General features: G+C 63.6%; 46 protein-coding genes and 2 pseudogenes (2 of these 48 only partly in view). 17 read left to right on the forward strand and 31 right to left on the reverse strand.

From position 1 onward, the window contains the following. Positions 1-624, reverse strand: partial view of an urea ABC transporter permease subunit UrtB gene (gene urtB, locus ACWGPT_RS13465; RefSeq protein ID WP_452606117.1) — the beginning only. The gene continues 984 nt to the left of window position 1, outside the view; the window shows 624 of its 1,608 coding nt (coding positions 1-624); the start codon lies at positions 622-624; the stop codon falls past the left edge of the window. Positions 625-794: 170 nt separating this feature from the next. After that, positions 795-2,084, reverse strand: a complete 1,290-nt coding sequence (gene urtA / locus ACWGPT_RS13470; RefSeq protein ID WP_452606118.1) for an urea ABC transporter substrate-binding protein — start codon at positions 2,082-2,084, stop codon at positions 795-797. Positions 2,085-2,350: 266 nt separating this feature from the next. On the opposite strand from urtA, the gene ACWGPT_RS13475 reads away from it, so the two are divergent. Beyond that, positions 2,351-5,731 (forward strand): hybrid sensor histidine kinase/response regulator, encoded by a 3,381-nt coding sequence (locus ACWGPT_RS13475; protein ID WP_452606119.1) that lies wholly within the window; start codon positions 2,351-2,353, stop codon positions 5,729-5,731. Continuing rightward, on the forward strand, positions 5,724-6,647 hold the full coding sequence (locus ACWGPT_RS13480; RefSeq protein ID WP_452606120.1) for a response regulator: 924 nt from the start codon (positions 5,724-5,726) through the stop codon (positions 6,645-6,647). Before ACWGPT_RS13475 ends, ACWGPT_RS13480 begins: the two co-directional genes overlap by 8 nt. 13 nt (positions 6,648-6,660) lie before the next feature. Here the strand turns inward: ACWGPT_RS13480 and mnhG are convergent, their stop codons facing one another. The 6 genes from mnhG to ACWGPT_RS13510 are packed head-to-tail and all read right to left on the reverse strand — an operon-like array spanning position 6,661 to position 12,689. After that, positions 6,661-7,050, reverse strand: a complete 390-nt coding sequence (mnhG, locus tag ACWGPT_RS13485; protein ID WP_452606121.1) for a monovalent cation/H(+) antiporter subunit G — start codon at positions 7,048-7,050, stop codon at positions 6,661-6,663. Then, on the reverse strand, positions 7,047-7,328 hold the full coding sequence (locus tag ACWGPT_RS13490; protein WP_452606122.1) for a K+/H+ antiporter subunit F: 282 nt from the start codon (positions 7,326-7,328) through the stop codon (positions 7,047-7,049). Before ACWGPT_RS13490 ends, mnhG begins: the two co-directional genes overlap by 4 nt. Further along, the gene (locus ACWGPT_RS13495; protein ID WP_452606123.1) at positions 7,325-7,801 is read right to left on the reverse strand and encodes a Na+/H+ antiporter subunit E; all 477 of its coding nucleotides are present in this window, start codon (positions 7,799-7,801) and stop codon (positions 7,325-7,327) included. Before ACWGPT_RS13495 ends, ACWGPT_RS13490 begins: the two co-directional genes overlap by 4 nt. A 3-nt stretch (positions 7,802-7,804) precedes the next feature. After that, positions 7,805-9,433: a monovalent cation/H+ antiporter subunit D gene (locus ACWGPT_RS13500; protein WP_452606124.1), complete on the reverse strand. Its 1,629-nt coding sequence runs from the start codon at positions 9,431-9,433 to the stop codon at positions 7,805-7,807. Beyond that, the gene (locus tag ACWGPT_RS13505; RefSeq protein WP_452606125.1) at positions 9,430-9,768 is read right to left on the reverse strand and encodes a Na+/H+ antiporter subunit C; all 339 of its coding nucleotides are present in this window, start codon (positions 9,766-9,768) and stop codon (positions 9,430-9,432) included. The genes ACWGPT_RS13500 and ACWGPT_RS13505 overlap by 4 nt, the downstream gene beginning before the upstream one ends. Continuing rightward, positions 9,768-12,689: a monovalent cation/H+ antiporter subunit A gene (locus tag ACWGPT_RS13510; RefSeq protein WP_452606224.1), complete on the reverse strand. Its 2,922-nt coding sequence runs from the start codon at positions 12,687-12,689 to the stop codon at positions 9,768-9,770. The genes ACWGPT_RS13505 and ACWGPT_RS13510 overlap by 1 nt, the downstream gene beginning before the upstream one ends. 79 nt (positions 12,690-12,768) lie before the next feature. Here ACWGPT_RS13510 and ACWGPT_RS13515 point away from each other — a divergent pair, with 79 nt between their 5' ends. Beyond that, on the forward strand, positions 12,769-13,053 hold the full coding sequence (locus ACWGPT_RS13515) for a helix-turn-helix transcriptional regulator (RefSeq protein ID WP_452606126.1): 285 nt from the start codon (positions 12,769-12,771) through the stop codon (positions 13,051-13,053). 191 nt (positions 13,054-13,244) lie between these two features. Here ACWGPT_RS13515 and ACWGPT_RS13520 read toward each other — a convergent pair whose 3' ends face one another. The 3 genes from ACWGPT_RS13520 to ACWGPT_RS13530 form a co-directional block, all read right to left on the reverse strand. Then, positions 13,245-16,427: an efflux RND transporter permease subunit gene (locus ACWGPT_RS13520; RefSeq protein WP_452606127.1), complete on the reverse strand. Its 3,183-nt coding sequence runs from the start codon at positions 16,425-16,427 to the stop codon at positions 13,245-13,247. Between the two features lie 110 nt (positions 16,428-16,537). Beyond that, positions 16,538-17,728: an efflux RND transporter periplasmic adaptor subunit gene (locus ACWGPT_RS13525; protein WP_452606128.1), complete on the reverse strand. Its 1,191-nt coding sequence runs from the start codon at positions 17,726-17,728 to the stop codon at positions 16,538-16,540. Between the two features lie 54 nt (positions 17,729-17,782). Continuing rightward, positions 17,783-18,580 carry an alpha/beta hydrolase fold domain-containing protein gene (locus ACWGPT_RS13530; RefSeq protein ID WP_452606129.1) on the reverse strand — a complete coding sequence of 266 codons (798 nt, stop codon included), beginning with the start codon at positions 18,578-18,580 and terminating at the stop codon, positions 17,783-17,785. Positions 18,581-18,733: 153 nt separating this feature from the next. Between ACWGPT_RS13530 and ACWGPT_RS13535 the strand changes: the two are divergent. Further along, positions 18,734-19,639, forward strand: a pseudogene (locus tag ACWGPT_RS13535) (LysR family transcriptional regulator); the annotation flags it as partial. A 202-nt stretch (positions 19,640-19,841) separates the two neighbouring features. Here ACWGPT_RS13535 and ACWGPT_RS13540 read toward each other — a convergent pair. The 6 genes and pseudogenes from ACWGPT_RS13540 to ACWGPT_RS13565 form a co-directional block, all read right to left on the reverse strand. Then, positions 19,842-20,683: pseudogene (locus tag ACWGPT_RS13540) on the reverse strand (GNAT family N-acetyltransferase). Further along, positions 20,680-21,426, reverse strand: a complete 747-nt coding sequence (locus ACWGPT_RS13545) for an aspartate/glutamate racemase family protein (RefSeq protein WP_452606130.1) — start codon at positions 21,424-21,426, stop codon at positions 20,680-20,682. Before ACWGPT_RS13545 ends, ACWGPT_RS13540 begins: the two are co-directional and overlap by 4 nt. Positions 21,427-21,436: 10 nt before the next feature. Beyond that, positions 21,437-22,255 (reverse strand): ABC transporter permease, encoded by an 819-nt coding sequence (locus tag ACWGPT_RS13550; protein WP_452606131.1) that lies wholly within the window; start codon positions 22,253-22,255, stop codon positions 21,437-21,439. A gap of 1 nt (position 22,256) precedes the next feature. Continuing rightward, positions 22,257-23,111 (reverse strand): ABC transporter permease, encoded by an 855-nt coding sequence (locus tag ACWGPT_RS13555; protein WP_452606225.1) that lies wholly within the window; start codon positions 23,109-23,111, stop codon positions 22,257-22,259. Positions 23,112-23,242: 131 nt separating this feature from the next. Then, a complete protein-coding gene (locus tag ACWGPT_RS13560; protein WP_452606132.1) occupies positions 23,243-24,529 on the reverse strand; it encodes an ABC transporter substrate-binding protein in 1,287 nt (428 codons plus the stop codon). 33 nt (positions 24,530-24,562) lie between these two features. After that, a complete protein-coding gene (locus ACWGPT_RS13565; protein WP_452606133.1) occupies positions 24,563-25,651 on the reverse strand; it encodes an ABC transporter ATP-binding protein in 1,089 nt (362 codons plus the stop codon). Positions 25,652-25,869: 218 nt separating this feature from the next. Here ACWGPT_RS13565 and ACWGPT_RS13570 point away from each other — a divergent pair, with 218 nt between their 5' ends. After that, positions 25,870-26,589, forward strand: a complete 720-nt coding sequence (locus ACWGPT_RS13570; protein ID WP_452606134.1) for a GntR family transcriptional regulator — start codon at positions 25,870-25,872, stop codon at positions 26,587-26,589. Positions 26,590-26,673: 84 nt separating this feature from the next. Here ACWGPT_RS13570 and ACWGPT_RS13575 read toward each other — a convergent pair whose 3' ends face one another. The 8 genes from ACWGPT_RS13575 to ACWGPT_RS13610 all read right to left on the reverse strand — a co-directional run bounded on the left by ACWGPT_RS13575 (position 26,674) and on the right by ACWGPT_RS13610 (position 37,846). Beyond that, the gene (locus tag ACWGPT_RS13575; RefSeq protein WP_452606135.1) at positions 26,674-28,722 is read right to left on the reverse strand and encodes an O-linked N-acetylglucosamine transferase, SPINDLY family protein; all 2,049 of its coding nucleotides are present in this window, start codon (positions 28,720-28,722) and stop codon (positions 26,674-26,676) included. Positions 28,723-28,891: 169 nt separating this feature from the next. Further along, on the reverse strand, positions 28,892-30,280 hold the full coding sequence (locus ACWGPT_RS13580) for a hypothetical protein (RefSeq protein ID WP_452606136.1): 1,389 nt from the start codon (positions 30,278-30,280) through the stop codon (positions 28,892-28,894). A gap of 419 nt (positions 30,281-30,699) precedes the next feature. Continuing rightward, positions 30,700-33,342: a hypothetical protein gene (locus ACWGPT_RS13585; RefSeq protein WP_452606137.1), complete on the reverse strand. Its 2,643-nt coding sequence runs from the start codon at positions 33,340-33,342 to the stop codon at positions 30,700-30,702. Positions 33,343-33,701: 359 nt separating this feature from the next. Further along, a complete protein-coding gene (locus tag ACWGPT_RS13590; protein WP_452606138.1) occupies positions 33,702-34,250 on the reverse strand; it encodes a flavin reductase family protein in 549 nt (182 codons plus the stop codon). A gap of 55 nt (positions 34,251-34,305) precedes the next feature. Continuing rightward, the gene (locus ACWGPT_RS13595; protein WP_452606139.1) at positions 34,306-35,055 is read right to left on the reverse strand and encodes an SDR family oxidoreductase; all 750 of its coding nucleotides are present in this window, start codon (positions 35,053-35,055) and stop codon (positions 34,306-34,308) included. A 143-nt stretch (positions 35,056-35,198) separates the two neighbouring features. Further along, on the reverse strand, positions 35,199-36,176 hold the full coding sequence (locus tag ACWGPT_RS13600; protein ID WP_452606140.1) for a helix-turn-helix domain-containing protein: 978 nt from the start codon (positions 36,174-36,176) through the stop codon (positions 35,199-35,201). Between the two features lie 167 nt (positions 36,177-36,343). After that, on the reverse strand, positions 36,344-36,805 hold the full coding sequence (locus ACWGPT_RS13605; RefSeq protein ID WP_452606141.1) for a DUF3237 domain-containing protein: 462 nt from the start codon (positions 36,803-36,805) through the stop codon (positions 36,344-36,346). 87 nt (positions 36,806-36,892) lie between these two features. Next, positions 36,893-37,846 carry an ornithine cyclodeaminase family protein gene (locus ACWGPT_RS13610; protein ID WP_452606142.1) on the reverse strand — a complete coding sequence of 318 codons (954 nt, stop codon included), beginning with the start codon at positions 37,844-37,846 and terminating at the stop codon, positions 36,893-36,895. Positions 37,847-37,956: 110 nt separating this feature from the next. Here ACWGPT_RS13610 and ACWGPT_RS13615 point away from each other — a divergent pair, with 110 nt between their 5' ends. After that, the gene (locus ACWGPT_RS13615) at positions 37,957-38,895 is read left to right on the forward strand and encodes a LysR substrate-binding domain-containing protein (protein ID WP_452606143.1); all 939 of its coding nucleotides are present in this window, start codon (positions 37,957-37,959) and stop codon (positions 38,893-38,895) included. A gap of 16 nt (positions 38,896-38,911) precedes the next feature. On the opposite strand, the gene ACWGPT_RS13620 is transcribed toward ACWGPT_RS13615, so the two are convergent. Then, a complete protein-coding gene (locus tag ACWGPT_RS13620; RefSeq protein ID WP_452606144.1) occupies positions 38,912-40,363 on the reverse strand; it encodes a glycosyl transferase family protein in 1,452 nt (483 codons plus the stop codon). A gap of 237 nt (positions 40,364-40,600) precedes the next feature. Between ACWGPT_RS13620 and ACWGPT_RS13625 the strand changes: the two genes are divergently transcribed. The 5 genes from ACWGPT_RS13625 to ACWGPT_RS13645 all read left to right on the forward strand — a co-directional run bounded on the left by ACWGPT_RS13625 (position 40,601) and on the right by ACWGPT_RS13645 (position 44,639). After that, positions 40,601-41,530, forward strand: a complete 930-nt coding sequence (locus ACWGPT_RS13625; protein WP_452606145.1) for a siderophore ABC transporter substrate-binding protein — start codon at positions 40,601-40,603, stop codon at positions 41,528-41,530. A 72-nt stretch (positions 41,531-41,602) separates the two neighbouring features. Next, on the forward strand, positions 41,603-42,565 hold the full coding sequence (locus tag ACWGPT_RS13630) for an ABC transporter permease (protein ID WP_452606146.1): 963 nt from the start codon (positions 41,603-41,605) through the stop codon (positions 42,563-42,565). Beyond that, positions 42,558-43,520 carry an iron chelate uptake ABC transporter family permease subunit gene (locus ACWGPT_RS13635; RefSeq protein WP_452606226.1) on the forward strand — a complete coding sequence of 321 codons (963 nt, stop codon included), beginning with the start codon at positions 42,558-42,560 and terminating at the stop codon, positions 43,518-43,520. Before ACWGPT_RS13630 ends, ACWGPT_RS13635 begins: the two co-directional genes overlap by 8 nt. After that, positions 43,517-44,275, forward strand: coding sequence for an iron ABC transporter ATP-binding protein (locus ACWGPT_RS13640; RefSeq protein WP_452606147.1), 759 nt, complete (start codon positions 43,517-43,519; stop codon positions 44,273-44,275). The genes ACWGPT_RS13635 and ACWGPT_RS13640 overlap by 4 nt, the downstream gene beginning before the upstream one ends. Before the next feature lie 61 nt (positions 44,276-44,336). After that, complete coding sequence (locus ACWGPT_RS13645) at positions 44,337-44,639, forward strand: DUF2218 domain-containing protein (RefSeq protein WP_452606148.1); 303 nt, start codon at positions 44,337-44,339, stop codon at positions 44,637-44,639. Between the two features lie 130 nt (positions 44,640-44,769). Here ACWGPT_RS13645 and ACWGPT_RS13650 read toward each other — a convergent pair whose 3' ends face one another. Next, the gene (locus tag ACWGPT_RS13650) at positions 44,770-46,878 is read right to left on the reverse strand and encodes a TonB-dependent receptor domain-containing protein (RefSeq protein WP_452606149.1); all 2,109 of its coding nucleotides are present in this window, start codon (positions 46,876-46,878) and stop codon (positions 44,770-44,772) included. Positions 46,879-47,135: 257 nt separating this feature from the next. Further along, complete coding sequence (locus tag ACWGPT_RS13655) at positions 47,136-48,395, reverse strand: amidohydrolase family protein (RefSeq protein WP_452606150.1); 1,260 nt, start codon at positions 48,393-48,395, stop codon at positions 47,136-47,138. A 79-nt stretch (positions 48,396-48,474) separates the two neighbouring features. Between ACWGPT_RS13655 and ACWGPT_RS13660 the strand changes: the two genes are divergently transcribed. Beyond that, complete coding sequence (locus ACWGPT_RS13660) at positions 48,475-48,876, forward strand: nuclear transport factor 2 family protein (protein ID WP_452606151.1); 402 nt, start codon at positions 48,475-48,477, stop codon at positions 48,874-48,876. Positions 48,877-48,894: 18 nt separating this feature from the next. Here the strand turns inward: ACWGPT_RS13660 and ACWGPT_RS13665 are convergent, their stop codons facing one another. Beyond that, positions 48,895-49,599 carry a GntR family transcriptional regulator gene (locus ACWGPT_RS13665; protein WP_452606152.1) on the reverse strand — a complete coding sequence of 235 codons (705 nt, stop codon included), beginning with the start codon at positions 49,597-49,599 and terminating at the stop codon, positions 48,895-48,897. 217 nt (positions 49,600-49,816) lie between these two features. Between ACWGPT_RS13665 and ACWGPT_RS13670 the strand changes: the two genes are divergently transcribed. Genes ACWGPT_RS13670 through ACWGPT_RS13690 form a run of 5 tightly spaced genes read left to right on the forward strand, consistent with a single transcriptional unit; the run spans position 49,817 to position 55,589 of the window. Further along, positions 49,817-50,656: an ABC transporter ATP-binding protein gene (locus tag ACWGPT_RS13670; protein ID WP_452606153.1), complete on the forward strand. Its 840-nt coding sequence runs from the start codon at positions 49,817-49,819 to the stop codon at positions 50,654-50,656. A 1-nt stretch (position 50,657) separates the two neighbouring features. After that, positions 50,658-51,434 carry an ABC transporter permease gene (locus ACWGPT_RS13675; RefSeq protein ID WP_452606154.1) on the forward strand — a complete coding sequence of 259 codons (777 nt, stop codon included), beginning with the start codon at positions 50,658-50,660 and terminating at the stop codon, positions 51,432-51,434. A 23-nt stretch (positions 51,435-51,457) separates the two neighbouring features. Continuing rightward, complete coding sequence (locus ACWGPT_RS13680) at positions 51,458-52,480, forward strand: ABC transporter substrate-binding protein (RefSeq protein WP_452606155.1); 1,023 nt, start codon at positions 51,458-51,460, stop codon at positions 52,478-52,480. A gap of 57 nt (positions 52,481-52,537) precedes the next feature. Further along, complete coding sequence (locus ACWGPT_RS13685; RefSeq protein WP_452606156.1) at positions 52,538-54,145, forward strand: gamma-glutamyltransferase family protein; 1,608 nt, start codon at positions 52,538-52,540, stop codon at positions 54,143-54,145. After that, on the forward strand, positions 54,138-55,589 hold the full coding sequence (locus tag ACWGPT_RS13690) for an amidohydrolase family protein (RefSeq protein ID WP_452606157.1): 1,452 nt from the start codon (positions 54,138-54,140) through the stop codon (positions 55,587-55,589). The genes ACWGPT_RS13685 and ACWGPT_RS13690 overlap by 8 nt, the downstream gene beginning before the upstream one ends. A 35-nt stretch (positions 55,590-55,624) precedes the next feature. On the opposite strand, the gene ACWGPT_RS13695 is transcribed toward ACWGPT_RS13690, so the two are convergent. Together ACWGPT_RS13695 and ACWGPT_RS13700 are read right to left on the reverse strand one after the other, a co-directional pair. After that, on the reverse strand, positions 55,625-56,893 hold the full coding sequence (locus ACWGPT_RS13695) for a glycerate kinase type-2 family protein (RefSeq protein ID WP_452606158.1): 1,269 nt from the start codon (positions 56,891-56,893) through the stop codon (positions 55,625-55,627). Positions 56,894-56,931: 38 nt separating this feature from the next. Beyond that, positions 56,932-57,671, reverse strand: partial view of an amino acid ABC transporter ATP-binding protein gene (locus ACWGPT_RS13700; protein WP_452606159.1) — the 3' portion only. The gene runs 37 nt beyond the window's last position; only the last 740 of its 777 coding nucleotides appear in the window; its start codon lies off the right edge, out of view; the stop codon is at positions 56,932-56,934.

Consider the following 57,671-nt stretch of genomic DNA (forward strand, 5'->3'; position numbering starts at 1 on the left):
AAGGATGCCGATCGCACCACGCCCACCATAAACTTTGATGGCCTCGACGGCCTGCCGCTTCTCCTCGACGGACCGATCGGACGAGAGCACGGAGACGGCGCGCGCCTCTTCCATGCGTGCCCTCACCTCGGGATCGGTTTCCTTGGCGAGTGCCGCTTCGACGAGTTCCAGGCTTTCGGCGCTTGGCGACTGGAGCACCGCCTGCGCCGCGCTGAGCCGCGCATTGCGGTCCGGGCTCATCAGCGTCAGGCCGCCGAGTGCGGCGCGTATGGCGCGGCGGAGGTTGTTGTTGACCTTGACCTTGGCGACGGCGGATTTCGAGACTTCGCCCGCGCTCTCGCCGGTCAGCGGGTCGAGGAGCTCCAGCTTCGAGCCGGCAGCCTTGGTGGTGAAAACGGCGCCATCCGACTTCCGAACGTAGAGATTGCCCTCGGCGTAAGCGTCCAGCGCCGGGACGACGCGGGGATCACCGCTCGCGGCAATCCGCCCGATGAGGTCTTCGGCCTCCTTGAAGTTCGCCTTCCCGAGTTGGTCGAGCAACGGTTTCGGGTCGCTCTCCTGCGCGATGGCGGAGCCGGCAAAGGAGAGGATCAGGAAGATCAGACTGAGATAACGGATAAGCATGCTTCGTCCCCGGGAATGGCGGGCGAACGGGGCGGCGGCCCTCGTTCGCCTGCCGGCACCTCCTCCCCGGTCGCGGGGAGAAGGATGATCTCGCACGGGCCGGCCACGCGCAGGGCGCGGCGAGGCACGGGCGCCTTCCCCCTGTCCGGGAGAAGGAGTTCGGACGGCGATTAGCTACCCTTGCCGCCGCACTTGCCGGTGGCGACGTTGAAGTTGCCGCACTCCATCGGCTTGCGCCAATCGGCGATCAGGTCCTTGGAGTCCGGCAGATAGTCGGACCACTCGTCGCCGACCACGGCCGGCGTTTCCTGAACCACTTCGAACTGGCCGTCCGCCTGGATTTCGCCGATCAGGACAGGCTTGGTGATGTGGTGGTTCGGCATGACGGTGGCGTAGCCGCCGGACAGGTTCGGCACGGTGACGCCGATGATCGTGTCGAGCACCGCATCGGTTTCGGTGGTCCCCGCCGCCTCGACGGCCTTTACCCAGGCGTTGAATCCGATATAGGCCGCTTCCATCGGGTCGTTGGTGACGCGCTTGTCGTTCTTGGTGAAGGCATGCCACTGCTCGATGAACTCGGCATTGGCATCGCTCTCGACCGACTGGAAGTAGTTCCAGGCCGCAAGGTGGCCGACCAGCGGCGCCGTATCGAGACCGGCAAGCTCTTCCTCGCCGACGGAGAAGGCGACGACCGGGATATCTTCAGCCTTGACGCCCTGGTTGGCGAGTTCCTTGTAGAACGGCACGTTGGCATCGCCGTTGATGGTCGAGACGACGGCCGTCTTCTTGCCGGCCGAGCCGAAGTTCTTGATGTCGGTCACGATCGTCTGCCAGTCGGAATGCCCGAACGGCGTGTAGTTGATCATGATGTCTTCCTCGGCCACGCCCTTCGACATGAGATAGGCCTTGAGGATCTTGTTGGTGGTCTGCGGATAGACGTAGTCCGTCCCGGCGAGCACCCAGCGCTCTACGCCTTCCGTTTCGGCGAGATAGTCGACGGCCGGAATGGCCTGCTGGTTTGGTGCAGCGCCCGTGTAGAAGATGTTGCGGGAGGATTCCTCACCCTCGTACTGCACGGGATAGAACAGGATCGAGTTCAGTTCCTCGAACACCGGCAGAACGGACTTGCGCGAAGACGAGGTCCAGCAGCCGAATACCGCCGCAACCTTGTCCTGCGAGACCAACTGGCGGGCCTTTTCGGCAAACAGCGGCCAGTCGGAGGCCGGATCGACGACAACAGCTTCGAGCTTCTTGCCCAGCACGCCGCCCTTCTTGTTCTGCTCCTCGACGAGCATCAGCATGGCGTCCTTGAGCGTCGTCTCCGAAATCGCCATCGTGCCCGACAGGGAATGCAGCACACCGATCTTGATCGTGTCTTCCTGTGCCAGCGCGCCGTGGAAGGCTGTGCTGGAGAGTGCTGCGGCAAGCAGTGCGCCGCCAAGCCTTGCGGAAATCTTCATCGTCGAACCCCTCTTCTTGTTCGTTGCAACCGGAAGCGGGACGCTTTCGCCGGTGCTGTGGAGGACTATCCGACGCTGCAGCGCAAACCTGTATACGTAGAATGACGTACCGCAGGGGGAGAATGGTCGTCGCCCCAAGACCGAGGCGACGCCGGTCCCGCCGGCGCCGCGGTCGCGTTAGACGAGGGAAGGGCTTGCCAAACCTGCGGACGCAAACGAGAGTGCCTATTCAATAGCCACCCCTCCAGAGGCGCCAGATAATAGGCATGGCCGCACGCCAACGCATCATCCCGGTCAGGCGGGAGTATAATCGCTGGGTCGCGGACCAGACGCTCGAGGATTATGCGCTTCGCTTTACCGCCAAGAGCGCTCGCCGCTTCTCGTCGAGCCGCATCTCGCACACCGCGATCGGCGCTATTTCCTTCCTGGCGCTCGAGGCGATCGGTGGTGCCATCACCCTCTCCTACGGCACGACGAACGCGTTTTTCGCCATTCTCGTCGCCGCGATCGCGATGTTGCTGGTCGGGCTTCCGATCAGCCGCTACGCCATCCGGCATGGCGTCGACATCGACCTTCTGACCCGGGGCGCGAGCTTCGGCTATATCGGCTCGACGATCACGTCGCTGATCTATGCGACCTTCACCTTCATGCTGTTTGCGATCGAGGCTTCGATCATGACCGGCGCGCTCGAGCTCGCCTTCGGCATCCCGCCCTGGATCGGCTACATCATCAGTGCCGTCGTGGTCATCCCCCTGGTGATCTACGGCGTGCGGCTGATCTCGCGCTTCCAGCTGATAACCCAGCCCTTCTGGATCGTCCTCAACATCCTTCCATTCCTGTTCATCGCCTTCCTCGACTGGGAGAAGTTCGATCTCTGGCGCGCCTTTGCCGGCATCGGCCATTCCAATGGAGAAGTGGGCGGGACGGCCCCCTTCGACCTTCTGGAATTCGGCGCCGCCTCGGCCGTGATCCTGGCGCTGATGCCGCAGATCGGCGAGCAGGTGGACTTCCTCCGCTTCCTTCCCGCGGAAGGGCAGCGTAAGTGGCGCCATCGGCTGGCGGTGTTCCTCGCCGGACCGGGCTGGGTCGTGGTTGGCGTCCCGAAGCTTCTGGCAGGCTCGTTTCTCGCGGTTCTGACCCTCTCTACCGGTGTCCCGGTCGGTGACGCGGCCGATCCGGCGCACATGTATTTCGTCGCTTTCGGCTACATGATCCCGCACCAGACGGCGGCCCTCCTGCTGATGGCAGCCTTCGTGGTCGTGTCGCAGCTGAAGATCAACGTGATGAATGCCTACGCCGGCTCGCTGGCCTGGTCGAACTTCTTTTCCCGGCTGACCCACAGCCATCCCGGGCGGGTCGTATGGCTGATCTTCAACGTCGCGATCGCGCTTCTGCTGATGGAGCTCGGCATCTACCGGCTGCTGGAAGCGACCCTTGGCATCTTCTCGATCATTGCCATGTCGTGGCTCTGCACAATTTCTGCGGACCTCTTCATCAACAAGCCGCTCGGCCTCTCGCCGCCCGGTATCGAGTTCAAGCGCGCCCACCTGTACGACATCAATCCGGTCGGCCTTGGGGCAATGGCCGGATCGGCGGGCATCGCTCTCGCCGCCCATTTCGGCCTGCTCGGGCCGGTGATGGCCTCGCTCTCCACCTACCTGACGCTCGTGGCCTTTCTTCTTTCGCCGGCAATCGCGTTCGCCACCGGCGGACGCTTCTATCTTGCCCGCAAGCCCCGCCGCAGCTGGAAAGCCGCCGGCTCCATCACCTGCTCCATCTGCGAGCATCCTTTCGAGCCCGAGGACATGGCCTGGTGTCCCGCCTATGCCGCGCCGATCTGCTCGCTCTGCTGTTCGCTCGACAGCCGCTGCCACGACATGTGCAAGCCGAACGCCCGCCTCAACGCGCAGGTGGGCGCCGTCGCCAGGAAGGTGCTGCCGCAGGCGGTGGTCGCCCGGCTTGGGACGCGCCTCGGCCGGTACGGCGTTGCGGCCGCGATCTCGATTTCCCTGATCGGCGTCATCCTCGGCATGATTGCCTACCAGGCGGGTCTTGCGGCACCCGCCAATGCCGAGGTGATCTACAGCACGATCCTCATCGTCTTCTTCGTCTTCGCCATCATCGCCGGCGTGGTCTCGTGGTTCTACGTGCTCGCCCATGACAGCCGGGTCGTGGCCGAGGAGGAATCCTCGCGCCAGAACACGCTCCTTCTGCGCGAGATCTCCGCGCACAAGAAGACCGATGCGGCACTTCAGAAGGCGAAGGAAACCGCCGAGGCCGCCAATCGCGCCAAGAGCCGCTACGTCGTCGGCCTCTCCCACGAGCTGCGTACCCCGCTGAACGCCGTTCTCGGCTATGCCCAGATCCTCGAGCGGGATGAGACCATACCCCCACCAAGACAGTCGGCGATCAAGGTCATCAGGCGATCCGCCGACCACCTCTCGGGACTGATCGACGGGCTCCTCGACATCTCCAAGATCGAAGCGGGCCGGCTGCAGGTCTATTCGAACGAGATCAATATCCAGGATTTCCTCGACCAGATCGTCGAGATGTTTTCGCTCCAGGCCCAGGCAAAGGGGCTGAGCTTCGAGCACGAGCGCGCCCGCAGCCTGCCGCTCTATGTCCGCACCGACGAGAAGCGTCTCCGCCAGATCCTCGTCAACCTGCTCTCGAACGCCATCAAGTTCACCGACGAGGGCTGCGTCCGCTTCGATATCTCCTACCGGAGCCAGGTCGCGACCTTCAAGGTCAGCGATACCGGCCGCGGCATTCCTGAAAAGGATCTGGCTCGGATCTACGAACCCTTCCAGCGCGGCGAGGCCGATACGGTGAAGCCGATGCCGGGCCTCGGTCTCGGCCTGACGATAACCCGTCTTCTGACCAACACCCTGGGCGGCGAGATTTCGGTCGCGAGCACACCGGACCAGGGCTCGACGTTCACGGTTCGGCTGATGCTCGCCGCCGTCGACCGCCCGAGCACCGCGCCCGCCCCCGAACGCCGGATCGTCTCCTACAGCGGCCCGCGGCGAACCATCGTCGTCGTCGACGACAACGAGGATCATCGCGACCTGATGCGCGAACTGCTCGTGCCGATGGATTTCGTCGTCCTGACGGCGGCAAGCGGACCGGACTGCCTGACGCTGATCGAGGGCGTCAGGCCCGACCTATTCCTCATCGACATTTCCATGCCCGGCATGAGCGGCTGGGACCTCGTGACGAAACTGCGCGACGGCGGACAGACCGGACCGATCGTCATGCTCTCCGCCAATATCGGCGACGGCTCGGCCGCGACTGCGGAAGGGCACAACGACGCCATCGGCAAGCCGGTCGACATGCGCCAGCTGAGCGACCGCCTTGCCGCCCATTTGGGCCTCACCTGGATCTACGAGGGCGATCGAACGGAGGCCGCGACCGTCTCCTCGCCGGCGAAGCTCGTCAGTCCCGGCGAAAATCATCTCCATGACCTGTTGCGGCTCGGCGAGATCGGCTACGTGCGGGGCATAGAGACCAAGCTCGCCGACCTGGCGCAGGCGGAAGAATACCGGCCCTTCGCGGCCGAACTCGGCGCCTATGTCCAGGCCTTCGATTTCGACGGCTACATGACCTTCCTCAACCGCTTCACCGGAGACCGTGCCGCCAATGGCTGACGCCGCAAATCCCCGCGACATCGTGCTGCTGGTGGACGACAGCCCGGACGCCCTGGCCTTCCTGACCGAAGCGCTGGAACAGTCCGGCTTTTCCGTGCTGATCGCCACGTCGGGACAGGCGGCGCTCAACATCGTCGATCGCATAACGCCGGATCTCATCCTTCTCGACGCCGTGATGCCGGCGCTGGACGGCTTTGCAACCTGCCGGCGGCTTAAGGCCAACCCTTCCATCTCTCAGGTGCCGGTGATCTTCATGACCGGGCTCACCGAGACGGAGCACGTGGTCCATGCGCTCGATTCCGGCGGCGTCGACTATCTGACCAAGCCGATCGACATCGACGAGTTGCGGGCACGCATACGTGTGCATCTCGCTAACGCCCGTTCGGCGCAAAGCGCCCGCGTCGCGCTCGATGCGGCCGGCCGCCATCTCCTCGCGGTTCGCAACGATGGCAGCATCCACTGGTCGACGCCACAGGCGATGCGGCTCTTCGATGCGGCCATGGGGAGCGAGACTGGCCTGAACGGGTTGGCCGCGCGCCTTGCCGAATGGCTAGCCGGACGGGCGCAGGAAGGTGCATCGCGCGACACTTCCTTCGCGCTTGCCCAGGATGGCGATAGCAGTCTGGATTTCACATTTCTCGGAGCAATCGGCCCGGACGAGTTCCTCTTCCGGCTGAGCGGCTCCGGGCCCCGCTCGGGCTCGGCCATGCTGCGCCAGCATTTCAGCCTCACGGCGCGTGAATCGGAAGTGCTCGAATGGATCGCCAAGGGCAAGTCGAACCGCGACATCGGCGACATTCTCGGCCTCTCCTCCCGTACGGTGAACAAGCACCTGGAGCAGATCTACGTGAAGCTCGGCGTCGAAAACCGTGCCTCGGCCGCGGTGAAGGCCGCGCAGGTTCTCTATTCGATGTAGATCGGAACCTTGATCAGGGACCCTTCGGCGGAACGTCCTTCGTCTCGTCGTCGAGTCTTGCCTTGGCGGGCACATCGGGATTGTTCTCGAACCGGTCGCGGTGAAGCGCGGCCCTTGCCAGAAGCATGAAGGTTACCGGCGTCGTTATGGTGATGAACAGCCCGATGAGTATCTCATGGGCGACGATGCGGCCTCCCGCCAGGCTGAAGAACAGGATCGACGCCGTCATGATGCCGCCCGTACCCCAGCTGGTCGAAAGTGTCGGCGGGTGGAGGCGCTCGTAGAAGTTGGGAAGGCGCAGGAAACCAATTGCGCCGACGAGTGCAAGCCCCGCGCCAACCAGAAGGAAGAAGGCGACGAGCAGTGCTCCCCAGAGCGGGATGTCGGCAGCCGAATAGATCATTCGATGACCTCCCCGCGCATCAGGAATTTCGCCAGCGCCACCGTCGCCACGAAGCCGAGCAGGCCGATCACGAGCGAGGCCTCGAAATAGACGGTCCTTCCGGTCCCGATGCCGAATGTCGCGAGAAGCAGCATCGCGTTCACGTAGAGCGCATCGAGGCCGATGATCCGGTCCTGCGCCCGCGGGCCGTAGAACATCCGGACCGAGGCGACGGCCATCCCGATCATCAGCATGATCTGCGCAAGGCTGACGGCGGTGAAGATGATGATTGCGCTCATGCGAATATCTCCATCAACAGCTTCTCGTAGCGGTTCTTGATGAGGTCTCGCCATTCCGCTTCGTCCGCCAGGTCGAAGACATGGATCAGCACCGAGCGTTCCCGCGAGTCGTACTCCAGCCATGCGGATCCCGGGGTACTGGTCAGGATGACGGCAAGAACGGCGAGCGCCGTCGGGTCATCGATGTCGAGCGGCAGGTTGATGAAAGAGGAGTGCCGGCCGGGCGGGCGGCCTCGCAGGATGATCCAGCAGACCGCCAGGTTTGAACGAACGACGTCGATCATCACGATCGCGAACAGCTTTGGTATCAGGTACCATTTGCGCAGCCGGGGCTTGCTCGGTTTGAGCGCCGCCATGGTCCACGAGGCGAAGACGGCGACCGTACCGCCGAGGATGACATTGCCGATGCTGAAGCTGGTCAGAAGCAGCCACATCAGGAGAAGCGCGACGGTGAGGAGCGGATAGGGAAACATCGGTCAGTCCCCTTCCGCTTGCGGCTGGAGGTCCCGCCACGATGGCAGCGGCTTCGTTCCCATGACCTCGTCCAGATAGGTTCCGGGCTTGGACGCCGAGCGCACGGCCGCCTCCATGTAGGCGAGCGCGGGTCCGGCATATACCGTCAGCGTCGCCAGAAGCCCGAGAAGCGCCAGAACCGGGACGACCTCGACCACGAGAACGCGCGGCACGGTGATCTCGATCGAGCTCCAGAAGGTGCGGATGCCCGCGCGAGTCAGGGCGATCAGCGTGGAGAGCCCGGCAAGCACGACGAGCGCTGCGACCGCCAGGGCCGGACCCGAAGGAGGCACGCCGATCGATCCCGTCCCGATGATGGCAGACAGGATGCCGAGCTTGGCGACGAAACCGGAAAGCGGCGGCAGGCCCGCAAGCAGGATCGTGCAGGCGGCGAAGCAGACGCCCAGCATCGCCAGCGTCCCCGGCATGGTCACGCCGTCCAGTTCCTCGGGAATGTCCTCGTCCGCATCGCCATAGGCTTCCATGGTGACGGCAAGCACCGAGGCGCCCGCGCCCTGGCATCGCTCGACCAGCTCGACCAGCAGGAAGAATGCACCCAGCGTCAGTGTGGAACTGAGCAGGTAGAGAAGCGCGCCGGAGGTTGCCGCCGCGTCGTTGAGGCCGATTACCGCAAGAAGTGTACCGGAGGAGACGAGCACCGAATAGGCGCCGATCCGGGCCAGTGCCTGTGAGGCGAGGACGCCGATGATGCCGAAGGCAAGCGTCACCATTCCGCCATAGAGAAGGATGCTCGATCCGAAACCGGAGGACGGCCCGTCGGAGAAGAGGAGCATGACCAGGCGCAGGATGATGTAGATGCCCACCTTGCTCATCAGCGAGAAGATCGCCGCCACCGGGGCGGCGGCCACGCTGTAGGCGCTCGGTAGCCAGAAGCAGAGGGGCCACATCCCCGCCTTGACCAGGAAGGCGACCCCGAGAACCGCTGCTCCGGCTTCCATCAGCATCCGGCGATCAGGCTCGATGTTGGGAATGCGGGCCGCGAGATCGGCCATGTTGAGCGTGCCGGCCGTCCCGTAGATCAGGCTGACGCCGATCAGGAACAGGAGCGCCGCGGCCAGGTTCACGGCGATGTAGTGGAGGCCGGCCTTGACGCGCAGCGGGCCCGAGCCATGCAGCAGAAGACCGTAGGAGGCCGCGAGCATCACCTCGAAGAAGACGAAGAGGTTGAACAGGTCGCCGGTCAGGAAGGCGCCGTTCAGTCCCATCAGCAGAAACTGGTAGAGGCTGTGGAAGTGCGCCCCTGCCGAGTGCCACCGGGAGAGGGAGAAGATCAGCACCGGCACCGACAGCACCGCCGCAAGCGCCACCATGAGGGCGGAGAGGCGATCCAGCACCAGGACGATACCGAAGGGAGAGGCCCAGTTTCCGACCAGGTAGACCCCGTCGAAACTGCCGTCTGTGCCCACCACGCCGACGAGCAGAAGCGAAATCGCTGCCAGCGTGACGCAACTCGCAAGCGACACCATTGATTTCAGGACGCGCTGCCGTTCGGCGATGAACAGGAGGGCGGCGCCCGAGATGAGCGGCAGGAGGATCGGCAGGATGATGAGATGTTGGGACCAGTGCATCATCGTAGGTCGTTCCTGCCGTCGACATGGTCGCTTCCCGTCAGCCCGCGGGAGGCGAGGAGGACCACGAGGAACAACGCCGTCGTCGCAAAGCCGATCACGATTGCGGTGAGCACCAGCGCCTGTGGAACGGGGTCGCTGATCGCCGCGGTCGAAACGCCGTCCATCAGCAGCGGCGGCTCGTCCGACTTCACGCCTCCGACGCCGAAGATGAAAAGGTTGACGGCGTAGGAAAGGAGCGAGAGGCCGACGATCACCTGGTAAGTGCGTGGACGCAGGAGCAGCCAGACGCCGCAGCCGGTCATGATGCCGATCGCAATGGAGAGGACGAATTCCATCAGCCGGCATCCTCCGCTTTCTTCTCGAGTGCGTTCAGGCGGTTGATGCGGATCGACTGGTGGGCCAGCGCGACGAGGATGAGGACCGTCGATCCGACGACCAGCATGAAGACGCCGAGGTCGAACAGCATTGCCGTCGCCGCGGGCACCTTGCCGATGAGCGGAAGCTCGAGATAACGCGAATGGGACGTCAGGAACGGATACTCGAGCAGCCATGCCCCCATTCCCGTCGCGGTGGCCACGAGCAGGCCGGACCCCATCCACCTGAGCGGCAGGATGCGGATGCGCTCCTCGGCCCATCGCGTACCGCCGGCGAGATACTGGAGGAGGAAGGCGATCGACATGGCGAGCCCCGCGGAGAAGCCGCCGCCCGGCAAGTCATGCCCACGCATGAAGATGTAGATCGCGAAGGTGATGATGACCGGGAACAGCCATTGCATGATGACGGAGGGCACGAGCAGGTAGTCGCGTGCCGTGTCTCCTTCTGTCCGCTCGGGCTGCTGCTGGTCGAAGGCGGTCTGCACCCTCTGCTGCTCCGGAGGCTCGATACTGTCCGGGGCGGGACGGAAACGTCGCAGCAGCGCGTAGACGGTCAGCGCGACGATGCCGAGCACGGTGATTTCACCCAGCGTGTCGAAGCCGCGGAAATCGACGAGGATCACGTTGACGATGTTCCGACCGCCGCCCTGGCTGTAGGCATTCTCGATGAAGAAGTTCGCGATCGCATCCGGAACGCTCATCGTCATAACCGCATAGGCCACGAAGGCCATCCCGACGCCGCAGACCACCGCCAGCGCGAAGTCGCGGAAGCGTCTGAACCGTGCCCGATAGGTCAGTTCATCCTTCAATTCTTCCGTGCGCTTGGGCAGCCAGCGCAGGCCGAGCAGGATGAGGACCGTGGTGACGATTTCGACGAGAAGCTGCGTGATGGCAAGATCGGGGGCCGAAAGCCACACAAAGGTCATGCAGACGATGAGGCCGACGCCGCCGAGCATGACCAGCGACGCCAGTCGGTGATACTTGGCCAGATACGCCGTGCCGACGGCAAGGCAGGAGCCGATGATCCAGAGGCCGGAGAACGGCAGGTCGATGCGGGATGGCTCGATCATCCGCGACTGGAAGCCGGAGAGATAGAGCGGCAAGAGCGCGGCAAGGAAACCGATGAATGTGACCCAGCGCAGCTGCGGCTGAAGCGATCGCGTGCCGAGACGCGCTTCCAGCCCTCTTGCCCAGCGCCATGAGACGGTCACCAGGATGCGCTCGAAGATGCGGTGACCCCGGAGATGGCGGAAGAGCGGCGGACCGTCCTCGCATTTCGCTAGGTACCCCCGGAAGAGGAGGTAGATCGCAACGCCGGCCGCAAGCGCAAGCCCGCTCATCAGCAGCGGCGTGTTGAAGCCATGCCAGACGGAGAGGCTGTAGTGCGGCATTGTCTGGCCAAGCACGCTCGCCGCCGCCACGTGGAGAAACGGTCCGATGGTGATGTTGGGTATGATGCCGACGACGAGACACGCCACCACGAGGAATTCGATCGGGAAGCGCATCCAGTGCGGCGGCTCGTGGGGTATCCCCTTCGGCAGATCCGCGCGGAACGGCCCAAAGAAGACCGCATGGATGAAGCGCAGGGAGTATGCGACGCTGAATGCACTGGCAACGACCGCGAAATAGGGAAGCGCCGCATCCATCATCGAATCGGCGTGCGTCTCCACCGATTCCGCGAAGAACATTTCCTTGGAGAGGAAGCCGTTCAGGAGCGGCACGCCAGCCATGGCCGCACTGGCGATCATCGCGAGCCGGCCGGTTATGGGCAGGTATTTCAGGAGCCCGCCGAGCTTGCGGATGTCGCGCGTGCCCGTCTCATGGTCGATGATCCCCGCGGCCATGAACAGAGACGCCTTGAATGTCGCATGGTTGACCATGTGGAAGATCGCGGCGACCGTTGCCAGCGGACTATCCAGGCTGATCAGGGTGGTGATCAGCCCGAGGTGACTGATGGTCGAGTAGGCGAGCAGTCCCTTCAGGTCCTGCTGGAACATCGCGAAATAGGCGCCGAGCACGAGGGTGGTGACGCCGGCGACGCCGACCAGAAGATACCACTCATAGGTCCCCGACAACGCCGGCGACATTCGGACGAGCAGGAACACGCCCGCTTTCACCATCGTCGCCGAATGGAGGTAGGCGGATACGGGCGTCGGGGCAGCCATCGCCGAAGGCAGCCAGAAGTGGAACGGAAACTGCGCGCTCTTGGTAAAGGCGCCCACCAGGACGAGCACCAAGGCCGTCAGGTAGAGGGGATGGGCGCGGATCTGGTCGCCGGCGGCAAGGATGGCGTCGAGCTCGTAGCTGCCAACGATCGAGCCTAGGATCAACAGGCCGACAAGCAGGCAGAAGCCGCCCGTTGCCGTGATCGTCAGCGCCATGCGCGCACCATCCCTGGCTGCGGGGTTGTGGTGCCAGTAGCTGATCAGCATGAACGACGAGAGGCTCGTCAGTTCCCAGAAGATGGACAGCAGGATGACGTTGCCGGAGATCAGGATCCCCAGCATCGAGCCCATGAACGCGAGAAAGAAGGAAAAGAAACGCGGAACCGGATCCTGGTCCGACATGTAGTAGCGGGCGTAAAGCACCACCAGCAGACCGATGATCGCAACCAGCATGGAAAACAGCCAGGCGAGGCCATCCATCCGCAGGGTGAAGTTTATCCCCAGCTGCGGCAGCCACGGGATTTCCAGGCGCACCACCTCCCCTGCCGCTATGGCGGGATAAAGGGCAGCGGTTGCAATGATGACGCAAGCGCAGACTGCCCCGGCTATGGAGGCAGGCAACAGCTTCGAATCCGTCCGCAATGCGAGTGCGACGACCACGCTGCCGACGAAGGGCAGCGCGACGGCAAGAAGGAGAAGTGCGGCTTCGGTGGTTATCCCAATACCTTGTTTCCCGTCATGGCTTCGCAAATCGCCCCAAATGGGCTATATGCTTCAATATGGTAGGAGATTTGTGATGGGTCAAGCCACCAAAGACACCGTAATCACACCAGCCTTGTGTCGGGCTGCACGGGGCCTGCTGGACTGGACGCAACAGCAACTCTCCGAGCGATCCAGCGTCTCCCGGAGCACGATCCGGGACTTCGAGGGCGGCCGCCACGGATTACACCAGTCTACCGCGATTCAGCTACGACGGACCTTCGAGGAGAACGGCGTTGTCTTCGCGCCCATAGCCGGTCACGGGACCGGCCTTTGCTGTGTGGGAACGACATTTCCGAAAAAAGGCGGCGAGATCGAATGACGATCGGGGCAAGGCGCGCTGATCTGCCGCACTGCCGCGCCGCGTGAGACGGAACCTGTGCACGCCGAATTTGCGGCGGGCATCCGCCGGTCCGCCTGTTCATCATCGCAACTGCCGACAGGGGTGAGGGAAACGCGGGGCATAGAGACGCCGCGCAGACCCGAGACCGGGCCTGCGCGGCACAGGAGGCATCACTCCGCTGGAGAGAGAGCGGAAACCTCCTGCATGCCGGACCGCCGCAAGGGACGGCTGCCCGAGAGGATGCGCACCAGTATGTAGAAGACCGGGGTCATGAAGATACCGAAGAAGGTCACCCCGATCATGCCGGAGAAGACGGCAACACCCATGGCCGACCGCATTTCCGCGCCCGCGCCCGTCGAGATCACCAGCGGCACGACGCCCATGATGAAGGCCATCGACGTCATCAGGATCGGTCGCAGCCGCAGGCGGCTAGCCTCGACCGCGGCGTCGAATGGCGTTCGTCCGTCGAGTTCCAGTTCCCGGGCGAACTCGACGATCAGAATGGCATTCTTCGCCGATAGCCCCACCAGCACCACGAGCCCGATCTGGGTGAAGATGTTGTTGTCTCCACCGGTCAGCCAGACGCCCGTGAGCGCGGCGAGGACCCCCATGGGCACGATCATGATGATCGATATGGGCAGTGTCAGGCTCTCGTACTGCGCCGCCAGGACGAGGTAGACGAGAAGCAGCGCCAGCGGGAACACGACGATGGACGAGTTGCCGGCCAGGATTTCCTGGTAGGTCAGGTCCGTCCATTCGAAGTCGATCCCCTGCGGGACCGTCTCCCTGACGATTTTTTCGATCGCCTCCTGCGCCTGCCCGGACGAGAAGCCGGGGGCCGGTCCGCCGTTGATGTCCGCGGCAAGGAAGCCGTTGTAGCGCGTCGTCCGCTCCGGTCCCGTCGTCTCCTCCACCTTCAAGAGCGCCGAAAGCGGGATCATCTCGCCCGACCGCGAACGCACCTTGAGTTCGCTGATGTCGTCCGCTTCGGCACGGAACTTCGCATCCGCCTGGACACGAACGCTGTAGGTGCGTCCGAAGGCATTGAAGTCGTTGACGTAGAGGGAGCCGAGATAGATCTGCAGCGTCTCGAACACGTCCGTCACCGCGACCCCCAGCTGCTCGGCCTTCGCCCGGTCGACGTCCGCAAAAAGCTGGGGCACGTTGATCTGGAAGCTCGAGAAGATGCCGGCGAGTTCCGGCGTCTGGTAGGCCTTGGCGAGAACCGCTTTCGTGGCTTCGTCCAGAGCCGCATTGCCGTAGCCGGCCCGATCCTCGATCTGCAGCTTGAACCCGCCCGTCTGCCCGAGGCCGTTGACCGGCGGCGGCGGGAACATGGCGATGAAGGCCTCCTGGATCCCGGAATATTTCTCGTTCAGCGCCATGGCAATGGCGCCGCCGGAAAGCTCCGGTGTCTTGCGCTCCTCGAAATCGTCAAGGACCGCGAAGACGATGCCGGCGTTGGACCCGATCGTGAAGCCGTTGATCGACAGGCCGGGGAAAGCAATGGCATGCGTGACGCCCGGCTGTTCCAGCGCAATGTCGCTCATCTTGCGGATCACCTCTTCCGTCCGGTCCAGCGTGGCGCCGTCCGGAAGCTGTGCAAAGCCGATCAGGTACTGCTTGTCCTGTGCCGGCACGAAGCCACCCGGAACCGTCGTGAACATGGCGTAGGTGGCGCCGACAAGTGCCAGGTAGACGACCATCACCAGGCTCTTGCGGGACAGAAGCCCGCCGACGGTGCGGCCGTAGCCTCTCGACGCGGCGCCGAAGACGCGGTTGAAGCCACGGAAGAACCAGCCGAACAGCGCGTCCATCACCCGCGTCAACCGGTCCTTGGGCTCGTGATGGCCCTTGAGGAGCAGCGCGGCCAGCGCCGGCGACAGGGTCAGCGAGTTGATGGCCGAGATGACGGTCGAGATTGCGATCGTCAGCGCGAACTGCCGGTAGAACTGGCCCGACAGCCCCGAAATGAAGGCCAACGGAACGAAGACCGCGACCAGCACGAGGGCAATCGCGATGATCGGTCCGGAAACTTCCCGCATCGCGCGATAGGTTGCGTCGCGTGGCGAGAGGCCGTTCTCGATATTTCGCTCGACGTTCTCGACCACGACGATCGCGTCGTCCACCACGATGCCGATCGCCAGCACGAGGCCGAACAGCGTCAGCGCGTTGATCGAGAACCCGAAGGCATACATCACCGCGAATGTGCCGATGATGGAGACCGGGACGGCGATCAGCGGGATGATCGAGGCGCGCCAGGTCTGCAGGAACAGGATCACCACGAGCACGACGAGCGCCACCGCTTCCAGAAGCGTTTCGACGACCTTTTCGATCGACGCGCGCACGAACTTGGTCGTGTCGTAGACGATCTCGTACCTGACGCCCTCCGGCATGGCGAGCTGGAGTTCGTCCATCGTCTCCTGGACCGTGTTGGCGATCTCGATCGCATTCGAGCCGGGCGCCTGGAGGACGGCGATCGCGACTGCGGGCTGGCCGTCGAGAAGCGAGCGCAGCGTATAGTCGGCCGCTCCGAGCTCGATGCGCGCAACGTCGCTCAGACGCGTGATTTCGCCGTTCTCGCCGCTTTTGACGATGATGTTGCCGAACTCCTCGGGCGTGCTCAGACGGCCCTGCGCGTTCACGTTGAGCTGCAGCCCGGTCTGCGGGACGCTTGGCGACGCGCCGATGATGCCGGCAGCCGCCTGGACGTTCTGCGCCTGGATGGAATTGCTGATATCGCTGGCGGCCAGCCCGTGCTCCGCCGCCTTTTGCGGGTCGAGCCAGACGCGCATGGAATAATCGCCTGCCCCGAAGACCTGCACCTGGCCGACACCCTCGATACGGGCGAGCCGGTCCCTGATATTCAGCGTCGCATAATTCCGCAGGTAGGTGATGTCGTAACCGTCATCCTCGGACACGAGATTGACGACCATGATGAAGTCGGGCGAGCTTTTCACGGTGGTGAGGCCAAGTGCCCGCACCTCCGCCGGCAGTCGCGGCTCGGCCTGGGCGACCCGGTTCTGGACGAGTTGCTGCGCCTTGTCGGGATCGGTGCCGAGCTTGAAGGTGACGGTCACCGTAAGGACACCGTCCGACGTCGCCTGGCTGGACATGTAGAGCATGTCCTCGACGCCGTTTATCTGCTCTTCGAGCGGAGTCGCCACGGTCTCGGAAATGACGGTCGGGTTGGCGCCGGGATAGGTGGCGCGCACCACGATCGATGGCGGCACGACTTCGGGATATTCCGAGATCGGCAGGGACCGCAGGCCGATCAGGCCCGCCACCACGATCAGGATCGACAAAACGGCCGCAAAGACCGGGCGATCCACGAAAAATCTGGAAATGTTCATGTCGGGTACCCTCTCTCCAGGGCTTGAAAAACGAGGCATAAGGAAGCCGTGCCCGCGACGATCGCCGCGAGCATCAAAGACATTTCAGGTTCAAGCTGCGGAGTTTCCGCTTACTTCTTGGCCATCTCGCCTTCCGTGCGCGGTTCCACGACCGCGCCGGGACGAATGCGCTGTAGGCCGTTCACGACCACCCGGTCGCCCGGCTGCAGGCCGCTTTCCACGATCCGCTCACCCTCGACTGCAGCGCCGAGCTTGATCTGCCGATAGGCAACGGTGTTTGCCTGGTCCACGACGAAGACGAATTTCTTGTCCTGGTCCGAACCGACCGCCGTCTCGCTCACGAGCAGATGCTCGGTTTCCTTGGGCTGGCCGAGGCGAACGCGCACGAACTGGCCCGGGATCAGGACGCCATCCTTGTTGTCGAAGACGGCCCGCAAGCGGATCGTGCCGCTTCTGGCGTTCACTTCGTTGTCGATCAGCTGCAGCTTACCGCGGATCGCGTCTCCGCCGCCAAGCGTGATGATCTCGACCGGGACCTTTTCAAGCGCGCGAAGCCCGTCCTGCGATGGCAGTTCGGCCAGGATGCGCGAGACGATATCCTCGCCGGCGTCGAAACTCGCATAGATCGGGTCGACGGAAACCAGCGTGGTCAGGACCTGGGCGGCATCGCCGGCACCGACGAGGTTGCCTTCCGTCACCTCAAGCTTGCCGACCCGGCCCGAAATCGGCGCCTTGATATCGGTATAGCCGAGGTTGAGGCGGGCCAGCTCGAGAGCCGCTTCCGCGGACCGGAGGCTCGCCGCGGCTTCCCGTTCGGCGCCCTGCCGCTGGGCGAGTTCGCTCTGGGAAATCGTGCTCCGCTCGACCATGGTCCTGCCGCGCTGCAGTTCGGTAACCGCAACGTCGAGGCGCGCCCTGGCGGAGGCAACCTGCCCTTCGGACTGGGCTACCGCCGCCGCATAGGGAGCAGGATCTATCGTGATCAGCGGATCGCCCTTGGAGACCAGCCCGCCCTCGGTGAAGTGGACCGCCTGGATTGTTCCAGCGACCCGTGGCCGCAACTGGACGCGATCCACCGCCTCCAGCCGACCGGAAAACTCCTGCCAGGTGATGATGCTGCGTGGCTCAACCGCCGCTACCGTCACCGGGATGGCGGGCGACGGTGCGGCTTCGGCCTGGTTTGCCTCGGCAGCCGGCGCAAAGTCGAAATCATCGAAGTCAAAATGGACCGCGGCTCCGTACAACGAGACGGCCAATACCGCTCCGGCGCCCATCAGGGCCCAGCTTACCTTCTTCGTCATCTTACTCTCCTTGCGCCCTCCTGAAGCGGGGCGCCACCTTCTCAAATCAAGTCGTTACCGACGCAACTCCTGCACGAAAAGACGAAACTGGGTGCACAACTCCGACAGCCATACCCCGTCTTTCTCGCTATAAATTCCCGACCAGCCGCTTTCCGCAGGAAAGACATGCCGACGGACCCTGACGCCTGCATCGACGAGACGGTCGGCATATCCGAGGGTCTCGTCCCTGAGAGGATCGTCCTCCGCGGTCACCACCAATGCGGGTGCCACCGAGGAAAGCCGTGAACACGTGCACGGCGCCGCATAGGGATGCATGAACCCGCAGAACCCGCGGAGATAATGCATCCAGCCATCGGACCAGCGTTCCCGCATTCCGATCGCATCTGCCTTGCGGATCGATACCGAGCTCATCGTCGGATCGATCATCGGCGACAGGAGCACTTGCCCGGCAAGGACACCCGGCATCAGGTCCCGCGCCTTCAGCGCGACGCCCGCCGCCACGTTCCCGCCCGCCTCCTCCCCCGCAACGAGGATAGGAGACAGCCTGTTGCCCATCTGGCGCCGTCTCTTGTCCATGCAGCGCAGTGCTGCCAGACCGCATTCCACGGCGCCGGGAAACATGTTTTGCGAGATGCTCCCGTAATCCGCCTCGACGACGACAGCGCCGCTTTCGGAAAGCCTACGGGCAATCGGCGTTTCAAGCTCTGCAGGTCTGTCCTGCTGGAATGATCCGCCGCGCAGGTAGAGGACGAGAGGTGGGGCCTTTTCCTTGACCGGCGGCTCGTAGAACCGCACCGGCATGGTGTTCGCACCCGGCAAACCCAACTCGACCTTCTGCCATTGCATCTCCATCTAATAAACCTCTGCCTGCTCTTTAAGGGAGGCAGCTTCTTGTTTCCTTGACGCTACCTGATATTATTGTTTAGCTGAAACTCTACAAGTTTGCTAATCGTACTTCACTATCCAATATATCGGGACAATGTTGCTACGCAACGAGATCATGCCATGGATCAACTTTCTGCTATGCGTGCCTTCGTCCGAGTCGTGGAAACCGGGAATTTTACTCGCGCCGCCCGATCCCTCGACATGTCGAAGACGACCGTGACCAACATGGTGCAGAACCTCGAGGGACACCTCAAGGCGAAGCTCCTCAACCGCACCACCCGCCAGGTCGCGGTGACGACCGAAGGCGCGCTCTATTACGAGCGCGCCTCGCAGTTTCTTTCCGACCTCGACGAACTGGACGGCAGCATTTCCTCGTCACAGGCCCAGCCATCCGGCCGGTTGCGCGTCGAGATGGCCGGCGCCTTTGCGGATCTCATCGTCATTCCGGCGCTCTGCGACTTCTACTGCAAGTATCCGCAGATTTCGCTCGACATCGGCGTCGGCGACCGGCTCGTGGATTACGTTGCGGAGAACGTTGACTGCGCGCTTCGGGCGGGAACGCCGAGCGACCAGTCGCTGATTGCCCGCAAGGTCGGCGAGATGAGAATGCAGACTTATGCTTCTCCCGGCTTCATCGAAATGTTCGGTATGCCCGAACACCCGGCCGACCTGGAGTCCCGCTTCTTCTCCGTGGGTTATCTGAACGCGCAGGCGGGCAAGGTACTCCCCATGGAGTTTCGGCGCGGCGATGAAAATCTCGAGATCACGCCCCGCTATGCGGTCTCGGTAAATGACAGCCGCAGCTATGTGGCGGCCGCACTGTCCGGGATGGGCGTGGTGCAGGCACCGCAGTTCATGGTGCGGGACGCGATCGAACGGGGCGAACTGGTGGAGGTCATGATGGACTGGCACCGGGATCCGATGCCGCTCTACATCGTCTATCCCCGCACCCGCCATCTCGGAAATCGCGTCCGTGTCTTCGTCGACTGGCTGGTCAAGCTCCTGAAGGAAACCAGCACCAGCGACGCCGGCCAGGCGCGGTCGATGGTGGCGGCGGCAAAGAAGCGGAAAGCCGAGGCGATCAATCCTGCTCCCGAGGCGGTCACCCCTGCCCCCGTTGCGGTCGCGGCGGAGTAACGTCGGGCGCGCGCGGGTTTCTCGCGACGCGAATCCGCCGGCAGGATCGCCTGTCCGCACGTGAGGCGGCGTAGCGATTGACGCCTCGCCGCTACCCGAGTTCGAGCGTGGTGATCGCAAATATGCCGGGCAACGAAACCTGGGGCGGCGCGCCGCGGTACATTCGCGCGGTCGTAAATCCGGGTTGCATGTCCAGCTTTTCGAGGACCTCCGCGAAACCCCGCTGGTGCTCCGGCATATCGATGGAGACGGACTGGCCGGGACGGCGCGACAGGCAAGCCGTCAGCAGCCGTTCGGCCGTCTCCTCGTCTTCTGCAACAGCGGACCGATCTTGGCACCCTCGACGCAATCCCTCACCACCGCATAACCGGCAATCTCGCCCCCAATCTCGGCAACCAGCCCTATACGCGGTGGCATTAGCCAGGAACGGAGGAAGCCTGATCGGGGTGCGGGAAAGAACCCCCGGTCGAACTGTTCTATCCGGTCGAAATCCCCGGGAACCGCGTCCCTCACATCCGGGGCCATAACATTCACCTCCGGCGCCCGGCCGGACCAGCGCACGGTCCGGTAGGCGTGCGAAAACCCCATGCGGGCGTAGTTTTCCTGCTGCTCCGCGACGCCGTCCAGGCCGATGACGCGCCCAGCGAGATGCTCCATCCCGGCGTCCCAGGCCCATCGTCCATAGCCTCGGCCGCGCCATGCGGGATTGCAGATGTAAAGACCTATGAAGCCGAACTCTTCGCCGTAGCGGACCGCTGCAATGGCCGAGACCATGACGCCATCGACGAAGCAGCCGATGAAGCCCTCGGGATCGGCCGCGCGGAAGCAAGCGGCGTCGTCGATCCCCGGATTCCAGCCCTCGTCGCGGGCCCAGTCGATAAGCGTTATGATCTCGTTCTGGCCCAGGGGGCGGATGACGGGCTTCACGGTCATGGCGAAACGAGGCTGCCTGGATTGAAGATGCTCAGGATGCCGGCATAGGATTTCTCGACCGGTGTAGCATAAGGTCCCCGCTTGGCGGTCTTCAACCCGAGCGAAACGAGTGCCTCCGCCTGCTTGATCGCCGCAGAGACGCCGTCCACGACCGGCACCCCGAACTCCGCCTCCAGTCGATGGGCGAGGTCGGCCATGCCGGCACAGCCGAGCACGATCGCTTCGGCGTGGTCCTCCCGAAGGGCTGCCGCGATCTCTGCCCGCAGACGGCCGATCGCGTCAGACCCGGCGTCTTCGAGCGCGAGGACTGGAATATCGGCGGCCCGTACCTTTGCCCTCCTCCCCATGCCGTAGCGTTCCACCAGCGCCTCGATGGGCAAGCGCGAACGCTCCATTGTCGTCACCACCGTGAAGCGCTGGGCGATGAAGGAAACGGTGGCGAGCGCCGCCTCGCAGAGGCCGATCACGGGAATGCCTGCAAGCGCTCGTGCCGCGTCGAGCCCAGTATCGTCGAAGCAGGCGATGATGGCGGCATCGGCACCTTCCCGCTCGCCTCGGGCGATCTGCATCAGCAGACCGGGCACGGCCAGCGCCTCGTCGTAGTAACCCTCGATCGAGGCAGGCCCCATCATGGATGTGGCTGCCGAAATCCGGGTTCCAGACGCCGCGACACGCATGGCGGATGCCTCGATCTTGGCCGTCATGCTGGACGTCGTATTGGGGTTCACGATCAGGATGCGCATGTTTTCCGCTTCAATTGCTCTGGCGGCGCCCGTTGAGACGCAGGATCAGCCCTAGCGTGAGGGCTATCACGAGGAAGGAGAAGACCGTCGTCACCGTTCCCAGCGCGTAGAGCACCGGCGTAGTGACGTTCGTGGTCATGGCGTAAATCTCGAGCGGCAGCGTGTTGTAGGAGCCGGCGGCCATCAGTGTGCGGGCGAATTCGTCGTAGGAAAGGGTGAAGCCGAACAGACCGACGCCGACGAGGCTCGGGCCGATCATCGGCAGGACGACGTGGCGGAAGGTCTGCCACGAGGATGCGCCGAGGTCGCGCGCCGCCTCCTCGTAGACCGGGGAGAAGCGGTTGAAGACCGCAAGCATGATCAGCACGCCGAACGGCAGCGTCCAAGTCAGATGAGCACCGAAGGCGGACGTGTACCATGACGGCCTGAAGCCCAGCTGCTGGAACACCACGCCGATGCCCAGCGAGATGATGATCGAGGGAACCACGAGGCTCGCGACGGCCAGGTAAAAGAGCGCCGTGGCGCCCGCGAAGCGTCGGCGGAAGGCGAGCCCGGCGAGCAGTGAGACGAGGACAGTCACCGCCATCACCATGATCCCGAGCGACAGCGACCGGCGGAATGAACCGCCGAAGTCTCCGACGGCCTGGGTCTCGAAGAGGTTGGCGAACCAGCGGAGCGACACGCCGTTCAGCGGAAATGTCAGTCCGCCGTTCGGCCCTTGGAAGGAAAGGATCAGGATCGCGGACAGCGGCCCGTAGAGAAACAGGACGAAGAGCGCGAAGAAGGACGCCAGGAGGTAGAATTCGCGGGAACGCGGCTCTCGATGCATCCTAGAGTTCCTTGCGGATATCGACGATGCGCAGGATCGACGCGACCATCAAGAGGACGAGGACCAGCAGCACGACCGCGTTCGCGGCAGCGGCCGGATATTGGAGAAGCGACATCTGGTTCTTCATCATCAGGGCGACCGAGGCACTCTGGCCTCCGGACATCACCTGGACCGTCCAGAAGTCCGCCATCACCAGCGTGACGACGAAGATCGTGCCGATCGCCATTCCGGGCTTGGCAAGCGGCAGGATCACGTTGGTGAGTGTCTGCCAGCCGCTTGCGCCGGCATCTCTTGCGGCCTCGATCAGCGACCTGTCGATGCGCATCAGGGTGTTGAAGATCGGCGTCACCATGAACAGCGTGTAGAGATGCACCATGGCGAGCACGACCGCGAAGTCGGAATAGAGCAGCCATTCGACCGGCTGCTCGACCAGTCCCGAACCCGTGAGCATCGAGTTTATGAGCCCATTTCGTCCAAGGACGGGGATCCACGAGATCATCCGGATGATGTTGGAGGTCAGGAAGGGGACGGTGCAGATGAGAAACAGGACCATCTGCATGCCCGACGTCCGCACGTGGAAGGCGAGGAAATAGGCGACCCAGAAGCCCACGAAAAGCGTGACGACCCAGACCAGGAAGGCGAACTTCAACGTGTTGAGATAGGTCTTCCAGGTCACCCAGGAGCCGAGTGTCTCGGCATAGTTGAAGGTAACGAAGTCCGGATACATGCGGGCGAAGTCGTAGTCCCAGAAGCTGACGACGAGGATCATCAGGATGGGCACCAGCAGGAAGCCGCCGAGGATCAGCGCCAGCGGGCCTGCCTGGAGATAGGAGACCAGCGATGGCGAAAGACGCAGGCTCCGGCGCGCCGCAACCTTTTCCGGCGCCGCCTCCGAGGATGTCAATGCCGTCAATTCAGCCTCCTCAACTCCTGGATATCCTCATCATGAAAGGCCCCCTCCCCGACGGGAGGAGGCCCGGTTCGGGATCAGGCCGCGATGAACTCGTTCCAGCGGCGGACCATGTAGCGGTCTTCGTCCATGACCGAGTTCCAGCAGGCGACCTTGCCCATCCGTTCCTCGAACGAGCCGCCGTCGCGGACGGCGCCGGCCTTTTCCATGACCTTGCCGTCCGGGGACAGGATGTCGCCCTGGGCAGCCTTGCCTTCGACCCAGTAGCCCCATTCGTCGGCCGACATATGCGCCTTCGCCGTCTCCATCGCCGCCGAATAATAGCCCTGGCGGTTGAGGTAGGCGCCGACCCAGCCGGAGAGATACCAGTCGATATACTCGTAGGCGGCGTCGAGCTTGGCGCCTTCCAGGTGCGAAGCGAGGCCGAGACCGCCGCCCCATGCACGGTAGCCTTCCTTAAGAGGCTGGTAGACGCAGGGAATGCCCTTGGAGCGAACCGCGGCCACCGCCGGCGACCACATCGACTGGATCACCACCTCGCCCGAAGACATGAGGTTGACGCTCTCGTCGAAGGACTTCCAGAAGGCGCGGAACTGGCCGTCCTGCTTCGCCTTGATCAGGAACTCGATCGTCTGGTCGATCTCGTCGGTCGTCATGTTGCCCTTGTCGGCGTACTTTATCTCGCCCATGGCTTCCATGATCATCGCGGCGTCCATGATGCCGATCGACGGAATGTTGAGAATGGAGGTTTTGCCCTTGAAGGCCGGATCCATGATGTCGGCCCAGGAGGTGATGTCGCGCCCGACGAGGTCCGGCCGGATGCCGAGCGTGTCGGCATTGTAGATGGTCGGCACCATCGTCATCCATTCGGTCGGCTGCGTCGCGAATGTCGTTGCATCCTTGCTTTCGACGAAACCGACCGTGTGCGGGGCTGTGCCCTGCGCAATCTCGCTGTCGGAATTCAGCTTTCCGTTGATGAAGAGCGGGACGATCTTGTCGAAGTACTTGAGCTTCTTGACCTCCATCGGCTGCAGAACGCCCGCCGGGTAGACCTTCTTGGCGATCCAGTACTCGACGTCCGCGATGTCGTAGGAGTCCGGCTGTGTCACGGCCCGCTGCGCGGCGGCGTCGGAATCGGATGCGGTCATCTCCAGCGTGATGCCGAGATCAGCCTTGCACTTTTCGGCGATCGCATTGAGGTTCGACACGCCCGTGCCGAACTGGCGGAGCGTGATCGGGTTCTGCGCCCAGATCGTCGGGAAGCCTGTTATGACACCGGAGCCTGCGGCAAGGCCTGCGGCAGCCGCGCCCGTCTTGAGAAGTGTGCGGCGCGAAACGCCCTTGGTCGTCTTCGTTTCCGTCATGTCTGTTCTCCTCTGTTGGTTTTCTTGCTTGGGTCAGTGCTGCGGGCGGCCGAGGACGATGGCGTCCTGCTTGCCCCAGCAAAGGGGAATGGCTTCGCCGACACGGATCGGACGGGCGAAGAATTCGGAATCGCTGATGATGGCCGTGAAGTCCTCGACGCCGGCACCGCTGACGGAGAGCTTCACCGAAGCGCCCCGGTATTCGACGTTCGTGACGGAGCCGGTGAAGCCAAGTCCTGGCCCCGCCGGGGCACCGATGCGGATCCTGTCCGTGCGGATTGCGATATCGGCCTTTTCGTCCGCTGCGGCGGCGCCATCGGTGGCGACGAACTCGCCTCCCCCCGCAACGCTGAGAAGCAGTTCGTCGCCTTCGTGGGCCGCGACTCGGCCGGATATGACGTTGTGGTCTCCCATGAAGCGGGCGACGAAGGGGGTCGCCGGCCGTTCGAACACGGTCCGCGGAGTGGCTGCCTGCTCGATCCGCCCGTCATTCATGACGACGATCAGGTCCGCGAGCGCCATCGCCTCCTCCTGGCTGTGGGTGACGTGAACGAAGGTGATGCCGAGCGAGGACTGCAGCTTCTTCAGCTCCGCGCGCATGCGTATCTTCAGGAAGGGATCGAGCGCCGAAAGCGGCTCGTCGAGGAGGAGCGCCTGCGGATTGGTGATCAGCGCCCGCGCCAGTGCGACGCGCTGCTGCTGGCCACCCGAAAGCTGGGCCGGCCTGCGGTCCGCATAGGCGTCGAGCTGCATGAGACGAAGCATTTCCAGCGCCTTGGCGCGGCGATCCTCCTTGCTCATTCCCTTCATCTTGAGGCTGAACGCAACATTGTCGACGAGGCTGAGATGCGGAAAGAGCGCGTAGGACTGGAACATCATCGCCGTTCCACGGCGGGCGGGCGGAAGGTCGGTCACCACCGCATTGCCGAGCCGCACGTCCCCGCTGGAGATCGGCTCATGGCCCGCGATCATTCTGAGGGTGGAGGTCTTGCCGCATCCGGAGGGGCCAAGCAGGCAGCAGTATGTCCCGCCCGGGATCTTCAGGCTGATGGCGTCGACGGCTTTCGTCGAACCATAGAGCTTGGTCACGGATGCAATGTCTATTTCGGATGCTTTGCTCATCTGACGACTCCTGCTGAACTTCAAATGCAGGGATCGTGCCAGTTTGGCCCATCAGCCTCACAAGCCCCGGTGGCCGGGTATTTTCCTCGGGATCGATGCTCAATGCCCACTTATCCGGCGAGTGTACCGGATCGATGTGTAAATTGTATGCAATTCCATCTTGGATTATGTACGCCAGTTCTGATATCCGGAAGGGAAGTCAAAGAAGCGGCGGCCCCATGAATATCGAAAGCACCAAAGGCAAGGATGCCGTAACGGAGGATCGCGCGCTCACGATCCGCGATGCCTTGCGGGATGCGATCATGGACCGCCGGCTGGCGCCGGGCGCCCGGCTTGTCGAGGCCGAGGTAGGTGCGCTTTTCCACGTCAGCCGGACGGTTTCCCGGGCCGCACTCCAGATGCTGGCTTTCGAGGGGCTTGTCCGCATCGAGCGCAACCGCGGCGCCTTCGTCTCCCATCCTTCCCCCGAGGAGGCACGGCAGGTCTTCGCCGCCCGCCGCGTCATAGAGCCGGCCATAGTCGCCGCGGCCATGGCACATCTCACGGCTGAGGATATCGCCGCTCTCCGCCGGCAGCTGAAGGAGGAGGCCCGGCATCTGGGCGGAAAGGGCACGGCGGGGCGACGCGCCGAGATCCAGGCGTCCGGTGACTTCCACCTGATGCTCGCCTCGCGGGCGGGAAACGAGATACTGAAGCGCTTCATGGACGAACTCGTGGCCCGCTCGTCGCTGGTCATCGCGCTATACGGCCGCTCCGCCGTGTCGAGTTGCGGCCATAGCGAACATCTCGCCCTGCTCGACGCCATCGAGGCGAAAGACGAGGGGCTGGCCGAGGAGCTGATGCTCCGTCACATAGAACACATGGAGGCGGATCTCGACCTGCGCAGCCCCGAGTCGCTGAGCCTCAGGGACGCGCTTGCGCTCCAGTTGCCCCGGTAGCGGGACGCACCGACGGCACCGGTCAGCCCGGAGCTGCGGACCGTACGCCACCGATCGTGAAGCCTCGCTCCCTGCGAAAGGCGATCAGTTGCCCCCGGCCGACGGCCACAGACGTGAATCCGGCCCGACCGGCTCCTGCGCGTTCCGTTCGAACAGCTTCTTGCGGTAGCGGTCGCGATAGGCTTCTTCGCTTTCGAACTCGCTTCCTCCTCCCATCAGCTCCGCGCCGACTTCGTAGTAGACGTCGAGGTTGCGCAGGTCCGGCACCGGAGTTTCACCTCGTTCGGCCGCGCCCTGTGCATCCCAGTAAAGTTCCTCGAGCCGCCGCGTCAAAGCGGGCGCGTCGCGGAGGGTGCAGGTGTCGCGCTGTGCGGCCAGCGAGGCCCGCACCGCCGCCAGGCTGTCGCGGTCGTGCGCGAAGGCGATCGCCTTTTCCACGTACTGGTCGGCCGTTTCGCAGACCATTTCCGGGATCCCCGCCGCCGTGATCATGCCGGCACAAACGCGAGCATGGAAGCTCTTGCCCGGCACCGTCAGGACAGGAAGCCCCATGGTGAGCACGTCCGCCGCCGTGGAATGCGCCCCGTAGGGGAAGGTGTCTAGGAACAGGTCGCCCAGCGCTATCCGCGCCATGTGGAGCGGGTTCGGGACCTTGCGTGCAAAGATCAGACGCGCGCCATCGATGCCGGCAGCCTCGGCCTTGTCGCGAAGCCGCTTGTTCGCAACCTCGTTGCCGGCAAGAAGCCAGAGGACGCTGCCCGGCGTCGCAGCAAGAATGGCGAGCCAGCGCGAGAAGACCGGCTCGGTGATCTTTTGCATGCCGTTGAAGCAGACATAGACGAAGGCATCCGCAGGCAGCCCCATTTCCTCGCGCGTCGGCGTTGCCGCTATCTGCCTTTTCCGGTCGATCGGCTGGTAGCAATCCGTCCGCAGGACCTTTTCGGAGAAATAAATCTCGTTACCCGGCGGAATGATCTGGCCGTCCGAGATGATGTACTGGTGGAAGGGCGTGGCCATCGTGCCGGGATAGCCGAAGAAATTCATGATCACCGGGGCTGGCCGGAAGGCGAATATGCGGGTGCGGGCGCCCTTCGTGTAGCCGTTGACGTCGATCAGCACATCGATCTCGTCCTCGGCGATCTGCCTGGCGGCAGCTGCGTCGTCGAGCGGTGTTATGTCGCGCCAGTGATCCACCGCGGCCTTGTAACGCTCCTGGACCGCGTCGTTCTGCCGGGGCTCCCCGCAGTAATAGGCGAAGAGTTCGATCCGGCTTTTGTCGTGCAGCTCGAAGACCTCACCGAGAGCAAAACCCACGACATGCTCCCGGAAGTCGGAAGACAGGTACCCGACGCGAAGGCGCTGTCCCGTTCCGGTTCTTGCCCGCACCGAAGCCGGCTTGAACTCTTCCGGCGTCAGGCGGCCCACAAGTCCCTTCTGATACCGGTATGCCTTGGCCAGTTGAAACAGCGGGTCGTCGACAAAACAGGCGAGCGTCATCGGGGATATGCCGTCAAGTAGCTGGCGTTCCGTCACATGGGTGGACGGCGTCAGAAGCGGCCACTTGCACTGGTGCTGTCGCGCCGAAATCCAGTGCTGGATCGCCTCGGGCTTTGTCGGCTGCAGTTCGATCGCCTGCCACAGCGCCTCTTCCGCGTGTTCGAGCTGGCCCGCGCTTTCGAGGACCCGCCCGGTGTGCTGGAGAACCATGAGGCGATGACTGATCCGGTCGGGCGTCAGCTCTGCGGTCGCGTCGATGAACTTCCGCCATTGGGCGACAGCCTGATCGATCAGCTTGCAGTCTTCGAGCGCGCGGCCGAGATTGACATGGGCGGGGCCGAAGTCGGGCTGGTGCGCGATCGCCCTTCGCAGCACCTGGACCGCACCGGGAAGATCGCCGGCCTGGCTGAGCGCCACGCCGTAGTTGAAACAGGCAACATGAACCAACGGGTTGTCGTCATTGAAGGCAATCCACGTCTTGTAGAGGTCGAGTATCTGCTCCTGCCGCCCTCCCTTGGCGAGGGCTTCGCCCACCTGCATGAGTTCGGCCAGCGACAGCTGCCGGCGCCTCGCCCGATCGAACACGCCCTTGAGCACTGCGGCTGCATCGATGTTGCCGGCCTTCGTGACGTCCATTGGTCTTGCCTCCCCTCGAGAACAACGATGCCCGCCGGCCAGATGCCCGAGGGACCCTGCCTCCTCCCTGCCCGATCTAGCTTGCTCCAGCCTGATCGATCATCTGGCCGCAAACGAAAAAAGGCGGTGCCGCAGCACCGCCTTTGCACTAGATGAATGAAGCTTTTCCTTAATTAGCGATATCCGTCTCGTGGTAGGCTTCGATGACCCAGTTGATCATGTCGCCCTTCATCGCCTGTGCCTGCTGGGAGGTGATACCATCCAGCAGCGAGTCGGAGAGGCTCAGGATGTCGTCCTGACTCAGACCGTGGATGGCGCTTGTGGAAATCGCACCGATCTCGGCCGAGGTGAAGAGGGCAATGTCGCCGTCCTCGAAGGCGCTGATCTGGGCCAACGACAGCGCACTGATCTGCGTGCTGGTCAGTGCGGTAACCTGTTCGGTAGTCAGGGCGGCGATCTGGGCCGTGGTCAGGGCCTTGATGCTGTCCGTGTCGAGCAGGGCAATCTGCGCGGAGGGGATCGCCGCGATGGCCAGATCGGAGATTGCAGCCAGGGCCTTCGACGTGAGAGCGTTCAGGTCTGCGCCAGTGAGCAGGATTGACTGTTCGGTCGTTATGCCGGCGCTGCCGCCAGCAGTCAGCCCCTCCAACTGGGTCGTCGTCCACGCCCCGAAGGTGGCTGGATCGACAGCCGCAACTTGCGTGCTGTTCAGACCGCCGATCTGGGTGGACGTCAGGTAACCCTGCTGTGCAGCGCTCAGCTCGGCGACGTCGAGTGCCGAGATCTGCTTCGACGTCAGTGCGTTGACCTGCGAGGTGACCCAGCCGCTGATCTGGGTGGAGGTCAGGACGTCGACCTGTGCCGATGTCAGCGCTGCGATCTGCTCCGTCGACAGGAAGCCGCCGCCGGTGCTGTTCAGCTGAAGGAGATCTTCGGTCTCCATGGCGGCGATCTGCTTGGTGCTGAGCGCCGCAACCTTGGCCGAGTTTCCGTTGAAGATCGCCATGTCTTCGGTCTCGAGACCAGCGATCGCGCTCGTCGCAAGTGCCCCGATCTGCACCGAAGTCAAGGCCGACACGGCCTCGCTCGCCAGTGCGGTAACCTGGGCGGAGGTGAGCTTGGCGACCTGCCCGGTTGTCAGGTCTGCTATGGCCGTCGCAGACAGGTTGGCGGCCGTCAGAAACTCGATCTGCTTGGTGCTGAGGGCATCGAGCTTATCGGACGAGGCAAGCGCGTCAAGTTGAGCGGTGGTGAGGCTGCTGATGATGCCAGAGGAAAGACCCGAGATCTGGGACTCTTCGAAGGCGGCAACACCGGCGGTGATGGCCGCCAACTGCTCCGTGCTCAGGCCCTGAAGCGCTGTGGAGGTCAGGCTCGTCACCTTGAGTGAATTCATGTCTTCGGTATCGATCGCGGCCAGCTGTGCAGAGTTCAGTGCGCCAACATGCTCGGTGGTCAGCGCGTTTACCTGCGCGGAGCTGAGCCTTTGCATCGACTCGGTCGTCAGCGTCTTGATTTGCGAAGCATTGAGAGAGGAAATGAAGGAAATAGCGGTCACGAAAATATCTCCAGTTGGCAGTGCAGATGTCGTATCTTGTCGGCGGCCGCGCCGGACGCGAACGCTTGCCGGGCATCACCTTCGATAGAAGACAAAGATTGGTGAGACATGGCTCGACGAGCCTGCGCACTGGAAAGGCGTCATGCATCCGGAGCTCTTTGGCATCCGATTCCTGTGCCGGAATGCGGGCAACCGGCTCACGTTTCGTCGCACACAACGCGCTGTCCGAAACGTACGAGGCCCCCGCCTTCATGGAAGAAACTATACCGCAAGTATTAATGGGGATTTAACATAAGAAAAATTCTTCCAGTTACGTTACATGGTTATTTAGAAAAGTAAGATCATCTAAGATACTTGCGAAACATAATCAGACGATACCCAGTGCCGTCACACGCGCAAAACCAAGTCGTCCGCCAAGCTTAGAACCGGGCGTAGCTTGCAATCACGGCCTCGACCTGCGCCCTGTTCATCGCGCGCGCCTGGTCACCGGTAATGGCATCGAGCTGTGCGGTGTCGAGACCACCGATAAGCTCCGCCGACAATCCGCGGATAGCGCCCGTTGAAATCGCTGCTATCTCATCGTCGGTAAACGTCTGGATGTCCTCCAGAAGCATGGCCGCGATCTGTCCGCTCGTCAGCGCCGCAATCTGATTGGAATCGAGCATTTCGATCTGCGATGAGGTCAGCGCCTCGATCTGTGCCGCGGTCAGGGACGAAACCTGTCCCGACGTCAGCGCCTGGATCTGGCTGCTATCCAGCGCGGCGATGGCGCCGCTTGTCAGCCCGCGCAACGCGCTGCTCGTGAGCGCCCTGATCTTCTCGGGTGTAAAGGAGGCAATGTCTTCGGACTCGAGACCAGCCAGGGCCGGAGCCCTTAACGATGCAATCTGTTCTTCGGACAGCGCGCCAACCTGCTCCGTCGTCAGGGCGGCAACCTGCTGCGACGTCAGCCAGCCGAGCAGGTCGGTCGAAAGCGCCCCGATCTGCACGGTGGTAAGGTTTTCGAGGTTGAGCGCCGAGGCCTGTCGGCTGGTAAGGGCCGCAACCTGTTCCGTCCCGAAGGCCTGAAGCTGGTCGGTGGAGAATGCCTGGAGTTGGACCGTCGTCAGTCCGGCGATCTGGCCGGAGGTCAGCGCCTTGATCTGGTCGTCTTCGAGGGCCGCGAGAGCGACCGACGAGAGGCTGCGAATGGCAGCGGTGCCGATGGCGGCGATCTCGTCCGATGTGAAGGTTGCGATATCTTCAGCCTCGAGACCGGAGAGCGCCGTGCCACGGAGGGCGGCGATCTGCTCGCTCGTGAGCGCCCTTGCCTGGTCGACCGTCAGCGCGGCGATCTGGTCGGATCTCAGCGATGCCAGGAGACCGGTGGAGAATGCTCCGACCTGCTCGGTGGTGAAGGCTCCGAGGTTGAGCCCGCCCGCCTGCCGCGCGCTGAGCGCCTCGATTTGCGCGGTTCCGAAGGCCTGAATCTGATCGGTAGACAGGCCCAGAAGCTGGAGGGTCGTCAGTCCGGCGATCTGCTGCGAGGTCAACGCCTTGATCTGATCGCTGACGAGCGCATCGAGAGCCGCGCTCGACAGGTGGCGAATGGCGGCCGGGCTGATGGCGGCGATTTCCTGCGAGGTAAACGTCTGGATGTCGGCAGCCTCGAGCCCCGCGAGAGCCGGGCCGCGAAGCGCCGCGATCTGGCCGGACGTCAGCGCTGTTGCCTGCTCGGTCGTCAGCGCGGCGACCTGCCCGGAATTCAGCGAAACCAGCAGACCGGTCGAAAGTGCGCCGATCTGGTCGGCAGCGAAGACCGCTAGGTCCACCCCGGCAGCCTGCCGGCTCGTCAGGGCCCCGACCTGCTCCGTCCCGAAAGCCTTTATCTGGTCGGGAGACAGGGCCTGGAGCTGGAGTGCCGTCAGTGCGCCGATCTGGCCGGAGGTCAGAGCCTTGATCTGGTCGCTGTCGAGTGCCGCCAGGGCTTCCGTCGACAGGCTGCGGATGGCAGCCGTCGTGATGGCGGCAATCTCGTTCGGCGTGAACGTCTTGATATCGTCTGCCTCGAGGCCGGCGAGCGCCGCGCCGCGAAGCGAGGCGATCTGCTCGCTCGTCAGTGCGGCTGCCTGCTCGGTCGTCAGCGCAGCGACCTGCTCGGATTTCAGCGCGGAGAGGAGACCGCTCGAAAGGGCCTCGACCTGGTTGGTGGTGAAGGCTGCAAGATCGAGCCCCCCGGCCTGCCGTGCGGTGAGCGCCTCGATCTGCGCCGTTCCGAAGGCCTGTATCTGGTCGGAAGACAGGGCCTGGAGCTGCAGCGTCGTCAGTGCGCCAAGCTGACCTGACGTCAGCGCCTTGAGCTGATCGGTGCCGAAAGTCGAAAAGCGATCGGGGTCCAGGCCGCGGATGAAGGTGGAGGACAATGCCGAAATCCGATCGGCCGGAAAGCCTGCCAGATCCAGCTCGCCCGCTTGCCGGAGGTTGAATGCCCCGATCTGTGCGTCGGTAAGGCTGTCGATCTGTGCTTCCGCGAGCACCGCGATCTGACCGGCCGTCAGGGAGGAGATCTGGGTATTGGTCAGCGCCCTGATCTGGGACGCCGACAGGCCTTCGAGCTGCGCTTCGGACAGGCCTCGAATGGCACTGTTGTTGATAGCCGCGATCTCGTCCGGCGAGAATGTTGCGATGTCTGCAGGCGAAAGCGCGGCGAGATCCGCGGAAGACAGGGCTCGTATCTGATTTGACGTGAGCGCTTCGACCTGCGCAGTCGTCAGGGCCTCCAGCTGCTCGCTGTACAGCGCCCCGACCTGGACGGATGACATGCCCTGTATCTGCTGCGCCGACAAGACGGCGATCTGGCTGACCCCGAGACCGACGATCGCCCGGGCGGCGACTGCGCCCACCTGGGTTGGCGACAAAGCCTGGAAATGCTGCGGGCCGAGTGCGGCGATGTGGTCGGAGTTAAGGGCGGCGATCTGGCTGGTCGAGAGGCTGGCGAGTTCGGAAGTCGAGAGTGCGCCTACCTCGCTTGCCGACAACGCGCGGATGTGACTGGGCGACAGCGAGGAAATGGGTGACGTCACGTGATCGGCTCCGCATGCAAAGTAATTTGCGCCCACATGCCAAATCCCTTTCGAGTGGAAAATCCCAGAGGGGAGGCAATGTTGGAGATAACAGTGCTCGAACGAGCAGCGCGCAAAGGAACGTCATGCGACAGGCGATATATGCCTGTTTCCCGCGCCGAGAAGGGCGACGTCCGAGTCTGCATGCGATGGAAGGCCTTCCACTCGCGTGCGAGCAACACGTCACAACCCGAAGTTATCCCGCTCACTGATTAACAAATGGTTAAGGAGAGCCTCGCCCTGCCTCTCGATCTTCGGGCGCCGCCGCCAGCCCCGGATGGGGCTCGCCCGGCCGCGCGGCTGCCCATTGCAGGCCCCGCTCAGGTCAGGTGGCGCCATTTGACCATGCGTTCTCGGAGGTCCAGGGTTTCGCCGTCGACGGTGAAGCGGCCGTCGCCGCAATGATGCAGGGTCCGTCGCTCCCTCGGTCTCTCGTTGATCCAGACCCTCTCGGCCCTGAGGATGAAGAGGTTGTAGGGATCGGCGAGCCGGGTATCGGCTACCCGGCACTCGATATTGGCCAGGCAATCGTCGAGGAGCGGCGCGGACACGTCCTTGGCGGGCCGCATCCGCAGGCCGAACTTCTCGAACTTGTTCACCTCGGCCCCGGAGCAGTTTCCGACATCGACGACCGTTTGCGCCAGATCCACCCCGGGAACGGCTATGACGCATTCGCCGGTCTCGCGCAGGGCGTGATAGCTGTGATCCCAGGGACCGATCACGCAACCGATCAGCGGTGGATCGTGCTGGATCATCATGTGGAAGCCCATGGTCATGACGTTGGGCTTGCCGTGGTCGCTGGTGGAGACCATGACGATCGGGCCAGGCTCCAGCAGGCGATAGGTTTGTGATGCGGCAACTTCCTTCATTTCGATCTCCTTTCGAAGGTCCCTGCCCGCAGGCAGGGACCGGCAAGGCGGGGTGTCACCATCCCTGTTCAACGGGCAGGACGAAGAGTTCGGCGACATTCACGTGTTCCGGCGCCTGGGCCGCAAAGACGATCGTATCGCCGATGTCCTCGCCCTGAAGGAAGGTCATCTGGTTGGCCAGTTCGTCCATCTGCCGGCGATGGGAGGGGTCGGTGATGTGGTCGTAGAGCTCGGTTGCAACGGCGCCCGGCTGGATGCAGGTGACGCGGATGTTGTGCGTCGCCCCCACTTCCATGCGCAGCCCGTCGGAGAAGGCCGCGACCGCATGCTTGGTGGCGCAGTAGACCGACAGGCCCTTGAAGACCTTTCGCCCGGCAATCGACGACATGTTGAAGACGTGTCCGGATTTCTGCCTGATCATCTGGGGCAGAACGGCCCCCGTGATGTTCAACAGACCCTTCACGTTCACGTCGACCATCCGGTGCCACTCCTCGACCTTGAACTGGTCCACGTCGGAGAGCGGCATCAGGCCGGCATTGTTGACGAGGATGTCGATCGAGCCATAGGCATCGATCAGCGTCCCTACCCCTGCATCGACGGATGCCTGGTCGACAACGTCGAGCGGGATGACGAGCGCGTCTCCGCCCTTGGCCTCGATCTTTGCCTTGAGTTCCTCGAGCTTGTCGGTGCGGCGGGCTGCGAGGCCGACCTTGGCACCTGCCTCCGCAAGCTTTTCGGCAGTGGCGGCGCCGATCCCGCTCGACGCGCCGGTTACCAGTGCAATCTTTCCGTTGAGCTTGGTCATTGTTTACTCCTTGTCCTGAAGACCACCTGAGGGTGGCGTCTGGTTCTGACAGGGAGGAAGCTAGGCGTTTCGGGGGCCCCTTTCTCACGGAGCCTTGCTGGACCTGTCGCGATCTTGCGCGAAATGCGCGGGATCGTCGGAAATCAGCTCCTGCGGTAGTGGCTGGGCGTCAGGCCGGTTTCCCGCCTGAAGACCTGCGCAAAGTGGCTTGGGCTCGAATATCCCACCGTCATGCCGATCTCGATGATGCTCGAATCCGTTTCGAGAAGCAGTTGCTCGGCGCGGGCAACGCGCCTGCGTATGAAGTAGCGGGAGGGCGAGAGCCCCGTCGCCTTCTTGAAAAGACGGCTGAAATGAAACTCGCTCATACCGGCTGTTTCCGCCAGCCGCGTCAGGTTGAACGGCTCGGCGAGATGAGCTTCCAGATAGGCGACAACCCGCCGCAGCTTGAAGCCGGGCAACGCCGCCTGCCGGTCATCGACCTCGTCGCCTGTCGCATAGGTCCGGAGCAGGTGCACCGCGAGGCTGTTGGCAAGCCCCTGGATGAAGAACTCGCTCCCCCGTCCCTCGGCCGTCAGTTCCCGGTGGATGAGCGCCAGCAGATGCGACAGTTGCTCGTCCTTGCCTCCCGAAACGTCGCGGAGTGCCGGGGCGCCGCTCCGGCCAAGCACTTCCGAGGCGACATGCTCGAAAAGCGGGATGGCCAGATAAAGGTGCATGACCTGGAAGGGAGCAGACCCGATGGAATGCCAGCGCATCTCGTAGGGCGTCGGGGAACAGGTAAGGAAGAAATCGCCCGCCGTGACGTGGCTTGCGACCCATTCCCCGTGAAGATCCCGCTCCTCCACGACCGCCTCGCCCGACATTACCCAGACGACGAGCGGTTCGGCGACGGCAGGAACGAGGAACGGTTCCTGCCTGCTCTGTCGCGAGTGGACCTGCACGAACAGATCCTTCCAGGCCGGGCTGTCTCCGCTCACCAGCGTGTGGCCGGCGATGAACCGCTCAAGGCCGCGGGCGGAGGTGCGTTCGGCCACGTCGCCCCCTGACACGGCCCCGGGCTGGGCGAGCGACAGCACTTTCCGGTTCCCTGAGCCCGACGCATCCGGCATTTCCATCATCAATACCCCTTCGGGACAGGCAGACTGCGTCTTCCAACAGGACGCGCTTAATTCCGCCCGTGCGGTGATCGACAAATTCCACACGGTGTCAATGAGGCGGCGCAATGTTTGGTTGCAAAGCTCACCACATGTCCTGGGACAAGCCTGTCCGGCAGAGTACTATAACGTCATTGTATTTCGTAGAGATCATACGACACGGCATTGCGCCCGAACGCGCCGACGCCCACGAAGACCGACCGGTTCAGCCAGGCATACTCTTTGCTCGATGTCTCGAAATAGGCGGCGATGCGGAAATAATATCGTGAGGAATCGACAATCGTGTCAGTCGAAGGCGCGAAGACGTCGGTCATCAGCGGCGGCGGTATGAGGAACCGGCCTTCGAAACGGAGACCAAGAAGCGACCCGTCATCGGCCCTCAGCAGTCCCCTTACATCGACGGCGCCGCTTCCGTCGTTTCGTATCCGCGCCCAGTCTCCCCCGCTGCGCATCACTTCGGCTGACACACTAGGCCCTTCGAGTGTCCCGCCCGTCGCATTGACGACCAGCCTGTGTCCTTCCGGCGTATCGCCGAGCGGAAACGCCGGCTCCAGCGTGACCTTCAGCGTTCCGAAATAGCTTGATCTGAGCATCTCTGTGTCCTCCTGGGTTTTTCTGGGCGCGAGGGATCGCCGGGGCGCGTGAACGCCCCTGGACCCGGTCATTGGAGCGATGCTCGTTTACGTCGAGGAGACTGCGTAGACGTGGGCAAGCGCCGACAGGTCCTGGGCTATGTGCCCCAGGGACTTGTAGAGGGTGATTTCATCGGCGGAGGTGCGCCCGGCAATCCGCCCCGACAGGACTTCGCCTATTTCGCCGACGATATGATCGTCATCGATGATGCCGGCCGCCTTCGCGTTCAGAAACTCCGACGCCGCCGCCAGCGCCGACCTGCGGTAGTCGGCGACATACCGGCTCGCCGCGACCAGCGCGTCGTCGATCTCCGTCGGGCCGGGCCTGCTGGAGCCGACGGCATTGACATGAGTGCCCGGTGCGACCCATTCCCGGAAAAGAACAGGTTCGTGCGCGGCCGTGACCGTGCAGATGATGTCGGCACCGGACGCCGCGCGCTCGGCATCTGCCTCCGCACGCACCGGAAGCCCCGTTTCCGAGGCGAGGTCATCGGCAAATCTGGCCGCCACGGGATGGCTCCGTCCCCACACGACGACGTCAGACAGCGCGCGAACATGCTTCAGGGCGAGGACATGGGAGCGCGCCTGGACGCCGCAGCCGAAGACGGCAAGCCGGCTCGCTTCCTTGCGGGCGAGCGCGTCCGTGGCGGCCGCCGTCGCGGCAGCGGTCCTGATCCGCGTGATTTCCTCGGCGTCACCCGTGCACAGCACGCTGCCGGTATCGGAACTGAACAGGATGACGAGCCCCTGGTGGGCGGACCGTCCGCCGTCCCGCACCCCCTCGAAGACGCTCACCACCTTCAGGCCGAAAACCCCCGTCTGGGACAGCGAGCCCGGCATGACCCCCAGGAGTTTCCCCGGCGAGATCTGCGAGATCGAACGCAGCGGCTGATCGGTCGGATCGGCGCTCAGGCGCTTCATCGCAAGCCGCATGATGTCGATGCATGCGTCGTAGGGCAGTGCATCGCGAATATGATCCGGCCCGAAATACTGGAAATGCATGACAGTGCTTCCCCGCAAGCGACGCCAGCATCTATATAGGAAGGCACGACCAGATATATGCGCATGCCAGCAACAGATTGTTTCACCTGAGCAGATAATCGGGGATCGCCATGGATAGGCTTGCTGCTATGGAAGCCTTCGTGAAGGTTGCGCAGATCCACAGCTTCACAGGGGCGGCAGACGCGCTGAACGTCCCGAAAACCACCATTTCCAGGCTTGTGAATGCCCTGGAACTGAGGCTTGGCGTCCGCCTTCTCAACCGCACGACCCGCCATGTCAGCCTGACGCCAGAAGGCGCAATGTATTACGAGGAGGCGGTCCGGCTGCTCGAGGACCTACGGCAGTCCGAGGCTGCCGTTTCAAGCCAGTCGGGTGCGCCCGGCGGCAACCTGCGTGTCGACATGGCCCATTGCGTTGCAAACGAAATCATTATTCCCCTCCTGCCGATGTTCTATGCCCGCTACCCCGACATCACGCTTGAGATCACATCCTCGGAACGGATCATCAATCTGGTCGCGGAAGGGGTGGACTGCGTTCTGCGGGCAAACGTCATTCGCGACGAAACGATGATCGCCAGGCCGCTGGGCACCCTTGAGGTCGTGACCTGCGCCTCCCCCGACTACCTGAAGCGCTGCGGAACCCCGCTCTGCCTGGAAGAGGTCGCTGGCCACGCCGTCGTGTCCTACTACTTTGTCCCCCCGCGGAAACTCCGCGGCCTGACCTTCATCGACGGGAATGATCGCGTCGAGCTGCGCGGCAGATGCTTCGCGGGTTTCAGCGACCTGCAGTCATGCCTGTCGGCAACCATCGTGGGGCTCGGCATCACGCAGGTGCCGTCGGCAATTCTCCGAACTGCGGAGCCGGCAGGCAAGGTCGTGCGCATCCTTCCGCAGTATCCGGTAGAGGGCATCAGAATGTACGCCCTCTATCCTCCGTCACGAAAGCATTCGACGACACTGAGAGCCTTCGTCAACTGGGTGTCGGAAGTGTTCATGGAACTGGAAAGCGATGGCGCACGGCCGCAGTGCCCTGCAGCGCAACCGCCCTGACCGACCACTCGGCCGGCTATCGCTTTCGCCTGGCCCATTGAGCGGATGCCTGCGACAGGCAATCCTCGAAGCGGGCGTCCGGGCTTCCGGAAGCCGCCAGAAGTGCTGTCGCAGCGGTGTAGATGATCGAGGCCTCCGCGTTGTCGTCACGCGCAGCGCCCGACCAGACCGCCTCCCAGAACTCTCGCTGGCTGTATCCGCTGCCGGGCAGGCCGCTGCCGGTCAACTCGGAGGGGACCGACACCCGATCCCTGATTTCCCGGCCGTCGATCATCCTGATCAGGGTCGTCGCCCGCGTCGGCACGATCTGGGCGAAGCCACGCACGGTGCTCACCATCGTGACGCTCTTCATCCCCAGCAGCTTCACAACGTCGCCATAAATGATCCTCGAGGCGCCACCCGGTGCCCCTGTCAGCGAGGCCGGCGCATCGAAGGGATTGATGAGCGGTACGACGTTGTGGAGCGGCGTGCGCGTCTCGAAGAGAGGGTGCAGGTTGAGGATGGCCTGCGCCTGCGGTGCGAAGGCGGCAAGCGGCACATAGGCGATATTGCACGCGCCGAGGGCAGCAGCCACGTCGCGGGACGTCAGGCAGGCGGGAATTCCGGCACGCTCCGCCGCCTCTTCGAGTTTTCCGCTGTCGGCGCCATTGCCGAAGTGGCCGTGCATGACGACACGGCAGCCCGTAGCGGCGACGAGCCTTGCCGCGTGCATGAACCAGGGCGGCCTCTTCCATCGGGGCGAAACGTAGACCGGCCAGTCGAGATCGGGACGAGGGGCTCGCCCCACGGCGCCTGCCGCCGCTTCCCGCAAGGCCTGGACGAAGCCGGAAAGTTCAAGGGCGGTCGGGCCTCGATACTGCAGCGTCATGAGAAGCGCGCCGAGCTGGACCGGATCAGCCTCCCCCCGCAGGATGATGGAGAGCGCGTCGCGCGCTTCCTCCGTCTCGAGAGGGCGGCTCCGGCCGGGACCCGGTGACGTGAGCGCGATATATTTCGCAAGGCGGCGCTGCGGCTCGTCATTGTCTCCGATGGCTGCGATCCGCTGGGCGATCCCGGAAGGGGTCGGTTCGGCTTCGAGATGATTGCCGCGGCTGACCGCAAGCGGCGGCGCGACGATCCTTGATCGCTTTTGCCAGCCGTCCATGGGCTGCTCGGCGGAGGCCGGGACGCTGCTTTTGACGGGTGACCAGCCCTCGCCCTTCAACAGGGCGTCCGTCTCCTCCGCAAGTGACCGAACCCTCAGCCGGAGCGATTCCGCGAACGGCGTGGGACGAAGGCCGCGCCCGGTTCGAATGAAGATGGGATCGCCATAGAGATCCCTCAGTTCGCCCAGCATTCGGCTAACGGCGGAAACCTGCAGATCGAGGCTTGCCGCGGCCCCCGTGGCGCTCCCTTCTCGCAAAAGCGCATCGAGCGCGAGGAGGAGCTTGATCCTGCCGATTTGTGGGGGTCTGCTGTCGTTTGCCATTTCGCGTTATCGTGCCTCTGCTCCACCGCGAAGGACGATGTGAGCTTGCCGGCCGCCGTACCATAAGCTTCAATCGCCACTCAAGTTTTCTTTACCTCACTCCGAGCCCATTTGCTTTTTTCGCAAATTGGAACCGCTACAGAAAAGATGATTTGACGGCACCTGCGGCCACTCGATAACTGGCTCCCGCTACTCAACTTATCTTGGCCAGGATGTTGGCCGGGCGCGGAGACGATAATGTTCCCAAAGATCAGAACCCTTCACCTTGCTTTTGCCGTCGCGGGCGCCGTGCTTGCCTCCCAGGCATTGCCGTCGGCTGCGATTGCCGAAATCGTCGTCAAGCACACGAAGGGTGAAACGACCCTTCCGTCGACGCCGGAGAAGGTCCTGGTGTTCGACATGGCAAGCCTCGACACCCTGCACACGCTGGGCGTCGAAGTGGACGGCGTGCCCTCGGGCGCAAAACCCGATTATCTCTCGAAGTATTCCGGCGGCGACACCCTCAACATCGGGTCGCTTTTCGAACCCGATTATGAAGCCGTCAGCGCGGCAAAGCCCGACCTCATCATCGTCGGCGGCCGTTCCTCCGCCAAGTTCGAGGATCTTGCCAAGATCGCCCCGACGATCGATCTGACGATCGAGCCGACCGCCTACGTGGAGAGCGCCAGAAAGAATGTCGAGACGCTTGCGGAGATATTCGGCAAGCAGGCCGAGGCCGACGCAGCTCTCGAGAAGCTCGACGCATCTGTGTCGGCTCTCAAGGAAAAGGCGGGCTCCGCCGGCAAGGGTCTGCTGATCCTCACCACCGGCGGCAAGATGAGCACCTACGGCGCGGGATCCCGCTTCGGTGTGCTCTTCACCGATTACGGCGTCCAGCAGGCGGATGAAAACATCAAGGTCGGCCAGCACGGCCAGCCGATCTCCTTCGAGTACATTCTGGAGCGCAACCCCGACTGGCTCTTCGTGATCGACCGCGACGCGGCGATCGGACGCGAAGGACAGGCGGCCGCGAAGTTCCTCGACAACGAGATCGTGGCGCAGACGACCGCGTGGAAAGAGGGACAGGTCGTCTATCTGGACGCGACGGCCTGGTATCTCATCGGCGGTGGCCTGACGGCCATGCAGAATACCGTCAATCAGTTGACCGAGGCCTTCGACGCCAAGTAAGCGGACAGGATCGGACGTTAACGGCAGCAACCGGCTCACCGGTTGCTGCCGCTCTGTATTCATGGTGACCTCGTGAAGCTCTTTCTTCTTGCCCTGCTGGCTACCGCCGCCGTCGCAGTCGCAAGCCTGTTTGTCGGTGTCAGTGAGGTGTCCCTCTTCGCCCTGATCAGCGGCGAGAGCGACGAGAAGATGTTGATGGTCCTGGCCGGAAGCCGCGTTCCGCGGACCATCGCGCTGATCCTGGCCGGAGCCGGAATGGCCGTTGCCGGTACCATCATGCAGATGCTTTCGCGCAACCGCTTCGTCGAACCCTCTACCGCTGGCACTGTGGAATCCGCAAGCCTCGGCATGCTCGTCGTTCTGCTCCTGGCCCCCGGCCTTCCGGTCATGATGAAGATGCTGGTGGCGAGTGTCTTCGCCCTGGCGGGAACTGCGATCTTCCTCGGCATCCTCCGCCGCGTGCCGCTGCGGTCTCCGGTTCTCGTGCCTCTTGTCGGCTTGATGCTCGGCGGCGTCATCAATGCCTGCACGACCTTCTTCGCCTACCGATACGACCTCATGCAGGCCATGGGTGCGTGGACCAGCGGCGACTTCTCCGCTGTCCTGCGCGGGCGCTACGAAGTCCTCTGGGTGGCGCTGGCGCTCACCGTCGCGGCATATGTCGCGGCCGATCGGTTCACGGTCGCGGGAATGGGCGAGGATTTCTCCAGGAACCTCGGCCTTGACTACCGCAAGGTTGTCACCCTCGGCCTGGTGATCGTCTCCATGGTGACGGCATCCGTGGTCGTGACGGCCGGCATCCTGCCGTTCATCGGCCTCATTGTTCCAAACCTCGTGAGCATGGCCATGGGCGACCGCCTTCGCCATACCCTGCCGTGGATCGCCCTGAGCGGCGCAGCATTGGTGCTCGTCTGCGACACCGTCGGCCGCATCGTCAACGCGCCCTACGAAATCCCCGTCGGTTCCGTCCTCGGGATCATCGGAAGCATCTTCTTCCTCGGTATGCTGTTTCGGAGACGAAACCGTGCTGCCTGAGAAAAATCGCTCTCCGATCCTCGTCCTCTTGGTCATCGCGGCGTTTGCGGCCGCCGCGATCGTCGCCTTCATGACCATCGGTGCAAGGGGCAACTGGAGCTTCGTCCTGCCTTTCCGGGGCACCAAGCTCCTGTCCCTCGTTCTCGTGGGCTACGCAATCGCCGTTTCCACCGTCCTCTTCCAGACGATCACCAACAACCGCATCCTGACGCCGGCGATCATGGGCTTCGACTGGCTCTACATGCTCCTGCAGACGCTGTTCGTTTTCGGGCTCGGAGCCGCGGCCACCTCCGCGATCGACGCCCGGCTGATGTTCCTGGTCGAAGTCGGCGCAATGCTGGTGTTTTCGCTGGTATTGTACCGCTTCCTCTTTTCCGGCAAGGTCCGGGATCTTCACCTGCTGCTGCTGATCGGTGTTGTCTTCGGCACCTTGTTCCGGAGCGTCTCCGGCTTCCTGCAGCGCCTGATCGATCCGAACGATTTCGTCGTTCTCCAGGACCGCCTGTTCGCAAGCTTCAACGCCGTGGATTCCGACCTCCTGCTCATCTCGTCGGTCCTGATCGGGGCGGCCAGCCTCGTCGGGCTTCGCATCTTTCACACATTCGATGTGATGTCGCTGGGGCGCGATACGGCAATCTCTCTCGGCGTGGTCCACCAGCGGGTGACGCTGATCGTGCTTGCGCTCGTAACCGTACTGGTTTCGGTCTCAGCCGCTCTCGTCGGCCCGGTCACCTTCTTCGGCCTCCTCGTCGCCAACCTCGCCTACATCCTGATGCCGACCGGCAAGCATCGATATGTGCTTCCGGCGGCCATCCTGCTGTCCGTCATCTGTCTTGTCGGCGGCCAGACGATCCTCGAGCGGGTCTTCGCCTTCGACACCGCCCTGTCGATCGTCATCGAGTTCGCGGGCGGGCTTTTCTTCATCTTTTACCTTCTCAGGGGCCATGCCCGATGATCGAGATCACCGACGTCACGAAAGCCTATGGCAACACGACCGTTGTGGACCATGTCACCGCCCGACTGCCCAAGGGGGGCGTGACCTCCATCATAGGCCCGAACGGAGCCGGCAAGTCGACGCTTCTGTCGATGATCGCCCGGCTGATCCCGAGCGATCAGGGGACGGTGCTGGTCGACGGACTGGACGTTGCCCGTACCTCCGGGGACATCCTCGCCCGCCGGCTGTCGATCCTTCGCCAGGACAACCACATGACGGCACGCCTGACCGTCCGCGACCTCGTGGCGTTCGGCCGCTATCCTTACAGCAAGGGACGCACCACCGCTGACGATCAGGCCCACATCGCCCGCGCGCTCGGCTATCTCGGGCTCGAGGACCTCGGCGATCGCTTCCTCGACGAACTGTCGGGCGGCCAGAGGCAGCGGGCTTTCGTCGCCATGGTTCTGTGCCAGGACACGGACTACATGCTCTTCGACGAGCCGCTGAACAACCTCGACATCCGCCACGCCGTCGGCATGATGAAGCTCCTCGGAAACGCCGCGCGGGATTTCGGCAAGACCGTGGTCGTGGTGCTCCACGACGTCAACTTCGCGTCCTGCTACTCCAACCACATCATCGTCATGCGTGACGGCAAGATCTTCCTCCAGGGCGCCCCGCGCGAGATCATCCGTCCCGACACGCTGGAGCAGACATACGGCTGTCCGTTCGAGATCCAGGAACTCGCCGGCAATCGTATCGCCGTCTACTACACCTGAGTTCCGCGCAAGCGCACCCTGCGGCATCACCTCATTCAGGCTCAACGGAAAAGAGGACATCATGGACGAACAAGAAATCCGCGTCGCGAGCCGGGCCGTCATTCCGACCGAGCACGCGAGCAAGTATCTGCAGCAGCTGTGCAAGCACTTCGCCCATAAGCGCCCGGTTACCTTCGACGAGAAGAACGGACAGATCAGCCTGATGACGGGAGACTGTTACCTCAGCGCGGACGACGCGGCACTCTCCGTGCGTGTCGAGGCGGGGGACGCCTCGCATTTGCCGCAGCTCGAGGATGTCGTCGTGCGCCATCTTGTCCGCTTTGCGTTCCGCGAGGAACTGCAGGTGGAATGGACACGGGGCTGACGCCCGGCTCGCGGCTACACAAGCCCCGATCGACAAAAGGCTCTGCCGCATCGCTGCGGCAGAGCCTTTTTCTTTTCAGAACCGGCAGGCTGCGCTCAGCGTGCCGGGACATGGTGCGAGTGTTCGCGACTTAGAAGGTCTTGGTCAGGCTCAGCCAGAACCGCCGGCCTTCCACCACCGTATTGAAGTCCGTCTGCTCGATTTCCTTGTCGAACACGTTGTAGACAGCCGCGTTCATCATGAAGCCTTCGCCGATGTCGTACTTCGCGCCGATATCGAACGTTGCATAGGCATCGTACTTGCGGCCGGGCTGGCCGTTGATGGTGACGGGATCACCGTTGGTTCCGATGCGTGCTCCCGCGGCGATCTCTTCGCCGTGGTAGTTGCCCGAGACCCAGGCCTCAAGTCCCTCGACGGGCGTAACCCAGTCGAGCCGGACATTCGCCATGTGCTCCGGCGTCCGTGCCAGCGGGAAGCCTGCGAAGTCGCCCGTCTGCTGTTCCGAATGGGTATAGGTGTAGCTGCCGCGGAGCGTGATATCCGGCGTCGCGTACCATGTCGCCGTCAGCTCGACGCCCTGGATGACCGCATCGTCGATGTTGTAGTTGTACCAGAGCCGGTAGTTCGGGTCTTCCGACCAGCGAACGGGCACACCGCTACCGTCGAGGACCAGTGCATTGCTGATCTTGTCCTTGAAGTCCGTGTAGAAATAGGTGCCGCCGAGAGCGACGTCTCCGGTCTCCCAGACCGCGCCGATCTCGTAGCTTGTGCTGGTTTCGGCCTCCAGGTCCGGATCACCGATGATGACTCCGCAGGTTCCCGTCGGACCATAGGAGCAACCGCTGCCGCCCGTGGTCATCGCGTAACCGGGAGCGATCTGGCGGATATCGGGAGCCCTGAAGCCTGTGGAGACGCCGCCCTTGATGGTCAGGTCTTCCGTAGCGTTCCAGACACCGTAGATACGGGGAGTGAGGTTCTCGCCGTAGACTTCGTGATGGTTGAGACGCAGCCCGGTGGTCAGGGCGAAATCGTCCGTAATCCTCCACTCATCCTCGGCAAAAATCGCCCACTGCTCGACGCTGAACGTCTCGGTGATGCCGGTGCGCCGTCCGGGGTTCTGGTCGGAAAGGCGGCCTTCGAGATATTGTCCACCCGTCACGAGGGTATGTTCGCCGAGGAGATCGAATGGCGTCGTGAACTTGCCGTCGATGACCGTGTTGCGAATCTCGGGCGAGCGCGCGTTTCGCAGATAACGGCCCGTCGCGCGATCGTAGTTGTAGACCGTACGCTGGCCCCACTCCTGCTGGATGGAGAATTCGGAAGTCGTCGGTCCCCAGCGGCCGGTATGCGACAGAGACCAGTGGTCGCGGTCGTGATTAGGCTCCGTGCCCGCATCGGTCGCGGCCAGGGTGTTGCCAGGCCTGGCCTGGCGCTCGATGCGGCTGAGCCCGCCCTGCAGGAAGATGTCGTGGTCTTCGTTCGGCGTCAGCGTAAGACGACCGGTAAGATCGCCTTCCTTCGCACCGGTGACGCCGCTCAGGAAGTTGTCCTCGCCCCGTCGGAAGCCGCGGCCCCAGACCTGCAGGCCAAGGGTGTCCTTCAGGATCGGGCCGTTGGCGTAAAACGAGGTCTGCACGCTGTTGCCGAACTTGGAGTGCTGCTGCAGCGTGCCTTCCGTGGTGACGCTGCCGGACCAGAAGTCGGATACCTTGCGGGTGATGATGTTGATGACGCCGCCCATCGCGTCCGAGCCGTAGAGCGAGGACATCGGTCCGCGCACGATCTCGATCCGCTCGATCGCGGCGGCCGGAGGGATGAAGCTCTGTTCGAAGCCGGAGCTGCCGTTCGGCCGCGCATCGCGCGTGCTCTGGCGCTTTCCGTCCACCAGGATCAGCGTATAGGCACCCGGCAGGCCGCGAATATAGATATCCTTCTCGTTCGCCACGCCGGTGACGGCAACCCCCTGCACCTCGCGAAGCGCATCGGTCAGGTCGCGAAACGCGCCCTTCTCCAGCTCTTCGCGCGTTACGACGGTGATGCTCGCAGGCGCATCCTTGACGTTCTGCTCGAAGCCCGATGCCGTCACCACGATCGTCTCAAGGACGGTATCGCCGTCCGCTTGCTGGGCCGATGCATGGCCCCCAAGACCACCGATCGTGCCCGCAAGCAGCAATCGAGCGGTTGCCGTTGTTCCACGCCTGCCGTTCCCCTTGGGCTTACGCCCTGCCGTCCACGCCATACTCGTCGCCCCACTAACTTGATAATTACGGTCGAGTTACTAGCGAGGCGGATTGAGCCCAACAACCGGCGTGTTTTATAACTGTTCTAAATATACAACAGCGCAAATCTGGGGGTCTTTGGCGACACGGAACTCCGCGATCAACCGGGGTCGAAATCGAGAGCCGAAGCAGCGCGGCGGAGACATGGCCGAGGGGCTTTTACGGGCGAATATCTGCCTTCCGCCGAGCGGCAGTGCAGCTGTTCACGTCGCGAGTATCACCGGACGGGTATATCAGAGGAGAGAATTCGCGCCCGTCTCTCGAAGGTCTTTTTGCCCGCCTTGAAGCCTGTCACGGCTGGCGCAATGCTGCCGAAGGCCTCGTCTTCGGCCGTCGCATCGAGGACGATCAGATCGGCGGCACTACCGGGGATGATCCCGTAATTGTCGAGCCGCATCAGCCGGGCTGCATCCCGTGTGATCAGGCCAAGACACTGCCCGAACCCGTCCGGTCCGATGTGCATGAGATTGGCGTAGAGATTTGCCATGCGCAGCAACGAGCAATCGCCGTAGGGCGTGAACGGGTTCAGCACGTTGTTCGTGGCGATCGAGGTCGTGATGCCCCGCTCCGCGAGGATATGCACCGGCGCCACGCCGCGGACGGCACGAAAGCCCTGGTCGCGCCCGTTGAGATAGAGATCGGTCGACGGCAGCGCGGTGACCGCGACCCCGGCCGCGGCAAGCCTCTTCGCATGCCGGTCGAAGTCGCCCTCGGCCATGGCGGCGAGCTTGGTGACATGGCCGATCGCCACCCGCCCCTGCCAGCCCTGCGCGTCGGTCAGGCGGCAGATGTCGTCCATGTGGGTCCAGCTGGGATCGAGATCGAAGTCCAGATGGAAGTCCAGATCGACGTCGTGCCTGCGCGCCATCGCGAAGATCCGCTGCATGTGCGCCGACGGGTCGCTGTCCGTATAGGGGCATCCGCCGAGAAGATCGGCACCCTCGTCCAGCGCCTGCTCCAGCAGCGCCTCGGTGCCGGGATCGTTGAGCAACCCCTCCTGCGGAAAGACACAGACCGAAAGATCCAGCGCGAAGGCATAGTCGCGTTTCAGTTGCTGGATGGCCGCGAAGCTCCGCAGGCCGACGCGCGGATCGATCTCCACGTGGGTACGCATGTGCATCGTCCCCTGCAGGATGGCCATTTCGATCGTCCGGGCGCCGCGACGATAGACATCCTCTTCCGTAAAATCCTTCTTCAATCGCGAGACCGCCGCGACCGCGCCCTTCAACCCTTGCCCCCCGCCACGGCAGCAGGCGAGGAGGCAGGACTTGTCGAGATGGACATGGGTATCCACGAAGCCCGGCAGCACGAGGCGACCGCCGACATCCTCTTCGACGAAACCCTGGGCTTCACTCCGCTGCCCGGCAGGCCCGACCTCGACGATACGTCCGGCACGGATGCCGATATCCATCGGCGACGCGCCTCCCTGAAGGGTGGCGTTCCGGATGAGGAGATCGAAGAGAGGATTGGAAGTCATGCTTGAAGCCGCAACAGCAATCGAATACACTATTTGTATGCAATTAATTGCTCATCATGGCAACAGACGGGGACATAAAATGAACGCTCGCGCCCAGCAGGACCTTCAGGCAGTCAAGGATTACCTGGAGGCCTCCATGACACCGGATCCCGTCCGGGCAGCGCGATACGTTGATCCTGCCTTCGTCTGCCGGTTTACCGGCAACCGCGTCTTCGACACTCCCGGCGGGCCGACGAGCTTCAATGCGGCGCGTTACAAGTGGGTGAAGAAGCGCATCGAGCGTTACGATGTGATCCCGGGCGACGGCGAAACCATCGTCTACAGCCTCGGCCATCTCTATGGGGAATGGCCGGATGGCCGGCCCTTCGACAATAATCGCTATGTGGACCGGTTCGTGGTGCGCGATGGGCTCATCGTCGAGACGGATGTCTGGAACGACAGCGCCGAGTGGATCCTCGACCCCTCCTGCGCGCGGCAGTAACGCCGCCGGCAGGCCGGCTCAATCGGCGTAGGGCGCCAGGATGTCCATCAGGTCCCGGCTCCGCGCTCCCGTGCTCTGGAGGAGCGCCCGCGAGGCAACGGCTTCCAGGTGCTGGTCCATCAACGCGCAGGCCCGCTCGGCGGGCCCGTGCTGGATTGCCTCGATCAGTTCCAGATGTTCGCTGACGGCGCAATCGGAAGAATGCGGGCGGGCAAAGGCCGATAGCGACAAGCCGGCCCGATAGCAGATTTCCGTGACGTAGCGGACCAGGATCGGCTTGCCCGTCATTTCCGCCAGCCTGACGTGGAATTCCGTAGCGAGCCGGATCGACGTGCCTTCCGCACCGTGGCGCGCCTCGTGCTCGGCCTCGACGATCGCCTTCAACTGCTTGACCTGCGCATCCGTCAGCTTGCCGGCGAGATGGCGCACCACCTGGCGTTCCAGGTCGACGCGAATGTCGAATATGTCCCTGGCATCCTCGAAGGACGGCGTCGCCACGACGGCAATCCGGTTGCGCCTCAGATCCACCAGCCCTTCCGCCGCCAGCTGACCGAGCGCATGCCGGGCAATCGTCCGGCTCACTCCGAAGCGCTCGCCCAGCGCATCTTCCGGCAGCCGGTCTCCGGGCAGCAGCGCGCGCTCGATGATCGCCTTGCGAAGGGCGTTGCAGATCCCCTGGACGCGATCGATCTCGCTCCGCGGCTGACGTTTCTCGGCTGCCATCGCTCGCTCCCTTCGTGACGCTCTGGATAATCCAAGGCATCGCCTTCTTCAACCGGGTGCTGCACGATTTGGATGCAGCATGCCGCCATAAACTGCATGCATTTTCTGCATGAGAGAATTTCTTGCCTGCGCCGGCCTGCGCCTCCCGAAAATTCTGCGACGAATCGAACTTGGCACGACCGTTGCATACAGTTTCTGAAAAGGTTGAGGTGAGTGCATGATCGATTTTTCAGAAACGGGCAACAGGCATCCGGTAGCGGTGGAGTTGTCGCAGGCCGCCGTCTCCTTCGGTCGCGGCGATAAGGCGGTCGCTGCCCTGCAGGAAACGAGCCTGAAAATCGCAGACGGCGAATTCGTCGCTCTTGTGGGCCCGTCCGGCTGCGGCAAGTCCACCATCCTCAAGCTGGCCAGCGGCCTGCTGCGGCCAAGCCGCGGCGTGGTGGTTGTCGGCGGCAAGGAAGTCGGCGCCAACGCCCTGCGCATCGGCATGGCATTCCAGAACCCGACGCTGCTGCCCTGGCTGACGATCGAACGCAACGTCATGCTGCCGTTGAAGATCGTCCGGCCCTTCCGTTCGCACTACCACGCCAGGAAGAACACCGAGTTCAGGGACAGGGTCCACGCCCTTCTGGCCGATGTCGGGCTGGAGCGTTTCGCCAATCATTACCCCTGGCAGCTCTCCGGCGGCATGCTGCAGCGCGCCAACCTCTGCCGCGCGCTTGTCCATGATCCCAGCCTTCTGCTGCTGGACGAACCGTTCGGCGCGCTGGACCAGTTCACCCGCGAGGAGCTCTGGGCGACGATGCAATCGCTCTGGATGAAGCGCAAGCCGACCGTTCTGCTCGTCACCCACGATCTCAAGGAGGCCGGCTTCCTTGCGTCGCGGATCTGCGTGATGAGCGCGCGCCCCGGCAGGATCATCGACGACAGCCCGGTGGAGTTTGCCCGTCCCCGCACCATCGCCATGACCTTCGAGCCGGAATTCACCGCGCTCAACCAGCATCTGCGGGAACTGATCATCGATGCCCGCACCGACGTCGCCCATGAGGAAGCCTGAAATGTCCTATTCTATTCGCCGCCGCCTCTGGGCCGCCTTCCTGATTCTCGCCTTCTTCCTCCTCTGGGAATTCCTCTGCCTTGCGCTGCAGGTCTCCGACCTCGTCCTGCCCCGCCCCTCCCAGGTGCTTGCCACGCTCGTGGAGCGCATGGACGTCCTCTGGCCGCATATCCTGCAGACCCTCTGGACGACGATGGTCGGCTTCCTGCTGGGCGTGACGGTCGGCCTCTTCATCGGCGCCTGCATCGGCACCTCGCGGATCGCCTATGACACCGCCTATCCCCTGTTGATCGGCTTTTCCTCGATCCCCAAGGTCGCCGTCGTGCCGATCTTCGTCCTCTGGTTCGGTTCCGGCTCCGTCCCCGCAATCCTGACGGCGCTGGCGATGTGCTTCTTCCCGATCGTCGTCAACATCGCGACCGGCCTTGCCACGACCGAGCCGGAGCTCGAGGATGTCCTGAAGTCGCTCGGCGCCAGCAAGCTCGACATCCTGTGGAATGTCGGCCTGCCGCGCACCATGCCCTTCTTCTTCGCCTCGCTGAAGATTGCGGCCACCTTCGCCTTCGTCGGCTCCGTCCTGTCGGAAACCGTCGCGTCCAATCGCGGCATCGGCAACGTGATGATGACGGCCTCCTCCAATTTCGACGTGCCGCTGGTGTTTGCGGGGCTGTTCATCCTCGCGGTGCTCGGCGTCCTTCTCTACGCCGCCTTCTCCCTCGTCGAAATGCGGGTCGCCGGATGGGCGAACCGCCGCGACAACCTCACCACAACCGCCTGACCCTCGAACAATCGGAGCACAACATGCTGAAGACATTCCTCTCCACCGTCGCTCTAGGCCTTTGCCTCAACAGCGCCGCGCTGGCCGACACCGCGATCAAGCTCACGCTGGGCTGGAAGACGCAGGGCTCGGACGCGGCCTTCCTCCTCGCCAAGGAGGCCGGCTACTTCAAGGCCGAAGGTCTCGACGTCACCATCGACCAGGGCGAAGGCTCGGCGGCGACCGTCACCCGCATCATGTCGGGCAGCTATGATGCCGGCTTCGGCGACATCAACGCCATCATCCAGAATGCGGCGACCCGGCCGGACGAAGCCCCGGTCATGGTCTACCAGATCTGGAACAAGCCTCCCTTCGCCATCGTCAGCAAGAAGGAAACCAACATCACGAAGCCCGCCGATCTTGTCGGCAAGACCCTCGGCGGCGCGCAGGGGACACCGACGACGCGGCTGGTGACCGTTCTTGCAACGCTCAACGGCGTCGACATGGCCCAGATCAAGATCGACAACATGGGGCCCAACCTGCAGGAGCCGATGCTGATCAAGGACGAGATCGACGGCGCCCTGGTGTTCAACATCACCAGCTGGTTCAACCTGATCAACAACCGCCAGGACCCGGCGAAGGACTACAACTGGCTGCTCTTCGGTGACCACGGCCTCGACCTCTATTCGAACGGCCTCATGGTCTCCCAGAAGCTGATCGCCGAGAACCCCGAAGCCGTCGCAGGCCTCGTGCGCGCCGTCAACAAGGCGGCGATCGAGATCGGTCTCGACACGGAAAAGGGAATGGAATCGGTCGTCGCCTTCGACAACCTCGTGAAGCGGGACCTCGAGCATGATCGCCTCAAGTTCTCCTATGAGAACCTGATCGTCTCGCCGGAAGTCGAGAAGCTCGGCCTGGGCGATCTCGATGACAGCCGCCTTGCACGGTCTATCGACATCGTGGCCGAAGGCTATCAGCTTCCGTCCAAGCCGAAGGCGGAGCAGATCTTCAACCGCCAGTTCCTGCCGCCGATCGAGGAGCGCAAGCTGTCCTACACGGCGAATTGATCCGAGAACTCCGCCGGGGGCATCCTGCCTCCGGCGCCAAACCCGCAAGAGCAGCACATGCAGTCAGAACTTCGCCACCCCTCGGGATCGGGCATGGTCGTCAGTCCCCACCCGCTGGCAACGGAAGCCGGCCGGGCGGTCCTCGAACGGGGCGGAAACGCCATCGAGGCGGCCGTGGCCGTCGGGGCGATGCTGGCGGTCGTCATGCCCCATTTTTGCGGCCTCGGAGGTGACGCCGTCTGGCTTGTCTGCGACCGGGAGGGGCGACGCCGCTGCTTTCTCGGCATCGGCCAGGCCGCCGCCGGGGTGACTGTCCCAGGCGACGCGATCCCCGCGCGCGGTCCGTCATCGATGCTGACCTCCGCCTGCGCCGTCGATAGCTGGGGTCATGCGCTTGCCTTCAGCGAAACGAACTGGGAAGGCCGCGAAAGCTTCGGGGACCTGCTCGTCCAGGCGATCGAACGGGCCGAGGCCGGCTATGTCCCGAGCGGGTCCCAGGATTTCTGGCTGGATTTCCGGGCCGAAGAACACCCTTCATGGCCGGGCTTCGCCGCCATCTTCGACCATCGGAGCGACGAGGGCCCATTGCGCCAGCCGGAACTCGCCGCGACCCTCAGACGGCTCGCCGAGGACGGCTACCGCAGTTTCTACGAGGGCCCCCTGTCCGAAACGATCGCGGATGGCCTTGCGAAATCCGGCTCGCTGCTCGACGCGGCTGATCTCGCCGCCACCCGGACGCGTGAAGTCGACCCGCTGGCCCTCGATTATCGGGGAACGCTGCTTCTCGCGCCCCCGCCACCGACGCAGGGCTGCTCGACGCTCGCCATCATGGGCATTCTCTCCCGCCTCGATCTTTCGAAGACCGCTCCGGCGAGTTCCGCCCGCATGCACCTGCTGGTGGAGGCGACCAAGCAGGCATTCGGTCCCCGGTCATCGATCGGCGATCCGGACGTCGGAACCGATAGCATCGGGCCGGCTCTCGCCCTGCTCGAGCCCGGCAACCTCGAGGCCGCGGCCGGCAGCATCGATCCCGCATCCGCCATGCCCTGGCCGCATCCGGCCAACAGCGCCGACACGGTCTTCTTCGCCGTCGCAGACAGCGAGGGACGCTGCGCCAGCGTGCTCCAGAGCACCTATTTCGACTGGGGCAGCGGCGTCACCGTCCCCGGGACGGGCATTCTCTGGCAAAATCGGGGAGCAGCCTTTTCGACCGAGCCGGGCCACCCCAACTGCCTCGCGCCCGGCAAGCGCCCCTTCTACACCCTCAATCCCGGCATCGCGCTCCGCGATGGCGCTCCTCATCTCCTCTACGGCACGCAGGGCGCCGACGGGCAGCCGCAGACCCTTTCCGTGCTGCTGACCAGCCTGCTCGACGACGGCATGTCGCCGGATGAGGCGCTTGCCCAGCCGCGCTTCCTGCTGGGTCGAACCTTCTCCGACAGCCGCGACAGCCTGAAGATCGAGGGCTCGCTGCCTTCCGAAACCGCGGACGCACTCCTGGGCCTTGGCCATGAGCTTGCTCTGCTTCCCGCGTTATCCCCGATCTTCGGACAGGCCGGAGTGATCCGCCTGAGGGAGGATGGTGCGGTGGACGGCGCGCACGATCCCCGGGGCGAAGGCTGCGCGGCCGCCATCCCGGTCCAATTGGTAAACGCCGATGTCTAGCTCCGGGGAGATCTGCGCCACCCATACGATCGGCGAACCCCAGGGTCCGGAGCGGAACCGCCTGATCCGCTGGCAGGACGGCGTCATCACCGCCGTCGAGGATGCCGGCGTGGCACCGGTCGGCGCCGGCCGTACGCTTGTCATCCCGGCGCTCGCCAACGCCCACGATCACGTCCGGCCGCTCCCGATGTCGTCCTTCGGCACCGCCTTCCTGCCGCTCGAGGCATGGTTGCCGCGCACGATCCTTGCCACCCCGCCCGATGCCTACATGGCCGCAGTGGCGCCGCTCGCACGGGCTGCCTTGTCAGGCTGTGGCGCCGTCATGGTCCATTACACGCGGCCGAGCGGCAAGCTCGATCCCGTCGACGAGGCCTGCGAGGTGGCGCGGGCGGCGCGTGACGTCGGGGTGAGGATCGCCTTCGCCCCGGCAATCCGCGACCGCAACCCGCTCGTCTACGGCGACGAGACGGCGGTGCTGGAGAGGCTTCCGCCGGATGTCGCGGCCCTCGTGAAAGAAACCTACTGCCGCCCGCCCCTATCGCCCGGGCACCTGATCGATGTCACGGAACGCATCGCGGAGAAAATTGAGGGGCCGATGGTCGATGTCCAGTTCGGTCCCGCCGGAGTGCAGTGGTGCTCCGACGAACTGTTGCGGGCTATCGCATCGCGGTCTGCCGAAACCGGCCGCAGGGTCCACATGCATCTCCTGGAGACACCCTATCAGCGGCGATGGGCGGATCTGACCTTCCCCAAAGGGATCGTCACCTACCTAAAGGAGATCGGCCTTCTATCGCCACGGCTGACGCTGGCGCACTGCGTTCACGCGCGTCCGCACGAACTGGACATGATCGCGGAAGCCGGTTGCCGCATCGTCACCAATTCCGGTTCCAATCTCCATCTCCGTTCCGGCCTCGGCCCCATTGCCGACGCGCGCCGGCGCGGCTGCGGTGTCGCGATCGGCATCGACGGGCAGGCGCTGGACGAGGACGACGACATGATCCGCGAGATCCGCCTCGCCAATGTCCTGCATGCCGGCAAGGGCTTCGCGCCATCCTGGTCGCGGGCGGAATTTCTCCTGCAGAGCACCGCCCATGGACGTCGGGGGATCGGCGCACGCGGATCCGGAGCGATCGCGGTCGGAGAACCGGCCGACTTTCTGCAGCTCGACTACGACCGTCTGGATCGCGACCGTATCCTCGACGTGGCGCCTGTCGATCTTTTTTTCGCTCGGGCGACCGCAAGGCATGTTCGCAAGGTCGTCGTCGCGGGGCGCACCATCGTCGAGAACGGCACCCTGCCCGATGTCGACCTTGCCGCCATCGAGACCGAGCTGCGCCGCAGCTATCAGGAGTCGGTCAAGAAATTCGACGCGCTGGCCGGAAGCTGGCCCGTCATCGAGGATGCGCTCGTGCAATGGCACAGGTCATTCGAAGGCTGCTGTTAGCCGGCAGCGCATCGCGAAGGCCGTTCCTGGCCCGCCTATCGGATCAGCACCAGCCGAAGGTCGTTGACGTTCGTTCCGGTGGGACCGCAGTGGAAAATGTCGCCCACACAGTTGAAGGCGGACCAGGCGTCGTGGTTTGCGAGGCTCTGCCGGGGGTCACGGCCATTCTGGCGCATGCGCATGACGCTCGACCCGTCCGCAAAGGCTCCCGCATTGTGCTCGGAACCGTCCCGGCCATCGGTGTCGGCCGAGAAAGCATGGATGCCGGCGACGCCCTCGATCGAAAGCGCGAGCGCGAGCAGGAATTCGCTGTTGCGGCCCCCCTTGCCGCCGTGGCCCCTGATGGTCACCGTGGTCTCGCCGCCCGAGATCAGCAGGACCGGCTTGGGAATGGGCCGCGATTTCAACGCCACCTCGCGCGCGATCGCCCCGTGCATCGCACCGATATCGCGCGCTTCGCCCTCGATCGCTTCGGAGAGGATGGCGGCGGGAATGCCGAGTTCCCTCGCCTTTTCGGCGACAGCCTCCAGCGACCTTGCTGCCGACGCGATGATCTTTACCTCGTTGCCGTCAAAGCGCTCATCCTCGGGTGGGGCGAGGTCCGCGTCCGGAGAAGAAAGACGCGTCAAGGCAGCGGAAGGCAGTTCGATCCCGTAGCTTTCGACGATCTGCAGGGCCTCGGCGCGGTTCGCACGGTCGGGCACAGTCGGCCCGGAAGCGACCATCGCCGGATCGTCACCCGGAATGTCGGAGACGATCAGCGTCAGGACCTTCGCCGGATGAGCCGCCAGCGCCAGCTGGCCGCCCTTGATCGTCGACAGGTGCTTGCGCACGACATTCATCGCGCTGATCGGCGCACCCGAGGCCAGAAGGGCGCGATTGACGGCAATCTCATCCTTGAGCGGCATGCCTTCCGGCGGAGCAGGCAAAAGCGCCGACCCGCCGCCGGAAATCAGCGCCACCACGAGGTCGTCCGCCGAAAGCCCCTCAACGGCATCGAACAGTGCCCGGGTCGCAACCAGTCCCGCTTCGTCGGGAACGGGATGGGCGGCATGCAGGACCCTGATTTTCTCGACCGAGACCTCGTGGCCATGCGGTACGACCACTACTCCTTCCAGGGGACCGTCCCAGGCCTTCTCGAAGGCTTCCGCCATCTTCCCGGTGCTCTTGCCCGCCCCGACGACGACCAGGCGTCCTCTTGGAGGCTCGGGCATGAACGCCTGCATGGCAAGGGCGGGATCTGCCGCCCGAACACTTTCATGGAACAGCGCTTCGAAAAGTTCTTTTGGCTCAATGCCGCTCATCGATGATTCGTTATCTTTAATGTCAGTCAGGATGGAGATTAATGCGGCTTTGCCGAGCCGTCGTCCAGAATATCCGCAAGGAACTTGCGAGCCCGCTCGCTCTTGGGATTGCTGAAGAAGATATCCGGCGCATCCATCTCGACGATCGCCCCCTTGTCCATGAAGATCACCCGATCCGCGACCTTGCGCGCAAAACCCATCTCATGCGTCACGCAGATCATGGTCATCCCCTCCCTGGCGAGAGAGACCATGACGTCCAGGACTTCGCCGACCATTTCCGGGTCGAGCGCCGAGGTCGGCTCGTCGAACAGCAGGACCTTCGGCTGCATGCACAGCGCACGCGCGATTGCGACGCGTTGCTGCTGCCCCCCGGAAAGCTGCCCCGGATATTTGCTGGCCTGCTCGGAAATGTGAACCTTGGCCAGATATTTGTGTGCGCGTTCTTCCGCTTCGGCGCGGGAGAGCTTTCGCGCCGTCATCGGTGCCATCACGCAATTCTCCAGCACCGAGAGATGCGGGAAGAGGTTGAAATGCTGGAAAACCATGCCGACATCGCGGCGCATTTGGACGATATCGGTCCGGGATTTCCTGCCGACCTCCTTTCCGAGAACGACGATCTCGCCGGCCGTATGGTCTTCAAGACCGTTCAGGGACCGGATGAGGGTGGATTTTCCCGACCCGGACGGCCCGCAGATCACCAGCTTCTCGCCCATCCGCACGTCAAGGTCGATCGACCTCAGGACCTGGAAACTGCCGTAGAACTTGTCCATGCCGCGCA

It is taken from the genome of Pseudorhizobium sp. NPDC055634 (assembly GCF_053618655.1).

What these genes read in the sequence shown, in the direction of transcription:
- urtA (WP_452606118.1), bottom strand. Translation starts at nt 2,084, where the DNA reads ATGAAGATTTCCGCAAGGCTTGGCGGCGCACTGCTTGCCGCAGCACTC.
- ACWGPT_RS13475 (WP_452606119.1), top strand. Translation starts at nt 2,351, where the DNA reads ATGGCCGCACGCCAACGCATCATCCCGGTCAGGCGGGAGTATAATCGC.
- ACWGPT_RS13480 (WP_452606120.1), top strand. Translation starts at nt 5,724, where the DNA reads ATGGCTGACGCCGCAAATCCCCGCGACATCGTGCTGCTGGTGGACGAC.
- mnhG (WP_452606121.1), bottom strand. Translation starts at nt 7,050, where the DNA reads ATGATCTATTCGGCTGCCGACATCCCGCTCTGGGGAGCACTGCTCGTC.
- ACWGPT_RS13490 (WP_452606122.1), bottom strand. Translation starts at nt 7,328, where the DNA reads ATGAGCGCAATCATCATCTTCACCGCCGTCAGCCTTGCGCAGATCATG.
- ACWGPT_RS13495 (WP_452606123.1), bottom strand. Translation starts at nt 7,801, where the DNA reads ATGTTTCCCTATCCGCTCCTCACCGTCGCGCTTCTCCTGATGTGGCTG.
- ACWGPT_RS13500 (WP_452606124.1), bottom strand. Translation starts at nt 9,433, where the DNA reads ATGATGCACTGGTCCCAACATCTCATCATCCTGCCGATCCTCCTGCCG.
- ACWGPT_RS13505 (WP_452606125.1), bottom strand. Translation starts at nt 9,768, where the DNA reads ATGGAATTCGTCCTCTCCATTGCGATCGGCATCATGACCGGCTGCGGC.
- ACWGPT_RS13515 (WP_452606126.1), top strand. Translation starts at nt 12,769, where the DNA reads ATGGGTCAAGCCACCAAAGACACCGTAATCACACCAGCCTTGTGTCGG.
- ACWGPT_RS13520 (WP_452606127.1), bottom strand. Translation starts at nt 16,427, where the DNA reads ATGAACATTTCCAGATTTTTCGTGGATCGCCCGGTCTTTGCGGCCGTT.
- ACWGPT_RS13525 (WP_452606128.1), bottom strand. Translation starts at nt 17,728, where the DNA reads ATGACGAAGAAGGTAAGCTGGGCCCTGATGGGCGCCGGAGCGGTATTG.
- ACWGPT_RS13530 (WP_452606129.1), bottom strand. Translation starts at nt 18,580, where the DNA reads ATGGAGATGCAATGGCAGAAGGTCGAGTTGGGTTTGCCGGGTGCGAAC.
- ACWGPT_RS13545 (WP_452606130.1), bottom strand. Translation starts at nt 21,426, where the DNA reads ATGCGCATCCTGATCGTGAACCCCAATACGACGTCCAGCATGACGGCC.
- ACWGPT_RS13550 (WP_452606131.1), bottom strand. Translation starts at nt 22,255, where the DNA reads ATGCATCGAGAGCCGCGTTCCCGCGAATTCTACCTCCTGGCGTCCTTC.
- ACWGPT_RS13560 (WP_452606132.1), bottom strand. Translation starts at nt 24,529, where the DNA reads ATGACGGAAACGAAGACGACCAAGGGCGTTTCGCGCCGCACACTTCTC.
- ACWGPT_RS13565 (WP_452606133.1), bottom strand. Translation starts at nt 25,651, where the DNA reads ATGAGCAAAGCATCCGAAATAGACATTGCATCCGTGACCAAGCTCTAT.
- ACWGPT_RS13570 (WP_452606134.1), top strand. Translation starts at nt 25,870, where the DNA reads ATGAATATCGAAAGCACCAAAGGCAAGGATGCCGTAACGGAGGATCGC.
- ACWGPT_RS13575 (WP_452606135.1), bottom strand. Translation starts at nt 28,722, where the DNA reads ATGGACGTCACGAAGGCCGGCAACATCGATGCAGCCGCAGTGCTCAAG.
- ACWGPT_RS13590 (WP_452606138.1), bottom strand. Translation starts at nt 34,250, where the DNA reads ATGAAGGAAGTTGCCGCATCACAAACCTATCGCCTGCTGGAGCCTGGC.
- ACWGPT_RS13595 (WP_452606139.1), bottom strand. Translation starts at nt 35,055, where the DNA reads ATGACCAAGCTCAACGGAAAGATTGCACTGGTAACCGGCGCGTCGAGC.
- ACWGPT_RS13600 (WP_452606140.1), bottom strand. Translation starts at nt 36,176, where the DNA reads ATGATGGAAATGCCGGATGCGTCGGGCTCAGGGAACCGGAAAGTGCTG.
- ACWGPT_RS13605 (WP_452606141.1), bottom strand. Translation starts at nt 36,805, where the DNA reads ATGCTCAGATCAAGCTATTTCGGAACGCTGAAGGTCACGCTGGAGCCG.
- ACWGPT_RS13610 (WP_452606142.1), bottom strand. Translation starts at nt 37,846, where the DNA reads ATGCATTTCCAGTATTTCGGGCCGGATCATATTCGCGATGCACTGCCC.
- ACWGPT_RS13615 (WP_452606143.1), top strand. Translation starts at nt 37,957, where the DNA reads ATGGATAGGCTTGCTGCTATGGAAGCCTTCGTGAAGGTTGCGCAGATC.
- ACWGPT_RS13620 (WP_452606144.1), bottom strand. Translation starts at nt 40,363, where the DNA reads ATGGCAAACGACAGCAGACCCCCACAAATCGGCAGGATCAAGCTCCTC.
- ACWGPT_RS13625 (WP_452606145.1), top strand. Translation starts at nt 40,601, where the DNA reads ATGTTCCCAAAGATCAGAACCCTTCACCTTGCTTTTGCCGTCGCGGGC.
- ACWGPT_RS13640 (WP_452606147.1), top strand. Translation starts at nt 43,517, where the DNA reads ATGATCGAGATCACCGACGTCACGAAAGCCTATGGCAACACGACCGTT.
- ACWGPT_RS13645 (WP_452606148.1), top strand. Translation starts at nt 44,337, where the DNA reads ATGGACGAACAAGAAATCCGCGTCGCGAGCCGGGCCGTCATTCCGACC.
- ACWGPT_RS13650 (WP_452606149.1), bottom strand. Translation starts at nt 46,878, where the DNA reads ATGGCGTGGACGGCAGGGCGTAAGCCCAAGGGGAACGGCAGGCGTGGA.
- ACWGPT_RS13655 (WP_452606150.1), bottom strand. Translation starts at nt 48,395, where the DNA reads ATGACTTCCAATCCTCTCTTCGATCTCCTCATCCGGAACGCCACCCTT.
- ACWGPT_RS13660 (WP_452606151.1), top strand. Translation starts at nt 48,475, where the DNA reads ATGAACGCTCGCGCCCAGCAGGACCTTCAGGCAGTCAAGGATTACCTG.
- ACWGPT_RS13665 (WP_452606152.1), bottom strand. Translation starts at nt 49,599, where the DNA reads ATGGCAGCCGAGAAACGTCAGCCGCGGAGCGAGATCGATCGCGTCCAG.
- ACWGPT_RS13670 (WP_452606153.1), top strand. Translation starts at nt 49,817, where the DNA reads ATGATCGATTTTTCAGAAACGGGCAACAGGCATCCGGTAGCGGTGGAG.
- ACWGPT_RS13675 (WP_452606154.1), top strand. Translation starts at nt 50,658, where the DNA reads ATGTCCTATTCTATTCGCCGCCGCCTCTGGGCCGCCTTCCTGATTCTC.
- ACWGPT_RS13680 (WP_452606155.1), top strand. Translation starts at nt 51,458, where the DNA reads ATGCTGAAGACATTCCTCTCCACCGTCGCTCTAGGCCTTTGCCTCAAC.
- ACWGPT_RS13685 (WP_452606156.1), top strand. Translation starts at nt 52,538, where the DNA reads ATGCAGTCAGAACTTCGCCACCCCTCGGGATCGGGCATGGTCGTCAGT.
- ACWGPT_RS13690 (WP_452606157.1), top strand. Translation starts at nt 54,138, where the DNA reads ATGTCTAGCTCCGGGGAGATCTGCGCCACCCATACGATCGGCGAACCC.
- ACWGPT_RS13695 (WP_452606158.1), bottom strand. Translation starts at nt 56,893, where the DNA reads ATGAGCGGCATTGAGCCAAAAGAACTTTTCGAAGCGCTGTTCCATGAA.